Origin of the sequence: Hymenobacter plasmatis, assembly GCF_020711255.1 — a bacterium.
Classification (GTDB): Bacteria; Bacteroidota; Bacteroidia; order Cytophagales; family Hymenobacteraceae; genus Hymenobacter.
Map to the genome: position 1 here is coordinate 1 of NZ_JAJFAW010000023.1, position 56,754 is coordinate 56,754.

General features: G+C 59.6%; 53 protein-coding genes and 1 tRNA gene (1 of these 54 only partly in view). 28 read left to right on the forward strand and 26 right to left on the reverse strand.

Translation table 11 applies throughout. The features are described 5' to 3' along the window. Positions 1–76: 76 nt before the first annotated feature. The 3 genes from LJ738_RS15750 to lpxK form a co-directional block, all read right to left on the reverse strand. The gene (locus tag LJ738_RS15750; protein WP_068195368.1) at positions 77–673 is read right to left on the reverse strand and encodes a MiaE family protein; all 597 of its coding nucleotides are present in this window, start codon (positions 671–673) and stop codon (positions 77–79) included. Between the two features lie 10 nt (positions 674–683). After that, on the reverse strand, positions 684–2,693 hold the full coding sequence (locus LJ738_RS15755; protein WP_227787351.1) for a putative porin: 2,010 nt from the start codon (positions 2,691–2,693) through the stop codon (positions 684–686). An 83-nt stretch (positions 2,694–2,776) separates the two neighbouring features. Further along, complete coding sequence (lpxK, locus tag LJ738_RS15760; protein WP_227787352.1) at positions 2,777–3,865, reverse strand: tetraacyldisaccharide 4'-kinase; 1,089 nt, start codon at positions 3,863–3,865, stop codon at positions 2,777–2,779. Between the two features lie 117 nt (positions 3,866–3,982). On the opposite strand from lpxK, the gene LJ738_RS15765 reads away from it, so the two are divergent. The 12 genes from LJ738_RS15765 (at position 3,983) to groL (ending at position 17,743) form a co-directional block, all read left to right on the forward strand. Then, positions 3,983–4,663, forward strand: a complete 681-nt coding sequence (locus LJ738_RS15765; protein ID WP_227787353.1) for a uracil-DNA glycosylase family protein — start codon at positions 3,983–3,985, stop codon at positions 4,661–4,663. Positions 4,664–4,794: 131 nt separating this feature from the next. Next, positions 4,795–5,922 (forward strand): Nif3-like dinuclear metal center hexameric protein, encoded by a 1,128-nt coding sequence (locus LJ738_RS15770; protein WP_227787354.1) that lies wholly within the window; start codon positions 4,795–4,797, stop codon positions 5,920–5,922. Further along, positions 5,912–6,673: a zinc ribbon domain-containing protein gene (locus LJ738_RS15775; RefSeq protein WP_227787355.1), complete on the forward strand. Its 762-nt coding sequence runs from the start codon at positions 5,912–5,914 to the stop codon at positions 6,671–6,673. The genes LJ738_RS15770 and LJ738_RS15775 overlap by 11 nt, the downstream gene beginning before the upstream one ends. Before the next feature lie 93 nt (positions 6,674–6,766). After that, positions 6,767–8,356, forward strand: a complete 1,590-nt coding sequence (locus tag LJ738_RS15780) for a tetratricopeptide repeat protein (RefSeq protein ID WP_227787356.1) — start codon at positions 6,767–6,769, stop codon at positions 8,354–8,356. A 69-nt stretch (positions 8,357–8,425) separates the two neighbouring features. Further along, positions 8,426–9,727, forward strand: coding sequence for an aminodeoxychorismate synthase component I (pabB, locus tag LJ738_RS15785; RefSeq protein WP_227787357.1), 1,302 nt, complete (start codon positions 8,426–8,428; stop codon positions 9,725–9,727). A 181-nt stretch (positions 9,728–9,908) separates the two neighbouring features. Next, positions 9,909–11,345 (forward strand): tRNA (N6-isopentenyl adenosine(37)-C2)-methylthiotransferase MiaB, encoded by a 1,437-nt coding sequence (gene miaB, locus LJ738_RS15790; protein WP_227787358.1) that lies wholly within the window; start codon positions 9,909–9,911, stop codon positions 11,343–11,345. A 241-nt stretch (positions 11,346–11,586) separates the two neighbouring features. Further along, entirely contained in the window at positions 11,587–12,879 is a 1,293-nt protein-coding gene (locus LJ738_RS15795) for a sigma-54 interaction domain-containing protein (protein ID WP_227787359.1), read from the forward strand. A 40-nt stretch (positions 12,880–12,919) separates the two neighbouring features. Continuing rightward, a complete protein-coding gene (locus LJ738_RS15800) occupies positions 12,920–13,399 on the forward strand; it encodes an LptE family protein (protein ID WP_227787360.1) in 480 nt (159 codons plus the stop codon). 192 nt (positions 13,400–13,591) lie between these two features. Continuing rightward, positions 13,592–15,028, forward strand: coding sequence for a DUF8458 domain-containing protein (locus LJ738_RS15805; RefSeq protein ID WP_227787361.1), 1,437 nt, complete (start codon positions 13,592–13,594; stop codon positions 15,026–15,028). A gap of 27 nt (positions 15,029–15,055) precedes the next feature. Then, entirely contained in the window at positions 15,056–15,469 is a 414-nt protein-coding gene (gene secG, locus LJ738_RS15810) for a preprotein translocase subunit SecG (RefSeq protein WP_227787362.1), read from the forward strand. A 269-nt stretch (positions 15,470–15,738) separates the two neighbouring features. After that, on the forward strand, positions 15,739–16,029 hold the full coding sequence (gene groES, locus LJ738_RS15815) for a co-chaperone GroES (RefSeq protein ID WP_068195400.1): 291 nt from the start codon (positions 15,739–15,741) through the stop codon (positions 16,027–16,029). A 64-nt stretch (positions 16,030–16,093) separates the two neighbouring features. Next, positions 16,094–17,743, forward strand: a complete 1,650-nt coding sequence (groL, locus tag LJ738_RS15820; protein ID WP_227787363.1) for a chaperonin GroEL — start codon at positions 16,094–16,096, stop codon at positions 17,741–17,743. A gap of 325 nt (positions 17,744–18,068) precedes the next feature. On the opposite strand, the gene LJ738_RS15825 is transcribed toward groL, so the two are convergent. Both LJ738_RS15825 and LJ738_RS15830 read right to left on the reverse strand, forming a co-directional pair. Continuing rightward, complete coding sequence (locus tag LJ738_RS15825) at positions 18,069–19,640, reverse strand: peptide MFS transporter (protein WP_068195408.1); 1,572 nt, start codon at positions 19,638–19,640, stop codon at positions 18,069–18,071. An 84-nt stretch (positions 19,641–19,724) separates the two neighbouring features. Continuing rightward, positions 19,725–20,684, reverse strand: a complete 960-nt coding sequence (locus LJ738_RS15830) for an AraC family transcriptional regulator (RefSeq protein WP_227787364.1) — start codon at positions 20,682–20,684, stop codon at positions 19,725–19,727. Between the two features lie 230 nt (positions 20,685–20,914). Here LJ738_RS15830 and pckA point away from each other — a divergent pair, with 230 nt between their 5' ends. After that, positions 20,915–22,552 carry a phosphoenolpyruvate carboxykinase (ATP) gene (pckA, locus tag LJ738_RS15835; RefSeq protein ID WP_227787365.1) on the forward strand — a complete coding sequence of 546 codons (1,638 nt, stop codon included), beginning with the start codon at positions 20,915–20,917 and terminating at the stop codon, positions 22,550–22,552. A 103-nt stretch (positions 22,553–22,655) separates the two neighbouring features. Here the strand turns inward: pckA and LJ738_RS15840 are convergent, their stop codons facing one another. Beyond that, positions 22,656–23,192 (reverse strand): cupin domain-containing protein, encoded by a 537-nt coding sequence (locus tag LJ738_RS15840; RefSeq protein WP_227787366.1) that lies wholly within the window; start codon positions 23,190–23,192, stop codon positions 22,656–22,658. A gap of 253 nt (positions 23,193–23,445) precedes the next feature. After that, entirely contained in the window at positions 23,446–24,486 is a 1,041-nt protein-coding gene (locus tag LJ738_RS15845) for an SDR family oxidoreductase (RefSeq protein WP_227787367.1), read from the reverse strand. Between the two features lie 115 nt (positions 24,487–24,601). On the opposite strand from LJ738_RS15845, the gene LJ738_RS15850 reads away from it, so the two are divergent. Then, entirely contained in the window at positions 24,602–25,318 is a 717-nt protein-coding gene (locus LJ738_RS15850) for a 16S rRNA (uracil(1498)-N(3))-methyltransferase (RefSeq protein ID WP_227787368.1), read from the forward strand. A gap of 94 nt (positions 25,319–25,412) precedes the next feature. On the opposite strand, the gene LJ738_RS15855 is transcribed toward LJ738_RS15850, so the two are convergent. Continuing rightward, positions 25,413–26,888 carry a sensor histidine kinase gene (locus LJ738_RS15855; protein WP_227787369.1) on the reverse strand — a complete coding sequence of 492 codons (1,476 nt, stop codon included), beginning with the start codon at positions 26,886–26,888 and terminating at the stop codon, positions 25,413–25,415. A gap of 256 nt (positions 26,889–27,144) precedes the next feature. Here LJ738_RS15855 and LJ738_RS15860 point away from each other — a divergent pair, with 256 nt between their 5' ends. From LJ738_RS15860 to LJ738_RS15870, 3 genes are all read left to right on the forward strand, one after another. Further along, positions 27,145–29,364 carry a sensor histidine kinase gene (locus LJ738_RS15860; RefSeq protein WP_227787370.1) on the forward strand — a complete coding sequence of 740 codons (2,220 nt, stop codon included), beginning with the start codon at positions 27,145–27,147 and terminating at the stop codon, positions 29,362–29,364. Further along, positions 29,364–29,750: a response regulator gene (locus LJ738_RS15865; RefSeq protein ID WP_068195423.1), complete on the forward strand. Its 387-nt coding sequence runs from the start codon at positions 29,364–29,366 to the stop codon at positions 29,748–29,750. Before LJ738_RS15860 ends, LJ738_RS15865 begins: the two co-directional genes overlap by 1 nt. A gap of 148 nt (positions 29,751–29,898) precedes the next feature. Next, positions 29,899–30,561: a DUF4159 domain-containing protein gene (locus tag LJ738_RS15870; protein WP_068198726.1), complete on the forward strand. Its 663-nt coding sequence runs from the start codon at positions 29,899–29,901 to the stop codon at positions 30,559–30,561. A 6-nt stretch (positions 30,562–30,567) separates the two neighbouring features. Here LJ738_RS15870 and LJ738_RS15875 read toward each other — a convergent pair whose 3' ends face one another. The 5 genes from LJ738_RS15875 to LJ738_RS15895 all read right to left on the reverse strand — a co-directional run bounded on the left by LJ738_RS15875 (position 30,568) and on the right by LJ738_RS15895 (position 34,606). Further along, positions 30,568–31,122: a hypothetical protein gene (locus tag LJ738_RS15875; protein ID WP_227787372.1), complete on the reverse strand. Its 555-nt coding sequence runs from the start codon at positions 31,120–31,122 to the stop codon at positions 30,568–30,570. A 38-nt stretch (positions 31,123–31,160) separates the two neighbouring features. Then, entirely contained in the window at positions 31,161–31,733 is a 573-nt protein-coding gene (locus tag LJ738_RS15880; protein WP_227787373.1) for a 1-acyl-sn-glycerol-3-phosphate acyltransferase, read from the reverse strand. A gap of 108 nt (positions 31,734–31,841) precedes the next feature. Next, positions 31,842–32,606: a patatin-like phospholipase family protein gene (locus LJ738_RS15885; RefSeq protein ID WP_068195434.1), complete on the reverse strand. Its 765-nt coding sequence runs from the start codon at positions 32,604–32,606 to the stop codon at positions 31,842–31,844. Between the two features lie 110 nt (positions 32,607–32,716). Next, positions 32,717–33,565, reverse strand: coding sequence for an MBL fold metallo-hydrolase (locus tag LJ738_RS15890; RefSeq protein WP_227787374.1), 849 nt, complete (start codon positions 33,563–33,565; stop codon positions 32,717–32,719). A gap of 93 nt (positions 33,566–33,658) precedes the next feature. Further along, a complete protein-coding gene (locus LJ738_RS15895; RefSeq protein ID WP_227787375.1) occupies positions 33,659–34,606 on the reverse strand; it encodes an acetyl-CoA carboxylase carboxyltransferase subunit alpha in 948 nt (315 codons plus the stop codon). Positions 34,607–34,911: 305 nt separating this feature from the next. On the opposite strand from LJ738_RS15895, the gene LJ738_RS15900 reads away from it, so the two are divergent. Then, positions 34,912–34,985: transfer RNA gene (locus tag LJ738_RS15900), tRNA-Asp, on the forward strand. Between the two features lie 177 nt (positions 34,986–35,162). Further along, positions 35,163–36,473 carry a site-specific integrase gene (locus LJ738_RS15905; protein WP_227787376.1) on the forward strand — a complete coding sequence of 437 codons (1,311 nt, stop codon included), beginning with the start codon at positions 35,163–35,165 and terminating at the stop codon, positions 36,471–36,473. Between the two features lie 234 nt (positions 36,474–36,707). Here LJ738_RS15905 and LJ738_RS15910 read toward each other — a convergent pair whose 3' ends face one another. After that, the gene (locus LJ738_RS15910; protein ID WP_035560018.1) at positions 36,708–36,902 is read right to left on the reverse strand and encodes a hypothetical protein; all 195 of its coding nucleotides are present in this window, start codon (positions 36,900–36,902) and stop codon (positions 36,708–36,710) included. Positions 36,903–36,973: 71 nt separating this feature from the next. On the opposite strand from LJ738_RS15910, the gene LJ738_RS15915 reads away from it, so the two are divergent. From LJ738_RS15915 to LJ738_RS15940, 6 genes are all read left to right on the forward strand, one after another. Further along, positions 36,974–37,612 carry a thermonuclease family protein gene (locus tag LJ738_RS15915; protein ID WP_227787377.1) on the forward strand — a complete coding sequence of 213 codons (639 nt, stop codon included), beginning with the start codon at positions 36,974–36,976 and terminating at the stop codon, positions 37,610–37,612. 58 nt (positions 37,613–37,670) lie between these two features. Further along, entirely contained in the window at positions 37,671–38,417 is a 747-nt protein-coding gene (locus LJ738_RS15920; protein WP_227787378.1) for a hypothetical protein, read from the forward strand. Positions 38,418–38,519: 102 nt separating this feature from the next. Beyond that, complete coding sequence (locus LJ738_RS15925) at positions 38,520–39,287, forward strand: hypothetical protein (protein WP_227787379.1); 768 nt, start codon at positions 38,520–38,522, stop codon at positions 39,285–39,287. Between the two features lie 135 nt (positions 39,288–39,422). After that, positions 39,423–40,457, forward strand: a complete 1,035-nt coding sequence (locus tag LJ738_RS15930) for a PDDEXK nuclease domain-containing protein (RefSeq protein ID WP_227787380.1) — start codon at positions 39,423–39,425, stop codon at positions 40,455–40,457. Positions 40,458–41,345: 888 nt separating this feature from the next. Continuing rightward, positions 41,346–42,527, forward strand: coding sequence for a PDDEXK-like family protein (locus tag LJ738_RS15935; protein ID WP_227787381.1), 1,182 nt, complete (start codon positions 41,346–41,348; stop codon positions 42,525–42,527). 319 nt (positions 42,528–42,846) lie between these two features. Beyond that, positions 42,847–43,791 (forward strand): HNH endonuclease, encoded by a 945-nt coding sequence (locus tag LJ738_RS15940; RefSeq protein ID WP_227787382.1) that lies wholly within the window; start codon positions 42,847–42,849, stop codon positions 43,789–43,791. A gap of 210 nt (positions 43,792–44,001) precedes the next feature. Here the strand turns inward: LJ738_RS15940 and LJ738_RS15945 are convergent, their stop codons facing one another. From LJ738_RS15945 to LJ738_RS15975, 7 genes are all read right to left on the reverse strand, one after another. After that, a complete protein-coding gene (locus LJ738_RS15945) occupies positions 44,002–44,682 on the reverse strand; it encodes a PD-(D/E)XK nuclease-like domain-containing protein (protein ID WP_227787383.1) in 681 nt (226 codons plus the stop codon). A gap of 21 nt (positions 44,683–44,703) precedes the next feature. Continuing rightward, a complete protein-coding gene (locus LJ738_RS15950; RefSeq protein WP_227787384.1) occupies positions 44,704–44,949 on the reverse strand; it encodes a hypothetical protein in 246 nt (81 codons plus the stop codon). Between the two features lie 66 nt (positions 44,950–45,015). After that, positions 45,016–45,723, reverse strand: a complete 708-nt coding sequence (locus LJ738_RS15955; RefSeq protein ID WP_227787385.1) for a hypothetical protein — start codon at positions 45,721–45,723, stop codon at positions 45,016–45,018. A 68-nt stretch (positions 45,724–45,791) separates the two neighbouring features. After that, positions 45,792–45,947 (reverse strand): hypothetical protein, encoded by a 156-nt coding sequence (locus tag LJ738_RS15960; protein ID WP_227787386.1) that lies wholly within the window; start codon positions 45,945–45,947, stop codon positions 45,792–45,794. A 48-nt stretch (positions 45,948–45,995) separates the two neighbouring features. After that, on the reverse strand, positions 45,996–46,313 hold the full coding sequence (locus LJ738_RS15965; protein ID WP_227787387.1) for a DUF3846 domain-containing protein: 318 nt from the start codon (positions 46,311–46,313) through the stop codon (positions 45,996–45,998). Between the two features lie 47 nt (positions 46,314–46,360). Beyond that, entirely contained in the window at positions 46,361–46,606 is a 246-nt protein-coding gene (locus LJ738_RS15970) for a hypothetical protein (protein WP_227787388.1), read from the reverse strand. 282 nt (positions 46,607–46,888) lie between these two features. After that, a complete protein-coding gene (locus tag LJ738_RS15975) occupies positions 46,889–47,326 on the reverse strand; it encodes a hypothetical protein (RefSeq protein WP_227787389.1) in 438 nt (145 codons plus the stop codon). Positions 47,327–47,491: 165 nt separating this feature from the next. Here LJ738_RS15975 and LJ738_RS15980 point away from each other — a divergent pair, with 165 nt between their 5' ends. The 3 genes from LJ738_RS15980 to LJ738_RS15990 all read left to right on the forward strand — a co-directional run bounded on the left by LJ738_RS15980 (position 47,492) and on the right by LJ738_RS15990 (position 49,657). After that, on the forward strand, positions 47,492–47,851 hold the full coding sequence (locus LJ738_RS15980) for a DNA-processing protein DprA (protein ID WP_227787390.1): 360 nt from the start codon (positions 47,492–47,494) through the stop codon (positions 47,849–47,851). 1,049 nt (positions 47,852–48,900) lie between these two features. Further along, positions 48,901–49,179 (forward strand): hypothetical protein, encoded by a 279-nt coding sequence (locus LJ738_RS15985; protein ID WP_227787391.1) that lies wholly within the window; start codon positions 48,901–48,903, stop codon positions 49,177–49,179. A gap of 55 nt (positions 49,180–49,234) precedes the next feature. Then, on the forward strand, positions 49,235–49,657 hold the full coding sequence (locus LJ738_RS15990) for a M15 family metallopeptidase (protein ID WP_227787392.1): 423 nt from the start codon (positions 49,235–49,237) through the stop codon (positions 49,655–49,657). Between the two features lie 130 nt (positions 49,658–49,787). Here LJ738_RS15990 and LJ738_RS15995 read toward each other — a convergent pair whose 3' ends face one another. From LJ738_RS15995 to LJ738_RS16015, 5 genes are all read right to left on the reverse strand, one after another. Further along, positions 49,788–50,954 carry a phospholipase D-like domain-containing protein gene (locus LJ738_RS15995; protein ID WP_227787393.1) on the reverse strand — a complete coding sequence of 389 codons (1,167 nt, stop codon included), beginning with the start codon at positions 50,952–50,954 and terminating at the stop codon, positions 49,788–49,790. Between the two features lie 336 nt (positions 50,955–51,290). Next, complete coding sequence (locus LJ738_RS16000; protein ID WP_227787394.1) at positions 51,291–52,145, reverse strand: agmatine deiminase family protein; 855 nt, start codon at positions 52,143–52,145, stop codon at positions 51,291–51,293. Further along, complete coding sequence (locus tag LJ738_RS16005; RefSeq protein WP_227787395.1) at positions 52,142–53,143, reverse strand: hypothetical protein; 1,002 nt, start codon at positions 53,141–53,143, stop codon at positions 52,142–52,144. Before LJ738_RS16005 ends, LJ738_RS16000 begins: the two co-directional genes overlap by 4 nt. Positions 53,144–53,736: 593 nt before the next feature. Continuing rightward, positions 53,737–56,085 carry an ATP-binding protein gene (locus LJ738_RS16010; protein WP_227787396.1) on the reverse strand — a complete coding sequence of 783 codons (2,349 nt, stop codon included), beginning with the start codon at positions 56,083–56,085 and terminating at the stop codon, positions 53,737–53,739. Between the two features lie 13 nt (positions 56,086–56,098). Next, a protein-coding gene (locus tag LJ738_RS16015; protein WP_227787397.1) for an ATP-binding protein crosses the window boundary here: on the reverse strand, positions 56,099–56,754 show its 3' end. It continues 1,660 nt past the right edge of the window; 656 of the gene's 2,316 nt are visible here — the last part of the coding sequence; its start codon lies beyond the right edge, outside the window; the stop codon is at positions 56,099–56,101.

Consider the following 56,754-nt stretch of genomic DNA (forward strand, 5'->3'; position numbering starts at 1 on the left):
TGCGAGACCAGCAGCGCCGAAGCAACGCTCTATTTATCCAGCATTCGACACCTTATCCGTAAATTTTAACAGGCTCTTAGTGGATTCGGTCGTCGCGCACCGGCAGATTGGTCACAATTTCGCCTTCTATTTTCAGCAATTCCTGCAGCCTTTCCTCAACCATTATTGGGTCGCAGTATTCTTTGGCTAAGTCCACATAGCTCACAAAATGAGCGGCTTCCGACACCATTAATTCGTAGTAGAATTTACTTAATTCCTGGTCGGCAATATTTTGCCAGAGCAATTTAAATCGTTCGCAGCTACGCGCTTCAATTAGCGCCGATACTAATAGTTGGTCCATTAATTGGCGCTCGCGGGCACCGCCTTTGCGCACGTGGGCCAGCAGCTGCACTACGTATTCATCTTTACGCGGGCGGCCCAACTGGAAGCCGCGCTTGCGCAGTTCCAACAGCACGCGCTCAAAATGGCTCCACTCCTCGGCTACCAGGTCGGTGAGCTCATCTACCAGGCGCGTCTTCTCCGGGTAATGGATAATCATGCTGATGCCGGTGCTGGCTGCTTTTTGCTCGCACCAGGCGTGGTCTACCAGAATATCTTCGATGTTTTTGCCGGCAATATCTACCCAGCGCGGGTCGGTATTCAGCTTCAGTTTTAAAATGGTTTTTTCTTTCATCTGCGGTTAATTAATTAAAGAAATCCCATTTCACACCCAATTGAAACCGACGCGGATAACCCGTGTAATAAGGCGTGGTGAAATAGCCGTTATCGAAAATGCCTTGATTGACGTAGGCCGCCTTTAGGAACACTGTAACTGTTTTAATGTCAGCAGTAAAAAACACATCTACCACGGGCGGGTAGCGATCAATAGTGAAATTGTCTTGCTGGTAGAATTGCTGCGTGCTGGGGCTGTAATTAAATGCCCGGTAACTCGACTGGAAATACACTTCGGCGCCCACTTGGCTAAACATGGCTTTCCGGAATATATAGCTCTCGTAGAACACCCGCGAATGCGTCACCAGCTCCGGAATGCGAATGCCTTCTACGTCGCCACCCTTGGTGTACGTGCCTTGGTTGTCAAAGCCTACCCGGCCTACCCGCACCTGGTGCCGCGCCGAGGCGATGAACAGGTTGCGGGCAGTTTCAATCTGGGCGGGCACACCAGCGGTGTTGTAGTACACCAGGTTGTCTATGTTCACGGCGCTGGCGCTGGCTTCGAAGCGGTGCTGGGTCACGCTGCCCAGATTGGGCAGCTTCAGATGCAGGCGGCCGGTGAGCTGGGTGGTGTTGGTGTTCAGAAACTCGCTGCTGGAGCCGGGCAGGTGGTGCCACTCGTAGTGGTTGCCCACGAACTCCTGCTGGGTAAGGGTAGGCGAGTACGAGCTGCGTAGGGCTTCAGCCGAGAGCGGGCCGGTGCGAATGGACGCCCGCAGCCAGTATTCCGGGTAGTTGGAATAGGGACTGCCCAACGACAGCGCATGTAGCTCGCCCGCCGTTTCGATGGCGTAGATAGTGCGGTAATTAAAGGCGGCGGTACCGCCCAAAAATAGCTCGTTGAAGTTGCGGGTGGGCGCAGCCTGCATCAGCGGCAATACCGTGGCCGCAGCCGACGAATCGAGCCGCTGGGTGCGGAGAGAGGCTATCCGGTTGCGGGCGTATAGCCGGTATTCCACTGCTTTGGTGCGCCCCAGCACGCCCACCGTATTCTCCACTTGACGGTACTCGGCCCGGTCGATGGTCGCGTGGGTATTGCGCAGCGGCTGGCCGGGGTAGAACAGCAAGCTGCCATTGTCGAGCCGGGTCAGCGCCAAGTCGGAGTAGCTGTTGTACTGGCGCTTGGCATCGAAGGTGTGGTAGGCGGTGAGGCCGCGGCCGAGCAGGCGGTAGGTCTGGGTGAAATACACCTCGTCGCGGTCTTCTTTGTTGGCGGCCTGGGTCAGGTACACCCGCTCCCGTTCAAAATTGAACAGGTCCTGGGGACGCGTTTGGCCAATGAGGCTGTCCTGGCCGGTGGTGGAACGCACCGTGGAGGTGATGGGCCAGATGCCGCCCTGCTCAATGGCCCGGTGGCGCACATTGCTCAGGTTGAAGAGCAGGTGGTAGCGCTCGTCTTCGCTCTGGTACCGGCCAAACAGCAGCAGGTTGGAATGCTCTACCAGGCCATCGCGGGTCGACCGGGAGGCCAGTATTTTGTTGGAGGCAATGCGTTCGTAGGCAATGCCCACGCTGAAGTTTTTCTTCAGGCTGCGGCTGTAGCTAATCTCAAATTCCTGCTCGCCGGCCCCCGACTGCACCACCCGGAAAAACGAATACGGCGACCGGGAATCGTAGTACGGCACCTTGGTGGCATCGCGGGCGTACTTGTCGAACACGTTGCGGCCAAAACGAGCCCCCAGCTGCAAATTGGGCTGGTAGAGCAAGGGCCGCGACGCCGTGCCCACGGCGCCCAAATCCTGCTGAAAGGTGGTGTCGTGAAACCAAAACCGCGCCTGCGGCCAGCGCGTGAGTGTGGTGTCGAGCGGAGTGCCGGAAGTGGAGTCGCGCAGCACCTCGGCCTCGTAGATGACGCGGGTGGTTTTGGGGCCGTAGAGCACCTTGGTCGAGTCGTCGACCACCTGGGCCCGGGCAGCGGGCGCGGCCAGCAGCACCAGCAACGCCACCAGTCCGGCCAGGGGTTGCAGCCGCAGCCACGCCATTAAGAATCCTCGTTGCTGAGCCTTCAAATAAGTAAAACAAAACGCCAGAGCCCAGGGAGCAGCTAGCTGTGTCAAAATAAAAATCAGGAGTTCGAAGCGGGTAGCGGTGGCAATAGGCCGCGCAGGGCCGCACCACCGTCTCCCAGAAACGCCACCCGCACCGGAATGGTATAGAATGGCAATCCACTCCGGCTAGCCTCCAGTGCGGGGGCCAGCAGGCGGGTAGCATCTTTTTCCGTTGTAAAAATAGGCCAGCCCATTTGCCAATGCGTGCGCAGGGTCGCTAAGTCGGTGGGCTGAAAGGCGTGATGGTCGGCAAAAACCGCATGATGCTGAATGGCATACCCGCTGCTTTCGAGGTGCTCCCGCAATGGGCCCGGCTGCGCAATTCCGGTAAGCAGCAGTGCAGGCAGCGAAATTGAGCTAACAGTCGGGGTTGATAACGGCCTAGCTTCTAGCTCAATTTCGACGGAAAATGGCTGGGGGCCCGCGTATTCGTAAGCCGAAAAAAGAACTGGAATATTGGGCTGACTGTAGTGCCGAATCTGCTGCTCCACTTTGGCCTGGGCGGCCGCCGATAAGTCCGGCGGGCATTTCGTCACGATGACGACATCAGCCCGGCGCGCACCGCCGCGGCTTTCGCGCAGGCGGCCGGCGGGCAGCACCTCGTCCGCGTAAAAAGGCCGCGCCAGCTCCGTGAGCAACACGTTCAGGGTGGGCAGCACTGCGCGGTGCTGGTAGGCATCATCTAGCACGATGACCGTGATTTTCGGGTGGGCTTGCAGCAACAGGCGGACGCCGAGGCGGCGCGCTTCGGCCACGGCAACCGGGACCTGGCGCGAGGCAAACTGCTGGAAATACTGCCACGACTCATCGCCGACAGTTGCCGCCGAATCGGCGGGCCCCGCCAGGCGCGGGCCGCGGGTGCTGCGGCCGTAGCCCCGGCTCAATACGGCCGGCCGGTGGCCCTGGCGCAACAATTCTTCAATTAGCCAAGCCACGTGGGGAGTTTTGCCGGTGCCGCCCACCCGCAAGTTGCCCACGTTGATGAGGGGCACCGCAAAGGCTTCGGATTCCTTCCAGCCCACGTCGTAGAGCCAGTTGCGCACGGCCATTACCCCGGCGTAGAGCCAGGAAAAAGGCAGCAGCAAAAAAGCCAAAACGGAAGGCATACGCGGTCAAAGGCCGAAGCAACGGCCCGTAAAAGTACTGCCCCGCTGCGGCCAGCTACCCAAAGTCTTGGTTGAGCTCGTATGCCCCAGGAAACTGCCGGTAATCTTATCCTAAACATGCCCCACTTCGACGAGAGCCTGCTGCACTTCCTGAGCACCTTTCCCCTGCCCGCGTCCTTGCCGCACGGCGTCGAATCACTGAGCCCGTTTCGCGAGCCGGCCGTGTACGAGCTGCTAAGCAAGTTCTCAGCAAAGTATTACGCCGATGCGCAGCCGCGGGTGGCCATGCTGGGCATCAACCCCGGCCGGCTGGGCATGGGTCGGACCGGAGTTGCCTTCACCGACCCTGGGGCCCTTACCGAATTCTGCGGCATTGCGCACGACTTGCCCCGGCAGCGGCCGGAATTATCAACCCAGTTCATCTACCAAGTGGTGAGCGAGATGGGTGGGCCGGCCGCATTCTACCAGCATTTCTACCTGGGTTCGGTGTACCCGCTGGTCTTGGTCCGCGAAGGGCTGAACTATAATTATTACGATTCGCCGGCGGTCATCAAAGCCCTGTGGCCCGACATGCGGCTATCCTTACGCCAACAGGTGCAGGAGCTGGGCCTGCGAACCGACGTGGCGGTGAGCCTGGGCAAGCGCAACGGCACATTCCTCCAGCGCCTCAACGACGAGTTGGGCATGTTTGAGAAAATCATCGTGCTCGACCACCCGCGCTACCTCATGCAGTACCGCCGCCGCGACCTGGCCGCAAATGTTGACCACTACGTGAAAACGTTAGGCAGCCTGCTTTGACTTATCAATTACCATTTATCATTTAACAGCCTACTTTGAGCTGGAATCCATTTCAGCACCGCACCGGCTGCCTTCGCCCCGCTCAAGCCAACGGATTGTTAAATGATAATTGCTAAATGTTAATTGATTAAATGAAAACCCCTACCGTTCAAGACCTTGCCCGCCTGCTGGAAGCGGCCGCGCCCCTCGCCTACCAGGAAAGCTATGACAATGCCGGGCTGCAGTGCGGCGACCCGCAAGCCGAGGTAAAAGGCGTGCTGATTTCGCTTGATTGCACGCCGGCCGTGATTGCGGAGGCTCTGCGGCGGGGCTGCAACGTAGTAGTGTGCCACCACCCGGTCATCTTCCGGCCCCTCAAGCGGCTCACCGGAGCCAACGAAGTGGAGCAAACCCTCATTGCGGCGCTCAAAAACGACGTGGCCATTTACGCCGCCCACACCAACCTCGACAACGTGCGCGGCGGCGTCAACGACAAGCTCGCTGAAAAATTAGGCCTCACAAAAACCCGGGTTTTGGCCCCCCAAAGCGGCACCCTGGCGCGCCTTATCACGTACGTGCCGCACCGCGAAGAAGACCAGCAAGCCGATGTGGCGGGCCGGGTACGGGCCGCGCTGTACGCGGCTGGCGCCGGGCAGGTGGGCCAGTATTCGGAATGCAGCTTTCAGACTTTGGGGACCGGCACCTTCACGCCTGGCGCAGGCACGCAGCCGGCCATCGGCGCCCAACACCAGCCCGAAACCGTGCCCGAACTGCGGCTGGAAGTGCTGCTGCCCCTGCACCGGCAGGCGGGGGTGCTGCGGGCCCTGCGCGACGCGCATCCTTACGAAGAAGTGGCTTACGAGCTGATTAAGCTCGAAAATACGCACCAAGAAGTGGGCGCCGGCCTGGTGGGCGAACTACCCGTGGCCATGGCGCCCGCGGCCTTTCGCGCCATGCTCAAGCAGCAGCTGCTGGTGCCGGTGGTTCGCTTCACTCCTTTTGAAAAAGACATTAAAACTGTGGCCATTTGTGGCGGGGCTGGCGCCTTTCTCATTGGCACGGCGCGGGCGGCCGGCGCCGATGCGTACGTGACCGGCGACGTGAAATACCACGAGTTCTTTGGGGCCGAAGGACAGCTCATGCTGTGCGACGTGGGCCATTTTGAGAGCGAACAGTTCACCGGCGAGGTATTCCGAGATTTGCTAACGGCCGGATTTGAACGTACTTTTGCGGTCTTAATCGCCGAAACCCCTACGAACCCCGTTCAATATGACTGCTAATAGTGCCGCCGTGGCTCACGCCGACGTTCCCGTAGCCGCCAAGCTCGAAGCCCTGCTCACCCTGCAGCACCTCGACTCGCAGCTCGATGAAATCCGGCGCGTGCGCGGTGATTTGCCCGAAGAAGTGCGGGATTTGGAAGACGAGATTGCTGGCTACGAAGTGCGGGTCAAGAAATTTGACGAGGAAATTCAGGGTCTGAACGACTTCATCAAGAGCCGCAAGCAGGCCAGCAAAGACGCCGAGTCGCTCATCAAGAAGTACGACGAGCAGCAGCAGAACGTCCGCAACAACCGCGAGTTCGAAGCCATTGCCAAGGAAATTGAGCTGCAGCGCCTGGAAATCCAGATTGCCGATAAGAAAATCAAAGAGGCCCAGTACCAGATTGACGTGAAAAACGCCGAAATCAGCGGTACGAAGTCGAAGCTGGACGAGCGCCGCAAGGACCTCGAGAACAAGAAAAGCGAATTGGATACCATCGTATCCGAAAACGAGGAAGAAGAGCGCGGCATCATGGCCCAGCGCGAAGAAGCCACCAAGCTGGTGGAAGACCGCCTGCTCACAGCCTACACCCGCATCCGCGGCAACGTACGCAACGGCCTGGCCGTGGTGCTCGTGCGGCGCGATGCCTGCGGTGGCTGCTTCAACACGGTGCCGCCCCAGCGCCAGGCTGATATCATCTCCCACAAGAAAATCATCGTGTGCGAGCACTGCGGCCGGATTCTGGCCGACGTGGAAGCCCGCGCGGTTTAAGCTGAGCTATCTGGCGCTTCAGGAATCTGACTTGCTGATTGAAATCGTAAAAAGGAACGGCCCCGTGTCGTTCCTTTTTTGTTGATATAGTAAATGGTGTTTCTGGCTGAAACTTTCCGGGGTGTTTGCAAAACGGCGTCGGCCGGCCGGCCGCGCTGGGGCTGGCTGGTGCTGGGGCCGGTGGGCTGGGTGTGCATTTCGGCCTTTGCTTCGCCGGTCCCGCAGCAGCTTGTCTCGGCCGAGCTTCAGCCCACTGCCCTGGCCGCAACCAGCACCGAGCAGCTCACGGCCAACAGCCGCCGGGCCTACGCCGAAGTGCTGAAGCTGCGGCTGGGCCCCGCCCGCGACCTACTTAAAAGTGAGTTGGCCAGCACGCCCACCGCGCCCGCGCCCCTGCTGGTGGCCAACTGTGCGGATTTTGCTGAGCTCATCATCACGCAGGATGCCAGCCGCTACGAGGCCCTGGTGAGCGCCCAGGAAGCGCACCTCGCCGCCCTGGACCGCGCACCGGCCAGCGCCCTGCGCGACTACGCCCGCGCCGAAATCACGCTGCACCTGGGCTTGAGCCAGCTGGTATTCCGGCACTTGGTGATGGGTGGATACCACCTGCGGCGCGGCTTCCAGCAAATGCAGACCGTGGCCAAGCGGTACCCCTCTTTTGCTCCAGCGCGCAAAACCCTGGGTGTGTGCCAGTTTGCAGTGGGCTCGTTGCCGGAGGGCTACCACTGGCTGCTGAGCCTGCTGGGACTCACGGCGAATGTTGATACCGGACTGAAGAATCTGGCCTTTTCCGCCGCTCAGCCCAACGACTTTCAAACCGAAAGCCAGCTTTACCTCACGCTCATTCGGGAGGGCTATTACAAAAAGCCCGAGGAAGCCCTGCGCTTGGTAGAACGCCTCCACGCCCAACAGCCCGACAACCTGCTCTTTTCCTACCTGCTCATCAGCGTGTACAAGCGCCAGCACCACGGCGAGGCGGCGTTGGCTGCTTACCGCGCCCGTCCGGTTGGCCCGGGCTACCTGTCGGTGGCTTACCTGCGCCACATGGCTGCCGACTTGCTGCTTTACCAGGGAAATTATACGGGCTCAGAGCGCGAGAACCTGGCGTTTCTGCGCGAGTACAAAGGCCAGCATTACCGCAAGGACACCGCTTTTAAGCTCTACCTCGCCGTGTGGCTGAGTGGGCAGCCAGCGGCCGTTGCGGCGCGCTACCGGGAGCAAATCAACCAGCCGGGCCCCACCGATGTCGAGGAAGACAACTACGCCCAGCACTACTACCACGAGGCCCAGGCACTCAACCCCACCCTGACCCGGGCCCGCCTGCAAATCGATGGCGGCTACAACCGCCTGGCGCTGGCTACCCTGCGCGGCTTCCATGCCACGCCGGCCACGCTCCTGCGCGACCGCATCGAGGAGCCGTACCGCCGCGCCCGCGCCTACCAGGGCCTGAGCCAACTCGACTCGGCCAAGCTGGCTTATGAGCGCACCCTGGCCGTGGCGGGCGATACGGCGCCCTTTTATTTTGCCCCGCAGGCCGCCCTGCAGTTGGGCTACATGGCCCAAGAAGCCGGCAATAAGGCCCTGGCCCGCACCTACTTTGAGAAGGCCCTGCACTACCCCTGGCACGAGTACAAAAACAGCACCGATGCCAAAGCCAACCTGGCCCTGCGCGAGCTGAGGTAGGCAATTTGCACCGGTTGCTTGTTAACATACCGGGCAGGCGCCAGTTGGTCTGCTCCTTGATATTTTACTGTGTCCACTTCTCCTACTACTTCTGCCCTGGTCACCGTTCTGCTGGCAGACCTGCCCGCCGATTTCCGTGTGCGAGCCCTGCATTGGGCGGCTGAGTTTCCGCACTGCACTTATTTCGAGCCCAACAGCCTGGAGTACCCCAACGGCCCGTTTGACCGTATGCTGGCCGTGGCTACTGCTGCGGCCGCAGCGGTCAGCTCACTGGCGGAACTGGGAAGTGAAGCCCACCAGCTAGACCAAGGCCCGCATTGCGGCTTTATTAGCTACGATACCAAAAACGACATTGAGGCACTTTCCAGTCACAACTTCGACGGGTTCAGTTGGCCCCAGCTCCATTTTTTCACGCCTCAGACCTGGCTTTGCTGGCGCGAAGATTCGGTAGAAATCCACGGGCAGGCGGACGGCGTCTTGGAACAGATTTTAGCCCAATCCGTTCCTGCTTTCCTGGCACCGAAGCTGCCAGCCATGCGCCCACGATTGCCTAAAGCTGAGTACTTGCGCGCCGTGGATTCCATTAGGGAAGACATTCTCAATGGAGAGGTGTACGAGCTCAATTTGTGCCAGGAGTTCTATGCAGAAAATATTGGGCTAAACCCGGTAGACGTGTTTTGGCGGCTAATGGAGGCCTCGCCCGCCCCCTTTGCGGGCTTTGTGCGGTGGCACGACCATTTTCTGCTGTGCGCCTCGCCCGAGCGGTTTTTATCGCACCATGGCTCGCAAATCATTTCCCAGCCCATCAAAGGCACCATCCGGCGCGGGGCGACGCCCGAAGCTGACGAGCTCCAACGCCAAACTTTACTCCACGACGAAAAGGAGCGCGCCGAAAACCTGATGATTGTGGATTTGGTGCGCAACGACCTTGCGCGCATTGCCCAAACCGGCACCGTGCGCGTGCCCGAGCTGTTTGGCCTCTACCCCTTCCGCCATCTGTGGCAAATGATTTCGACCGTATCGGCCGAGCTGCGACCGGATGCCGACTTGGAAGAAGTGCTACGCGCCACCTTTCCGATGGGCTCAATGACCGGCGCTCCAAAAATCCGGGCCATGCAGCTCATTGAGCACTACGAAAACAGCCGGCGCGGCCTCTACAGCGGCAGCATCGGGTATGTGTGGCCCAATGGCGAGTTCGAGTTCAACGTCGTCATTCGCTCGCTGCAGTACCGCCAGGATACCGGCTACCTCAGCTTCCAGGTGGGCTCGGCCATCACCTACGACTCTGACCCAGCGCGCGAATACGAGGAGTGTCTGCTCAAGGCCAAAGCGCTGCTGGAAGTGCTGGGCACCACCATCAACGAAGATTGAGCCATTGGGGCCGAGGGCTATTGCATGGGGCTCACTTGCGAAACCGGCTTCGATTTCTTGTTGATAAATCCTCGTTTGCTTCTAGCTGTTAACCAGTAGTTGAGCTATCATACAATCTGCCATTCTGTCATTTTGCCCCGCGCTGCCGTATCTTTGTAGCCCGCCGAAACGCGCTTTTATTATGTCCCAAGCCCTGTTAACCCTTGATTTCCTAGATAAAGTATCCCCTACCCCCGAGGCTACGCCGAGTGGAGAGGTGCGCGTGAGCGCCGCTACCCGCACGGGCCGGCAGCGCAAGCTTTACATAGAGAGCTACGGGTGCCAGATGAATTTTTCAGACTCCGAGATAGTTTCGAGCATCCTGTTCGACGAGGGGTTTGATACCACCGACGACCTGGCCAGCGCCGACCTGGTGCTGCTCAATACCTGCTCCATCCGCGAGAAGGCCGAGCAGACGGTGCGCATGCGCCTCTCCCAAATCAACTCGCACAAGAAGCGCAACCCCGGCCTGCTGGTGGGCGTGCTGGGCTGCATGGCCGAGCGCCTGAAAAGCAAGTTTCTCGAAGAAGAGAAAATCGTGGACCTAGTGGTAGGCCCCGACGCCTACCGCGACCTGCCCCAACTCATCAGCCAGGTAGATGGCGGCCAGAAGGGCGTGAACGTGCTGCTGAGCCGTGAAGAAACCTACGCCGACATCACGCCGGTGCGCCTGAACTCCAATGGCGTGTCGGCCTTCATCAGCATCATGCGGGGCTGCGATAACATGTGCTCGTTCTGCGTGGTGCCCTTCACCCGCGGCCGCGAGCGCAGCCGCGACGCCCACAGCATCCTGCGCGAAGCCGCCGACCTGGTGGCCGCTGGCTACAAGGAAGTGACGCTGTTGGGCCAGAACGTGGACTCCTACAAGTGGGCTTCGGCCGACGGTACCGAGCACGTCAACTTCGCCCAACTCCTGGAAAAAGTGGCCTTGGTTAGCCCCGAGTTGCGCGTTCGCTTCTCCACCTCGCACCCCAAGGATATCACCGACGAAGTGCTCCACACCATGGCGCGCTACGACAACATCTGCAAGTTCATCCACCTGCCGGCCCAGAGCGGCAACTCCCGCGTGCTGGCCCTCATGAACCGCACCTACGACCGGCCCTGGTACGAGGACCGGGTGCGCGCCATCCGCCGCATTCTGGGCGAAGACTGCGCCATCAGCTCCGACATGATTTCGGGCTTCTGCACCGAAACCGAGGAAGAGCACCAGGACACCCTGAGTCTGATGGAGTTTGTGCGCTACGATATGGCCTACATGTTCTTCTACTCCGAGCGCCCCGGCACGCTGGCCGCCCGCAAGCTCACCGACGACATTCCGCTGGAAGTGAAGAAGCGGCGCCTGCAGGAAATCATCGACCTGCAGCAGCTTCACAGCGCCGAGCGCAACCAGCGCGGCGTGGGCCGGGTGCACCAGGTATTGGTCGAGAACTTCTCCAAGCGCTCGAAGGAGCACCTGAGCGGCCGCAACAGCCAGAACCAAGTTGTCATCTTCCCAAAGCAAAACTTCAAGAAGGGCGACTACGTGAATGTATTGGTGCACAGCGCCAGTGCGAGCACCATGCTGGGCGAGGCGGTATAAGCCCGCGCCAGTGAATTCTATCGTTCGCTGTCCTCTACCGTGGGTCCGGCATTAATTATAACTCTGTTTTACAAGTTTAATCTCGCCCCATGAACCCAGGAAGCACGTTGATGATTTGGCAGGCCGCGCAGCTTTTAGTAGGCGGTTTTATTGCTTTCCTGGTTATTCGCCTGTTGTGGCGGATGAATTTTCCCAAAAAATGATTCTTAAATGACTGGATTTCCCTGATTCAGTCGTGCTAATGACTACGCAAGAAATTCAATCCATCAAGCTCCGGTTCGGCATCATCGGCAACGCGCCGGCCCTGAACTACGCCATCCAGGTGGCCGCGCAGGTCGCGCCCACCGACATGACGGTGCTCATCACCGGCGAAAGCGGGTCGGGCAAGGAGTCGTTTTCCAAGATTATTCACGCCTTGTCGCCGCGCAAGCACGGGCAGTTTATTGCCATCAACTGCGGCGCCATTCCGGAGGGCACCATCGATTCTGAGCTATTTGGCCACGAAAAAGGCTCGTTTACGGGGGCCAACGACGCCCGCAAAGGCTACTTTGAAGTAACCAACGGCGGCACCATTTTCCTGGACGAAATCGGCGAAATGCCGCTGGGCACCCAGGCCCGCCTGCTGCGCGTGCTCGAAAACGGCGAGTTCATCCGCGTGGGCTCGTCCAAAGTGCAGAAAACCGACGTACGCGTGGTGGCCGCCACCAACGTGAACCTGCTCGACCGCGTGCAGGCCGGCACGTTCCGAGAAGACCTATACTACCGGCTCAACACGGTGCCCATCACGGTGCCGCCGCTGCGCGAGCGTGGCGAAGACATCTACCTGCTGTTCCGCAAGTTTGCATCCGATGCTGCGGAGCGCTACCGCACCCGGCCCATCACGCTGCTGCCCGACGCGGTGCAGGCGCTCACACGGTTCCGCTTTCCTGGCAACATCCGCCAGCTCAAGAACATCGCCGAGCAGATGTCGGTACTCGAAACCGAGCGCGAAGTAGACGCCCGCCGCCTGGCCCCCTACCTGCCGCAGGACCAGGCCAGCCGCCTGCCCATGCTGCTGGGCCCGGGCACGCCCGAAGGCTCTACGGCCGGCTACTCTGAGCGCGACTTGCTCTACAAAATCCTGTTCGACATGCGCCGCGACATGACGGACCTGAAGAAAATGGTGCTGGAGCTGGCCACCGGCCAGCGCCCCCACGAAGCCCAGGAGCTGCTGCGCCAAAACAGCCACCTCTTCAACAATACGGCCCAGCCCGGCGCGTTTGAAACCGGCGCCGCTTCTGAGTACTACCTGCCACCAGCGTCGAGCCCGTACAACAGCGAGCCCGCCACCGGCTACGACGATGAGGCGCCCGTGGAAGACATTCCACACGAAACCGAAGAGGAAACCCTGTCGCTCGACATCAAGGAACGGGAAATGATACTCAAGGCGTTAAAAAAGCACAACAACAAGCGCAAGTACGCCGCCCACGACCTGGGCATTTCCGAACGCACCTTGTACCGTAAACTGAAGCAGTATGATTTGGAGCAAGTGTAAACTAGCCCTCGGCTTTCCGCTACTGGCTATCTGCTTAGTAATGACTTTGGGCGGCTGCGGGGTGTACTCGTTCAATGGCACCAACATTGACCCGACGGTGCGCACCATTTCCATTGCTACCATTCAAAACAACGCTCCCCAGGGCCCGGCCTTCCTCACCCAGCGCTTCACCGAGGACCTGAAAGACTATTTCCAGCGCAACACCAACCTAAAGCTGGTACCGCGCGACGGCGACCTGCAGTTCGACGGCAACATCGTGGCTTATGATTTTGCCCCGGCCTCAATTCAGAAAATCGACGGCATCGACCAGGCCGGCTCCAACCGCCTGACCATCCAGGTTAAAATCCGGTTTACCAACACCAAGGACGATAAGCAGAGCTTTGAGCAAACCTTCCAGGGCTTCGACGACTACGCGGCCAGCCGGAACATTGCCACCATCAACAGCGACCCCAACGCCGTTCGCACCACGACCAACAAAATCATCACTGACATTTTCAACAAGTCGGTGGCTAACTGGTAACATTCGAATTAGTTGAGCCGGGCCAGGGCGGGGTTACTGCTAAGAATTTGAAGAAATACGGGTTAGCTCCGCCGTAAGTGCGCGGGTATTTGCGTAAAATAGCGTAATGTTGCGCCCCCATTAATCCGTTCGGAGTCCAGGTATTAGGAATTGATTCCAAAATCTGCTCTTCGTTAAAGCCGCCCATCTCCCGTGACTCGCGCCACGCTTCTGCATGTACTGGACAACACCTCTGCCCTTGGCCCGGTTGAAGTGCGCGAACTGGAGCAGCTGGCCCAGGCTTTCCCCTACTGCCAAACGGCCCACCTGCTACTGGCCAAAGCCGCCCACGACCAGGGCACTATGCTGGCCGGCCAGCGCCTGCGCCGCGCCGCCACCTACGCCGCCGACCGCACCCTGCTGCGCCGCCTTATCGAGGAAGTTGAGCCGGCTAAACCCGAAGAAGTTGAGCTACCCACAGTAGCAAACCCACCTACCGAGGCACCGACAACACCTGAAGCTGTTGCTAGCGTTGCGCCAGTAGAAACAGCAGTTGAGCCACCCGCGGCACCAGTAGCGGTAGTTCCCCCAATAGTTGTTGCTGAGCCCGAGCTAGTAGTTGAGCCAACTGTGAGCGCGCCGATTGAGGAAGCTGTTGAAGCAATTGCAGAACCCGAACCGGTTGATGAGCCAGTAATTGAAAGTGTAGTTACCCCAGTGGAAGCGCCAGTAAATCCCGCTCCACCCGTTGAGGAACTACCAGCAGAAGTAGCAGTCCCTGTTCTTTCAGAGGCCGATGCGGCTTTGCTGCTCGACGTTGAAGGCGTCAACATTCCCGCTTCTGAACCCACACCCGAATTCATTCCCGAAGCAGAGGTTCAGCCCGAACCGAAGATTGAGGAAGACCTGCCAGCTCAGGCCCCCGCCATTCGCCCTCCGGTAGAGGTTGGAGAAGCGCGCTTTGAGTTTGGCCTGGCGGAACCTCCCCCGCCCGCTGTGCCTACTTATGAGCTGCCGGGCCTGGTCGACGAATGGGCGGCTTCGGCAGTCACCCGCAGCTTAGGCAGCCTAGAGTCGTTGCTTGAGATTCCGCCTGCTGCCGGCGCGGCTCCTGCTGCTGCGGTAGCCTATACTCCGGCCGCCTTTACTGGTGATGATGCCGTGGGGTATGCTTTTGGCGAAAGCAGCCGCCTGGGCTATTCCATGCAACTTCTGAACCTGCTGACCGACAAGGCTGAAGCCGACGCAGCTGCATCAGCGCAGGCAGCTGCCCAGCCCCCCGCGTCCCCGCTCCCACCCGTGGGCACCTTCTTTGAGCCGGACCCGCTGTTGCTGGATTATTGGGCTACCCACAGCCCGCCGGCTCCGGTCGTGCCTTCGTCGCTCGACCTTATCAACAACTTCCTGCGCCGCCAGCCGCGCCTGACACGCCCTGCCATGCTGCCACCAGCTGCCAGCGCCCAGGCCGACTTGAGCATACGCAGCACCCGCGCCGAATTAGACCTTGCCTCCGAAAGCCTCGCCCGCATCTTGGTGCGTCAGGGCAAAACTGCCCGAGCCATTGAGATTTATGAGAAGCTAATGGTGAAACAGCCGGAAAAAATGGCGTACTTTGCCTCCCAAATACAACAATTGCAACCCCCGGCGTAATTCGCCTTTTCAGCTTCTTTGCTCCTCATGTACACTGCCCTCATCATTTTAATTCTTCTTGTGTGCTTTCTGCTGGCCCTCGTGGTGCTGGCTCAAAACCCCAAAGGCGGCGGAATTTCCAGCCAGTTCAGCGCTGGCGGTGCCGCCAGCATGATGGGCGTAAAGCGCACCGGCGATTTGCTTGAGAAACTGACCTGGGGCTTTGCAATCGGCCTGGTAGTGTTGTCGTTGGGCACCCACATGCTCACCTCCACTTCGGCTGGCCCCGTACGCAGCGTAAACCAGCAGCGCGCACTGGAGACTCGCCTGCCTGCTCCGGCCCCGGCTCCCAGCGCACCCGCTACCACAGCTCCTGGTGCCGCTACGGCTCCTGCAGCCACGACGCCTGCGCCTACGACGACGCCCGCTACTACCCCAGCAGCACCTGCTGACAAGAAGTAATTCAAGCGCACTCGACGCTACTGCTCTGCTAAAGCCGGTGGTTCCTCTTGGAGCCACCGGCTTTTTCGTTGCAAATCATTTGGCCGGTAGCAAGCCGACTCCTGGCAGTGGCCGGTTTTGGCGGCTCGCCAGCCATGGTTACACGTCAGGTCTGCCATATAGCAGTCTCCAATTCTGCCCATTTTGTCAGGTTTATGGCCCTGGCACGGGAAGTGACAGAAGGCCGTAAACGCTGATTTTTCATCCAACTCAATCCAAACACACACAGAATGGCACTTAGCATGAAACCGCTGGCCGACCGCGTAATCGTACGCGCCGCCGCCGCCGAGGAGAAAACCAAATCCGGTATCATCATCCCTGACACGGCCAAGGAGAAGCCCCAGCGCGGTGAAGTTGTAGCCGTGGGCGAAGGCAAAACCGCTGACAGCGGCTCCCTCATCAAGCCCCAGGTGAAGGTGGGCGACCAGGTGCTGTACGGCAAGTACGCCGGCACCGAAATCACCGTCGACGGCGAAGACCTGCTCATCATGCGCGAGTCGGACATTTTCGCTGTGCTCTAAGCCACGCGCTTAGACTGACCGAAAAAACCATCATTTCACCCTCCCAATTACTCCAACCCCAGAAATGGCTAAGAACATCCAATTCGACACCGAAGGCCGCGCCCGCTTGCAAGCCGGTGTGAACAAACTGGCGAATGCCGTAAAAGTGACCCTCGGTCCGAAAGGCCGCAACGTCATCATCGACAAGAAATTTGGCGCGCCTTCCATTACCAAAGACGGCGTGACCGTAGCCAAGGAAATTGAGTTGCGCGACCCCATCGAGAACATGGGCGCCCAGCTCGTGAAGGAAGTGGCCTCGAAAACGGCCGACCAGGCCGGCGACGGCACCACCACGGCTACCGTACTGGCCCAGGCCATCTACACCGCCGGCTCCAAAAACGTAGCCGCCGGGGCTAACCCGATGGACCTGAAGCGCGGCATCGACAAGGCCGTGCACGCCGTGGTAGCCAACCTGAAGTCCCAGTCGAAGAAGATTGAGAACTCGGCCGAAATTGCCCAGGTGGGCGCCATTTCGGCCAACAACGACATGGAAATCGGCCAGATGATTGCCGATGCCATGGACAAAGTGGGCAAGGAAGGCGTTATCACGGTAGAAGAAGCCCGTGGCACCGAAACCGAAGTTAAAACGGTGGAAGGCATGCAGTTTGACCGCGGCTACCTCTCCCCTTACTTCGTGACCAATCCGGAGAAAATGGAGGTGGAGTTCGACTCGCCTTACGTGCTTATCTACGACAAGAAGGTGAGCACCATGAAGGAGCTGCTGCCCGTGCTCGAGCAAGTGCTCCAGACCGGCAAGCCCCTGGTTATCATCTCCGAAGATGTTGACGGCGAAGCCCTAGCTACGCTGGTGGTAAACAAGCTGCGCGGCTCGCTGAAAATCGCGGCCGTGAAGGCTCCTGGCTTCGGCGACCGCCGCAAGGCCATGCTGGAAGACATTGCCACCCTCACGGGTGGTACCGTCATCAGCGAAGAGCAGGGCTACAAGCTCGAAAACGCGACGTTGGAGTACCTCGGCACGGCTGAGAAAATCATCATCGACAAAGACAACACCACCATCGTGAACGGCAAGGGCTCGAAAGAGGCCATCACCGGCCGTATCAGCCAGATTAAGGCGCAGATGGAAACCACTACCTCGGACTACGACAAAGAGAAACTGCAGGAGCGCCTCGCTAAGTTGAGCGGCGGTGTGGCCATTCTCTACATCGGTGCTTCGACGGAAGTGGAAATGAAAGAGAAAAAAGACCGGGTTGACGATGCCCTGCACGCTACCCGCGCCGCCGTTGAGGAAGGCGTGGTACCCGGCGGCGGCGTGGCCCTGGTGCGTGCCATTGAAGCTCTGGCAGCTGTGGAAACCCGCAACTCCGACGAGCGCACGGGTGTGAACATCATCCGCACGGCCCTTGAGGCGCCCCTGCGCTGCATCGTGCAGAACTCGGGTGGCGAAGGCTCGGTGGTAGTACAGAAGGTACGCGAAGGCAGCGGCGACTACGGCTATAATGCCCGCGAAGACCGTTACGAAAACCTCGTGGCCGCTGGTATCATCGACCCGACCAAAGTAACCCGCCTTGCGCTGGAGAACGCTGCTTCTATCGCCGGCTTGCTGCTGACGACCGAAGCTGTGATTTCGGACGAGCCCGAGCCCAAGGACAACGGCCATGCCCACGGCGGTGACGGTGGTATGGGTGGCATGGGCGGCATGGGCGGCATGATGTAAGTCAAGCCGTTTACAGCCCTTCGCTGTGAATACAAAAGCCCCGCTGGCAATGCCAGCGGGGCTTTTTGTTGGGCTATACCTAACTCAATACTACGTCTGTCATGCTGAGCTGGCGAAGCATCTTATCAAGTTAGAACGAATCGTGCTGACCTGATAAGATGCTTCGCCAGCTCAGCATGACAGACGGTGGGTTAAAGATGTTGCCGGTTGTCCAAAAAGCCGCCTTGATTAGGCACGTTCACTTAAAGCAAAGAACCAAAAGCCACAAAAAAGCCCTCGGCACTACAGCGCCGGGGGCTTTTTTGCAAATAATACCGAGCTAACCTTACACTTGCGGGACAGGTGCGGGGTAGTTGCGGGCGTCCATCATCTTGGCCAGCTTGCCGCTGATAAGGAACAGGATGCCAGCAGCTACAGCGGCCGATACTACGAAGACCATGAAGAAATCGTAGAGGTTGGTGATGTGGAAGCCGAGCAACACCGGCGCCGGAGCGGTCGATTTGGGGTCGGGGTACAGGCTGCTCATGTAGCCGGCCAGGTAGTTGGCAGCGGCGTTGGCCAGGAACCAAACGGCCATCAGCAGGGAAGCAAATTTCACCGGAGCCAGCTTGTTTACGAGGGACAGGCCGATGGGCGACAGGCACAGTTCGCCAACTGAGTGCAGGAAGTAGAGCGCTACCAGGAAGAACATGCTCACTTTCACGCCGGGCTGCAGGTTGTGCACGCCAAAGCACATGACCAGGTAGCCGGCTGCCAGGAAGGCCAGGCCCATGGCCATTTTGAGGGGGGATGGCGGCTCGGCACCGCGGCGGCCCAGGGCCGTCCAGACCATGGCCATGAGCGGCGCGCCCACCACCACGAAGATGGCGTTCAGGTTTTGGAAAATACTGGCCGGCAGGGTAAAGCCGAAGATGGTCCGGTTCATCTGCTCGTCGGCAAAGAACGTGAGCGAGGCCGGGGCCTGCTCGAAAGCTGCCCAGAAGAATACCACGAAGAAGGACACGATGAAAATGACCATAATGCCCTTGACATCGGCCCCACTCAACGATTTATCACTGAAAATCATGTAGGTGATGCCCAACACGGCTACGCCCAGCAGCGGGGCAATGGTGGGGAACTTGGCGGAATCGAGCCACAGAATGCCTAGAATAATGGCCAACAGCACCGGCAGCAAGGCATACACGCCCATGATACCGCCCGAAATGGCCGGCGTTTCGCCCACCTGCACCCCCTCGGGCGTGCGCAGATACTTGTCTTTGCCCCAATTGAATACCACGGTACCCAGCAGCATGGCAATGCCGCAGGCTAAGAAGGCCCAGCGGAAGTCGGCCGGATTGCCGGTGTCGCCGATGAGGCTGGTGATGGTGTTGCCAATGAACGAGCCCAGGTTGATGCCCATGTAGAAGATGGTGTAGGCCGCATCCTTGCGCTTGTCGGCGGGGGAATAGAGGGAGCCCACCATGCTCGAAATATTAGGCTTAAAGAAGCCGTTGCCCACAATCATCACGCCCAGGCCCAGGTACAGCAGCCAGTGGCTGAGGGCGTGGGTGCTCTCGGGACCATAGTTCGAAGCCGAGAAAAACAGCGTGAACTGCCCCAGCGCCATGAGCAAACCACCCGTGAGAATGGAGCGCCGGTTGCCCCAGTAGCGGTCAGAGATAAAGCCACCGATGAGCGGGGTGAGGTACACCAGGCTGGTGTAGCCGCCGTAGAATTTGGACGCGAAGGCCTTGTCCATCATCATGGCCTTGGTGAGGAACAGCACGAGCACGGCCCGCATGCCGTAGTAGCTGAACCGCTCCCACATTTCGGTCGCGAACAGCAGGTACAGCCCGCGCGGGTGGCTCGTGGATTCCGCTGACAGGGGTTGCTCGGTTTGAGCAGGAATGGTTTGCATGAGGAAAACTAGGATGAGAAATGAGGTGGGAAGCGAAAAAAACCAGCCCCCATGCGCAAGCAATGCAATACGGGCACGGTAAATCTAGGAAAGTTTCGGCATTATGAAGCCCGCGGCCGGCTCGCTTGATTCGGTGGGCTCCAGCGTAGCCGCTTTGGCGGGGCTCTCGCTGCGGTAGGCCTTGGCGCGGTAGGCGCCGGGCGAGAGGCCGGTTTGCTTGCGGAAAAACCGGGTGAAGTACCCGGGGTCCACAAACTGCAGCTCGTAGGCAATTTCTGCCACCGAGAGCGAGGTGTAGAGCAAGTAATTGTGGGCCTTGCGAATGGTGTGGGCCTGCACAATCTGCTGGGCCGTTTTGCCCTTCACGGCCTGGCAGATGCGGTTGAGGTGGACCTGCGTAATCTTGAGCTCCCGGGCAAATTCCGAAATCTTCTTGTCGAAGGGCGCGGTGCGCTCAATGGCTTTTTGAAACTCGCGGAAGTAGTGCAGGGCGCGGTTGGGACTTTCCTCCTTGCGGCGGTTGTGGTGCAGCAGCCGGAATATCTTCACAAACAGCAGCTTGAAGTAGCCGTTCAGCGCCAGCTGCTTGCCGGGCAGCTCCGAGTAGATTTCCTCGTGAATCTGCTGCTCCAGCGCCAGCAAATCGGCAAAGCTTACTTCGGAGCTGAAATCGGACAGGATGTGCACGGTGTTTAGCTCCACCAGCACGCCGGGCGCGGCCTGCAGGATGGTATCGAGCAGGGCTTCGGAGAGCGTGAGCGTGCGGCCCTTCACCTGCGGGCTGAAGGTGAAACCGTGCACCGTATTGGCCGGGATGATGACGAGGCAGGGCGTGGTCAGCTCCACTACTTCCGGGGCTTCGAAGGAAGCGCGGCCCGCTTCAAGAAAAAACAGCTGAAACAGGTTTTCGTGCAGGTGGGGCTTCAGGCCCCAGTCGGTGAGGCGCTGCCGGGGCACAATAAGCTGGCTCTGGAGGTAATCGTGCGAAATCTGCGCCTTGCTGTCGCCGTAAATCCCGTTGTAGCGCGCGATATCAGTTGCCATAAATCGGAAATAATAGTAGGGACAAAGCAAACCTAATGAAATTCATACGTTATATTAATACTGCTTGCACAAGCTCAATAGTGGACCTTTCGTATTCAATAGTAAACAATTTATCAGACAAGGTTTAATTTGTCCCGTTAAAGAAACGAATTGTTTCACTGCCCGAAGCCCGGGGATTTCTACCTTTGCACCCTCACACAAGCAAACTCCCACCCAACACTTTTCTCCCCATGCAAGAATCCACCACGCTTGCTGATACCTCCCGCAATCGTTTGCAGGCCCTTGGCTTCAACGAAACGGCTACCGTGCACCTTAATTTGTCCCCTGCTGCCCTCATTGAGCACGCTTTGCGCAATGGCGAAGGCCACCTCACCGACACCGGCGCACTGATGGCCGACACCGGCAAATTCACGGGCCGCTCGCCCAAGGACCGGTTTGTGGTGAAGGATGCCAACACCGAAGACAGCGTGTGGTGGGGCGACATCAACATCCCGTTCGAGGCCGACAAGTTTGACCAGCTCCACCAGAAAATGGTGGCGTACCTGGCCACCAAAGAGCTGTACGTGCGCGAAGCCTACGCCGGCGCCAACCCCGACTACCAGCTCAAGCTGCGCATCGTGAACGAGCAGGCCTGGCACAACCTCTTTTGCTACAACATGTTCCTGCGCCCCGAAGCCGGGGCTGATACCAGCTGGACGCCCGATTTCAGCATCATCTGCGCGCCGGGCTTCGAAGCCGACCCCGCCGTGGACGGCACCCGCCAGCCCAACTTCGCCATCATCAACTTCACCAAGAAGATGATTCTGATTGGCGGCACGGGCTACGCCGGCGAGATGAAAAAGGGCATTTTTGGCGTGCTGAACTACATTTTGCCGCATGAGCGCAACACACTGCCCATGCACTGCTCGGCCAACGTGGGCGAAGCTGGCGACACCGCCATTTTCTTCGGCCTCTCCGGCACGGGCAAAACCACCCTTTCCGCCGACCCCAACCGCGGCCTCATCGGCGACGACGAGCACGGCTGGACGCCCGATGCCGGCATCTTCAACTTTGAAGGCGGCTGCTACGCCAAGGTGATAGACCTGAGCAAGGAGAAGGAGCCCCAGATTTGGGACGCCATCCGGTTCGGCTCCATTGTGGAGAACACGCGCTTCCTCCCCGGCACCAACACGGTGGACTACACCAACAAGTCGGTAACGGAAAACACCCGCGCGGCCTACCCCATCAACTTCATCGACAACGCCATCGAGCCTTCGGTGGCCGATGCCCCCAAGAACATTTTCTTCCTGACCGCCGATGCCTTCGGCGTGCTGCCTCCCATCAGCAAGCTCGACAAGAGCCACGCTATGTACCTGTTCATGTCGGGCTACACGGCCAAGGTGGCCGGCACCGAAATGGGCGTAACTGAGCCGCAAACCACGTTCTCGGCCTGCTTCGGCGCCGTATTCCTGCCCCTGCACCCCACCAAGTACGCCGAGATGCTGGGCAAGAAGATGGACGAAAACCCCGACATCAACGTGTGGCTCATTAACACCGGCTGGACCGGCGGCAGCTACGGCGTGGGCCACCGCATGAAGTTGAGCTATACCCGCACCATGATTACGGCCGCCCTCAACGGCCTGCTCGACCAAGTGAAGTTCACCAAGCACGCCGTGTTTGGGGTGGAAGTACCCGGCGCGGTGCCCGGCGTGCCCGCCGAAATCCTGGACCCCCGCAACACCTGGGCCGACAAAGAAGCCTACGATAAAACCGCCGCTTCGCTGGCCGATAAGTTCGTGGAAAACTTCAAGAAGTACGCCGACTTTGCGAATGAAGAAATAATGGCCGGCGCGCCGAAAGTAGCCGCCGAGGCCACCGCTACTGCTTAGGTTCTTGCCGATTGCAGCCCAAAAACGCCCCGCTGGCTATCGAGCCAGCGGGGCGTTTGGCGTTGTTCCCCGCTTAGCAGGAAGCATTAAGCGAAAGCCCAGCTCAGTCCACGGCCAGGGGCGGCCCTACTATCTTCATTTCATGAGCCGCAAAAAGTTGAGCCATTTCGGCCGGGGTTGGCTCATGCGTCAGGGCCGCCAGGGCTACAAAGAACTCCTCTAGCTTGCCCGCAGGCTGCAGCGTTACGTACATTTTTCCGCGCTCAGAAACCTGCGTCCACGCATGGGGCACTTTTCTGGGCAGGAAAATGCACTCGCCCGACTTGAGCTGAAATTTCTGGTCGCCCACCTGGAAGTAATACTCCCCTTCCAGCACGGTAAATATTTCGTCCTGAGAATGGTGCAGATGCAGCGGCGTGCCTCTTTTGGGCGAAAGACTGGTTTGCTCAAATATGGCCAAAGCGCCGGCCGTGTCTTTGCCCGACACTTTCACATCCAAAACATTAGCGTTGACACCTTTCAATTGGATATGGCCATGAAAGCGCCCTTCCCCGGCCGCTACCTTAAAGCCCTTGCCCGGGGCCACGGCATGTAGCCCAAAGGCAGGCGGTATGGCTACAGCGGGAACCCCAGCCGCCATCGACAAGAGAAATTTTCGCCTTTTCATACAGCAAGGAGAATCAAGTTGGTGTAGAAGGCCCGGGCGCTGCTACTTTCAGCAGGGGCTGGCCAGGTCTGTCTCGCATGGCAGCAGACCATTCAGACAGGCGTTATTACCGGGTTAATATACCAATAATTAGATGGTTAACTTAATCAGCATACCAAAACGCCGTGGTGCGAACGGGCCACAGCCCGCCCGTCCCACAGCGTTTTAGAGCCCGCAGGAGCCAGTGCTACGATTGCGGTTCCTTCACCTTACCGGCGCTGGCCTTACCCGAGCGGCTCATGACGGCGGCCAGCCCCACGCCGGCCCCGGCCAGCACGGCAGCCGTTACCAGCGGGTGCGTGGTGGCGGCGGTGTAAATGCTGGTTTCGCGGGTGTGGCCGGGGTAATTGCCGCGCTCTTCCAAATGGGCAGCGGCATGGTCGAGGCCATTATCGCTACGCGGCTGAGCACGGCGGGCTGCTTTAGACTGCCGCGAAAACACCTTTTCCATGAACTTGTCGGTGAGGCGCGGGGCATAGTGCGCCATAGTGGTAATCGCCTTGCCCCCACCGCCCACGGTCACCTCCGCCTGGCCGGTTTCGGCGCAGTGCAGAATGGCATCGGCCACAATCTCGGGCGCGTAGGCCGGCGGGGCGTGCTGGGGCTCGCGGTCCATGAAATTCTTGGCGTGGAGCGTGTAAGGCGTGTCGATGGCGGCCGGCTTGATGAGCGACACGGCCACCGGGGCGCCCTCCATTTCCAGTTCCATGCGCAGGCCATCGGTGAAGCCTTTCACGGCGTGCTTGCTGGCGCTGTAGACGGTTTGGAGGATGGCCGTGGCTTCTGACAGCACACTGCCAATATTAATGAGGGTACCGCCCCGGAGTTTGAGGTGCTTCACGGCTTCGAGGGAGCCGTAAATCAGGCCCCACACGTTGGTATCAAACAGCTTGCGCATGTCCTCGATAGGCATTTCCTCCACTTTGCCGTACATCGACACCCCGGCGTCGTTCACCCAGGTATCGAAGCCGCCAAAGCGCTGGATTGCGACTTGGGCAATACGGTGCACATCGGCCGGCTGGCTCACGTCGGCCACCACGTAGATGGCCTCGCCGCCGGCGTTGTTTATTTCGGCAGTGAGCTGGCGCAAAGCCTCTTCCGTGCGGGCCGCCAGCACGAGCCGGGCGCCTTCTTTGGCCGCCATACGGGCCGTAACCAAACCAATGCCCGAGGACGCACCGGTGATGACCATAACCTGGTTGTGCAGTTTTTTGAGGGTAAGTTTCATAAGCGGATAGGGAATAATAGTGGGTAAAGAGCTACAGGTTACGCGGCCGGCAACCAGTGGTTATGGTTGGGCTTGGGCAAGAGAGTTCAGCTTGGCTGAGCCATATTTTGGCTCAATGCCGTTCTTTGCAACCATGTACACGTTCTACGCGCCCGACCTCAGCGGCCCCAATTATACCCTGCCCGAAGACGAAAGCAAACACGCGGTGCGGGTGCTGCGCCTCGGCCCCGGCGATGCCGTGGAGCTGCTCGACGGCCGGGGTGGCCGCTACGCCGCCGCCGTGGCCGATGCCAACCCCAAGCGCTGCCAGCTGCGCATCACCCAGCACGAAACCCTGCCGCCCCGCTCCTACTTCACGCACGTGGCCGTGGCCCCCACCAAAAACCTCGACCGCATGGAGTGGTTCGTGGAGAAAGCCGTGGAAGTGGGCGTCGAGCGCATCACGTTTCTGCGCTGCGCCCGCTCCGAGCGCCGCGAACTGAAGCTGGAGCGCCTCGAGAAAATTGCCATCAGCGCCCTGAAGCAGTCGGGGCAGGCGTGGCTGCCGCAGCTGGATGAGCTCACGGATTACGCGGAGTTTGTGAATGCCCTTGACCCCGCCACCACCTTCATTGCCCACTTGGCCGATGATGAGCGCACGGCCCTTTCCAGCGTAGCCGCCGCGGGCGCGGGCTGCTGCGTGCTCATTGGCCCGGAGGGCGATTTTACCCCGGCTGAAATTGCTCTGGCGCGCGGCCGGGGCATCCGGCCGGTTACGCTCGGGGCGTCGCGCCTGCGCACCGAAACGGCCGCGCTGGCCGCTGTTTTCACGGCCCACCTCTCTAGGGAATAACCGCCAGCAGCTACTCCTGGCACATGCGGGCCAGAAGCAGGGTTTTCAATAGCTCAACCTAGAATAGCTCAACCTAGAAGTTAGGCGGAAATAGCTAGTGGGCTGATGTCGGCAGGAACACGGTAAACTCGCTAAACTCCCCTAACACCGACTTTGCGGTTAGGCTGCCGTTGTGGCCCTTGGTCACGATGTCGTAGCTCAACGACAAGCCCAAGCCGGTGCCTTCGCCGGGAGGCTTGGTAGTGAAAAACGGGTGGAAAATCTTATCCATGATGTTGGGTGGAATACCGGTGCCATTGTCCCGCACCCGGATTATCACGCCCTGCGCCGTGCGCTGGGTACTCACCGACACCGCGGGATTATAGGTGCCGGCGGGAAGCTGCTCGGCCTTCTTGCGCACGGCATAAAAGGCATTATTGAACAAGTTGAGCAGCACGCGGCCCATGTCCTCTACCACCACGGGCACCGGGCCCAGGCGCAGGTTGAAGTCGGTGGAAACAGCGGCGTTGAAGTCCTTGTACTTGGCGCGCAGGCCGTGGTAAGACAGGCGCAGGTACTCATCGGCCAGTGCATTGAGGTCGGTGGGCTTTCGTTCGCCGCTGCTGGCCCGCGAGTGCTGCAGCATGCTGCGCACGATGCTGCCCGCCCGATCGGAGTGTTCGTTCACCTTGCGCTGGGTTTGGGCCAAATCATCCAGCACGTGAGTGAGCGCCTGCTTTCCCTTCTCCGAGAGTGCCTCGTGGTTCAGCCCCTCGCGCAACTCTTCCACCAGCTCCAGCCCCACTTCCGAGAAGTTGTCGACGAAGTTGAGCGGGTTTTGAATCTCGTGGGCGATGCCAGCGGTGAGGGCTCCCAGTGATGCTAGCTTTTCCTGCTGGATGAGCTGGGTCTGGGTGTCTTTCAGGTGCTGCAGGGATTCGGCCAGCGAGTCATTCTTGACAGTCAGCAAATGCTCCTGACGGAAATTCTCGGTCCGAAAAAAGTAGACCACCACAAACAGCGTCATGAAAACCAGCAGCACGTTGACATCATAAAAGTGGGCGCTGTTAGGTACGTAGAGCAAGGGCTGAACCAGCGGAATGGCATGCCGAACCGCAAAAAAGGCGGCCACATTCAACGAAAAGAGGAGGATGAGCTTCCAGAAATTGCGGAAGAACAGCATGGGCACGATGCTGTTCGAAATCAGGTAGTATTCTACCCCGTCGTACTTGCGGGCAATGGCAATCAGCGAGCATAAGATGGTCACGCTCAGAATGCAGTAGTACGCGGCCGCGTCGTAGCGGCGGTGGTAGTTGAAGAACAGCGGTGGCAGGTTGAGAAACACCCCGCTCAGGCAAATCCGGAAGGTGAGCCAATCCGGCGAATTCATAAAAACCAGTACGTAGCCCGCATATATGGCAATGGTAACCAGGCTGATGCCATTGAGCAGATGCACCCGTTTCCGCTGCCAAACCGTGAGCGACGGCTCCACTCCGATGTTGATGAGGCGCTGCCAGAGCTTCACCACCGGCAGCAACAGCCTTCTCCCCCGGCTCGGAATCGCATTTTCCATGGCAAACGATTGAGGCATAAGCATAACAGAAGAAGGACCCAAGTAATGTTAAGCAATAATGTGTAATTTATTCAAACAATGTTAACATTATATTTAGGCCACCCAGTAGCCCAACCGGCCACAAAGCCGGAGGGCCTTGCCGCCTTAGCCATCCACGCCAACAGTCAGTTTTAGCCCAATAAAAGCCCAGGAATGACCATCGGTTAGCTCAATAAATCAGGCGACTAATACAATTCATTTCTGCTCTCGTGACCGAAAAGCCATGCCTTGCTCTTTGCCGCAAAAAGCTTTGTTATTCCTGCTGCTGGTTTGGGCCGGGCAGCTGGCGGTGGCGCAGCCGGCCCGGCAGCCGGCCGTAACCCTGCAGCAAATGCCGGACGGCGGAATTGAGCTGGAAAAAGGATGGACCTTCCACGCCGGCGACAACCCCGACTGGGCCCGGCCCGACCTTGACGACAGCCAGTGGCAGCCCCTAAACCCAACCGTGGGCCTGGAGCAGCTGCCGCCCCAGGTGAAGCAAGCCGGCATTGGCTGGCTCCGGCTGCGGTTTCGGCTGGGCCCCGCGCTGCAGCACCGGGCCTTGGCACTGAGCATTTTCCAGTACGCGGCATCGGAAGTGTACCTTAACGGCCGGCTGCTGCGCCGCTACGGCACCGTGAGCGCCAACCCTGCCCTTGTGCAGCCCTACTGGCCCGATGGCGAACCCATTGAGCTGCCCGCCAGCAGCGCCGGGGCCGAGCAGGTGCTGGCGGTGCGCTTTGCGCAGTGGGCGCCCTTCCGGGCATTTAATTCCTTTTTCGTGCCCATGCTGGTGGAAGCGCACCTGACCGGGCTGCCGCAGCTGGTGCAGAATTTCGAGCAGGAAGCCACCTTCAAAACGTCGGACATGTTGCTTTTCGGCGCTTTCCTGTTGCTGAGCATGCTGCACTTTGCCTACTACTACTACAACTCGACCCAGAACGCCAACATCTACTTTGCCCTGTACACCCTGCTCACGGCCTGCAGCTTTTGCTTCACCGGGTTTCTGGACGAAATCCATCGGCTCAACCTGCGGATTGTGGCTGATATCCTCTCCTACGTGTGCATCCAGACGGGCGGGATGCTGGCCGTGCGCGCCCTCTACTGCCTGTTTAATGTGCGCATCAGCCTCATCTATTATTCTTTGTGGGTGGCCAACGTGGTGAGCCTACTGCTGCTCACGTTTGGCCCGCAACTGAGCTGGTACCCCACGGTGATATTCATGGTGCTGGTCACGGCCGAGCAGCTGCGCCTCACGCTGGGGGCCCTGCGCCGCACCAAGCGCGCGGCCGGCATCATTGCGGCCGGGTATGGCGTGGCGCTGAGCTTGCTGCTGGTATTTGCCTACATGGCCCGGTACCACGCCAAGCTGCTGCACGTGGAGTTCCTGTCCATTCCGCTGCACACGCTGCTCACGTTTCCAGCCTTTCTGAGCCCGGTGCTGGCCATTTCGCTTTTCCTCACCCGCCGCTTTGCCCTCAACGGGCGGCTGCTGGCCATCAAGCTCGACCAGGTGCGCCGGCTCTCGAGCCAAACCCTGGCCCAGCAGCACGAAAAGCAACAGCTCCTGGCCCAACAAAATGAAACCCTGGAGCGGCTGGTGCAGCAGCGCACCGCCGCCCTGCAGCAAACGCTCGACAACCTGCAAAACACACAGCACCAGCTCATTGAGCGCGAGAAAATGGCCAGCCTGGGGGAGCTGACGGCCGGTATTGCCCACGAGATTCAGAACCCGCTCAACTTCGTCAATAACTTCGCCGATGTGGCCGTGGAGCTACTCACGGAGCTCAAGGAAGGCCCCCTGCTCACCTTGCCCGAAGCAGAGAAAAAAACCGCCGACGACCTGGTTGACGAGCTCACCCAGGACCTGGACAAGATTACCTACCACGGCCACCGGGCCGACAGCATTGTGAAAGGCATGCTGGAGCACAGCCGCGCCAACCCCGGCCAGCGCCAGCCCACCGACCTCAACCGCCTCGCCGACGAATACATGCGCCTCTCCTACCACGGCCTGCGCGCCAAAGACAAGTCCTTCAACGCCACCCTCACCACCGACTTCGACAACAACCTGAAACCTGTGGAAGTAGTGGCCCAGGACATGGGCCGGGTCTTGCTCAACTTGTTCAATAACGCCTTCTACGCCGTGCAGCAGCGCCAAAAGCTCGGGCAAGATGGCTACCGGCCCGAGGTCTGCGTGAAAACCCAACAGCTGCCGCACGGGCAGGTCGCCATCCGGGTGAAGGACAACGGCACGGGCATGACTGACGCCGTGCGGCAGCGTATTTTCCAGCCCTTCTTTACCACCAAGCCCACTGGCGAAGGCACGGGCTTGGGCCTCTCGTTGAGCTATGATATTGTGACCAAAGGCCACAACGGCACCATTACGGTGGATTCCAAGCCGGGGGAATACACCGAGTTTACGATTTGCCTGCCCGTAAACGGCGAAAATGTTCAGGCATTAACCTATGCTGTATGATGAAGATTCTGGTTGTCGACGACGAATTGGATGTCAAGCTGCTGTTTGAGCAGCGGTTCCGGCGCGAAATCCGCGACGGGTTGCTTTCGTTTGCCTTCGCTTTTTCGGGCGAAGAGGCGCTCAATTACCTCTCGCAGGAGCAGCATTACTCGGAAGTGGTGCTCATCTTGTCTGACATTAACATGCCCGGCATGAGCGGTTTGGAGCTGCTCCGCAACATCAAGGTGGAACACCCCATTCCGCCCCCCACCGTGATGATAATCACGGCCTACGGCGATTCCGAAAGCTACTCTAAAGCCATGCAGCTCGGCGCCAGCGACTTCCTGGTGAAGCCCATCGACTTCACGCTGCTCAAGCAAAAGCTCATGCCGCTCAGCAATTCCTAAGCGCCGCGCCCTGAAAATACGCGTTACGATGCGCAGCCCAGAATTAGCCTTGGCATACGGATTTCGTCAGCCCCCGCAGTTTGGGAACCAACTTTGCGGCTCCCGCTTTTACTTTACCAAAGGCTGATTTTATTCCATGCCCTCCGCCATGCTCAAAAACCTGTTCCTTTTTGCTGCTTTGCTCTTCAGCACGTCGGCTGGCCCGGCTACCTCCAGCTTCAAAATCGCGAAGCTGCACTATGGCGGCGGCGGCGACTGGTACGCCAACAAAACCTCGCTGCCGAACCTGATTCAGTTCTGTAACCAGACCCTGAAAACCAACATCGCGCCCGAAGAAGCCACCGTGGAGCTGGACGCGCCCGAGCTGCTCACCTACCCCTTCGTGCACATGACCGGGCACGGCAACGTCACCTTCACCGCCGCCGAGGCCAAGAACCTGCGCCGCTACCTCACCGGAGGCGGCTTTCTGCACATCGACGACAATTACGGGCTGGACAAATTCATCCGTCCCGAGATGAAAAAGGTATTTCCGGAGCTGGAATTTGTGGAGCTGCCGTACTCACACCCCATTTACCACCAGAAGTTTGCCTTCCCCCGCGGCCTGCCCAAAGTGCACGAGCACGACGGCAAGCGGGCCCAGGGCTTCGGCTTGATTTACAAAGGCCGGCTGGTGTGCTTCTACAGCTACGAATGCGACCTGGGCAACGGCTGGGAAGACGTGGGCACCTACCCCGAAGACTCCCCCGCCATTCACGACGCGGCCCTGCGCATGGGCGCCAACCTGGTGGCGTATGCCCTCACCCAGGACTAGCCCGCGCTAGTACTTGCGCTGAAAGATTTCGCTGAGCACAAAAGCCGTGCGCACCCCATCGGGCTGCCGCAGCATTTGGCGCACGGTTTCATTGAGAGGCTGCTCGGGCAGCACGACCACAGTGGGCCGGCTGGCCTCCATTGGGGCTTGGGCCGAAGCCCGGGGCAGCGAGGAAGACCGGCGGGCAACCGGAGCGGGCGCATTGCGCAGGCGGGCCATAGCGGGCGCTTCCAACGACGCCGGCCGAATCTCGGTCCGCTCCTGCGACCGGGTGGGCCGCGCCAGTTCGCGCGGCATCAGGCGCCCGCCGGGCGTGCGGAGCACGGTGGGCTGGGGTGTAGCCGGCGTGGGCTGGCTACCTGGCTCAGCAGCGTTGCGCGCCTGCATCTGCCGCAGCATCTCCTGGAACGTGGCCGTGGGCAGCTCGGGCACGGCCCCACCGGGGCGAGTGGGCCGTTCGCGACTTTCCCGGGCGCTGGTCTCCTGCGCTTTCATTATCAGCCGGAACACAAAGGCTCCGAGGGCAAAAAGTATCCAGAGCAGCGTGACTACCTTATCCATGGCCGGAAGGTAAGCGACGGCGCCAAATCAGGCAGGGGCTACCGCACGCCCTTCTCCGGAAAACGGCCGGTTTTGGTGCGGTAAAACGCCTTGATTTTTTCTTCATCGGCCTCGTAGTCGCCCGTTGGGTAAACGGCTTCGCCAATGCCGGCCTCTTTTTTCCCATAATCGAGGTAGCCCAACCGAATGGGAACGTGGGCGCCCAGCGCTGCAAAATAGTAGCCCTTGCGCCAGCGCGGCTGGTAGCTGCGGGTGCCTTCCGGCGTGATGAGGATGACCAGTTCGTCGTGCTCATCAAACAGCTTTACCATGCTATCTACGAGGCTATTATTCTTGCTGCGGTCTACGGGCAGGGCGCCCACGGCCCGAACCATCCCCCCCAGCAGCCAGTGTTCGGTCCACTCCTTTTTCACGGTAAAGCGCACTTCCACGTCCATGAGGTAAAACGCCGCCCGCGCCAGAATGAGGTCCCAGTTGCTGGTGTGCGGGGCCGCAATCATCATGCTTTTCTTGATTTCCGGGTTGGCAATTTGGCCCAATTTCCAGCCCGAAACCCAAAACACGAATTTGGCGGCGTAATACCAGAATGTAGAGCTTTTGCGGGCGGGCATTGGGATACGGTGGAGGTGAATGAGGGAATCAGCGGCCGGAGCAGTGGCGGCATTACGCACTACTGAGCTACAAATATGGCTTATTGGCCACCAAGCGTGGCGCTAACCTTACAGCAGCGCCTGCAGGGCCTCGGCTTGGTTCAGCGTGTAGCGGTACCCTATTTCGAAAAGCTCCGGCCCGCGCTTGTAGCTCAAGGGCCGAAAATGCCGGAGTTCAGGCGGCTCTAAAAGCAAATCGCACAGTCCTTTGCGCGAGGCCGTGTTGGCATTGATGGCCAGGTGCAGGGTGCGCTCCACTAGCCGGCGAAAGTTCGGAATGTGAGCTTCAGTGTTGATGGGGTTGCAGTGTACACCCACCACGCGCAGGTCGTCTTTTCCCAGCAACGGCTCAACTGGAAGGTTGTTAAGCAGGCCGCCATCCACCAATTGCCGCCCCTGATACTCCACCGGCCGGTACACAATCGGCACCGCCGACGAAGCCAGCAGTGGCGGCAACAGCGGCCCTGTATTAAAGTAAACCGACTCACCGGCCATGAGGTCGGTGGCCACCAGCGTAAGGGGCCGGCTCAGGTCCTCAAAATTGACGGTGGCGCCCAATTTCCGTGCTATCAGCTGCGACACCGCATCGAGATGCAGCAGCCCATACCGGCTAAAGGCCGGCCGTGTCAGGCGAAAGACATTGGTGGCCAGCAGCAGCCGCAGTATCTCCCGGGGCGCAAAACCAGCCGCATAAAACACACTGGCAATGGCCCCCGAGCTCACTCCGGCCAGCTGTGCCACGGGCAGTTGCAGCTCATCGAGGGCTGCCAGCACACCCAAATGCGCAATCCCACGCGCCCCGCCCCCCGAGAAAGCCAAACCCAACTGGGCCATTGTGATGTTTATGTTTGATTAATAAGCGCTTGGCGGCCGCGCCGCCACCGGGCTGGCACTGCCGCTGCTGCGCGTTACGCAAAACCAGCCGCAAACAACTAATTATGGCCTTATAAATCGGCCAGCCGCAGGGTATCGCCCAGGCGCAGGCCTTTTTCGGTGAGCTGCACGGTGCAGGCTTCGTTAGTGGGGTCGTGCTCGAGCAGCAACACCCAGTTTTCTTCGGCAGCGCGGCGCAGCACGGCTTCCTTCTCGGTCATCGTGATGAGCGGGCGCACATCGTAGCTCATCACATAGGGCAGCGGCACGTGGCCCGCGCTGGGCAGCAAATCGGCCATGAAAGCCAGCGTGCGGCCTTTATACTCCATCACCGGCACCATCATTTTCTCGGTGTGCCCGTCGGCCATGATGATTTCGCGGAACTGCGGCAGCGTGTGGGGCGCGCCCCCTTTCAGGTCCACAAATTTCAAGTGCCCGCTTTCCTGAATCGGCAGAATATTCTCCTTCAGGAAGCTGGCCTTCTCGCGAGGATTAGGCGTCACGGCCCAATCCCAGTGCGCCTCATTGCTCCAATATGTAGCATGAGGGAATGCCAGCTGCAGGGCGCCATCGGGCCGGCGCTGCACCGAACCGCCGCAGTGGTCGAAGTGCAGGTGCGTCAGGAAAACGTCGGTAATATCAGTGCTGGTGTAGCCCAACTTGCGCAACGATTTCTCCAGCGTATCGTCGCCGTGCAGGTAGAAGTGGCCGCGAAACTTCTCATCCTGCTTCTCCCCGATACCGTTATCAATCAGCAGCAGCCGGCTGCCATCCTCAATGAGCAGGCAGCGCATGGCCCAGGTGCACATGTTGTTGGCATCGGGCGGGTTGAGCTTCTGCCACATGCTCTTGGGTACCACGCCAAACATGGCGCCGCCGTCGAGTTTGAATAAGCCGGTGTCGATGGTATGGATGGTCATAGGTCAGTGAACAATTATCAGTGAGCAGTGTGCAGTTGCCAGGAGTTTACCGAACGACACTGTTCATTGCTCACTGATAACTGCTTACTGATTTTACTCCACCACTACGCCCATCGCCGAGAACTTATCAATGCGCTGGCTAATACGGTCTTCTGCCGGAATAGCGCCCAATTCCTTCATGGTCTTGAGCAGCGTGTTTTTCAGGATTTCAATCATCTGCTCGGGCGCCGTATGGGCCCCGCCTAGCGGCTCCTTCACAATGCCATCGACCAAGCCCGCCTTGTGCATGTCGATGGCCGTGAGCTTGAGCGCCTCGGCGGCCTGCTCCTTATAATCCCAGGTGCGCCACAGAATGCTGCTGCAGGATTCAGGCGAAATAACTGAATACCAAGTGTTTTCCAGCATCAACACCCGGTCGCCGATGGCGATACCCAAAGCGCCGCCCGAGGCTCCTTCGCCAATGATGATGCAGATAACCGGCACCTTGAGCATGAACATCTCCTTGAGATTGCGGGCAATAGCTTCGCCCTGCCCGCGCTCCTCCGCTTCCAGGCCCGGAAACGCCCCCATGGTGTCAATCAAGGTCACGATGGGCACGTTGAATTTCTCAGCCAGCTTCATCAGGCGCAAGGCTTTGCGGTAGCCCTCGGGGTTGGCCATGCCGAAGTTGCGAAACTGCCGCTCCTTGGTATTGTGCCCCTTCTGCTGGCCGATAAACATCACGGAATGGCCATCCAGCTCGCCCAAGCCACCTACCATGGCCTTATCGTCGCCAACGGTTCGGTCGCCGTGCAGCTCCACAAACTTGTCGACCATCCCGCCAATGTAGTCCAGCATTTGCGGGCGGTCGGGGTGGCGCGAAAGCTGCACACGCTGCCAGCGGGTGAGGTTGGCGTAGGTTTCCTTTTTGAGGGCCTTGATTTTGGCTTGCAGCGCCACCACGGCTTCGCTCACGTCGACGTCGCTCTCGTCGGCCAGCTTTTGCATTTCGAGAAGCTTGCCTTCGAGGGCAGCAATGGGTTGTTCAAAATCGAGGAGCATGGACTTAGGAATATTTCGAATGGAAAGACAGAAAGAATGACTGGTGAATGCGGGTTGCGGGCTGGCCGGGGCACAAACCTGCAACCTCACTGTTAACAAATGCCGTTCACCGGGCGAATGGCAAAGGTAAAACATCCGCCGCAGCGGCAACCCACAAAAATTAATGAGCCTGAAAAACAACATACAACCTTCCCCGCCCCCCCGTTTTTAGAAAAACTTTAACCCTGGGCTTGCAGGCCGTTGTTTTTATCCCCTACCTTTGCATCACCAAAACGGAAAACAGTCGCGTTTTTCGTCCGGCAAACGGTTTGGTAGTTCAGTTGGTTAGAATGCCGCCCTGTCACGGCGGAGGTCGCGGGTTCGAGTCCCGTCCAGACCGCTACCGTTTGCATACGGAGACCCCTAAAAGTCGCATATCTGTTCTCAGAAGCGGTTTTTAGGGTTTTTTGTTTTTGGACGGTTTCGGAAATAAAGTCCGGTTTAGGAGCATATGCGCCCCCACTGCCGCCCCCAGCGGCGGCCCCAAAAGCATCTCTCCCACTAAACCCTTTTTCCGATGACCATTACGTTTGAACGGCGGACCGACCGCCCGGACGCAGCGGGGCGCTGCACCATTCACCTGCGGGCTTACTTTGATAACCAGCGGCTGCGCTTCGCTACACGGGAGCGCTGCCTGGCCACGGAGTGGCACGCCGAGCGCAACCAGTTTCGGCGCAGCTTTGCCGGGGCACAGGAAGCCAACGAATATTTGCAGTCGTTGTGCGACCGGTTGCACGCCCACTACCGGCAGCTGCGAGCCGCCGGCGCGGTTATTACGCCCGAAGTATTGAAGGCGGTATTAGCGCCGCCCGTCGTGGCCACGCCCGTGGCCGAAGCGGAAGTACCGGTGTTTTGGCTGACGGACCTTTACGTGGACTATCAGGCGGCGCTGCTGGCCCGCGGCAACCTGGCACAGTCGCTGGAGTCAGTGGCGTCGACGCTGGTTCACCTGAAAGGGCTGGAAAAGTCGCTGAAGAAGCGGCTGCAGCTCGGGGATTACGACCTGGCCACCCACGACAAGTTTCTGGCTTACCTGCGCGGGACGCGGAAGCTGGCACAGAATACGGTGTGCAAGACGGTGAAGCACGTGAAGGCCTTTTTACGCTACGTGCGCGAAGACCGGCGGATGCCGGTAGCCGTGGAAGCGCGGGAAATGAAAATCAAGTGGACGGACGTGGAAAAGGTCTACCTGAGCGCCGCGGAGCTGACCTTACTGGAAAATGCCATGCTTCCCTCCTCCCTGGTGGCGACGCGGGATGCCTTTTTGTTCTGCTGCTACACTGGGTTGCGCCACTCAGATTTGACGGAGTTGAGCAAGGCCAACGTAAAAAACTGGGACGGGAGCCGCATCCTGCGGCTGACGCAGACCAAGACGCGCACGGCAGTGAGCATTTACCTCACGCCCCCCGCGGCAGCATTGCTCGACAAATACGAAGGGACGCGGGCCCACCTGCTGCCGTCGACGTCGAACCAGGTGATGAACCGCAACCTGAAGCGCATTGCGCAGCTGGCGGGGTTGCGGGAAATGGTGGAAGTGGTGACCGTTGAGGAGGGCAAGGTGGTGAAGCGGCAGCAGCCCAAGCACGAGCTGGTTAGCATGCACACGGCGCGGCACACCTTCGCGGTGCTCTCGCTGATGCGCGGGCTGCCGGTGGCCGTGCTGCAGAAGGTGCTGGGCCACGCCAAGATTCAAACCACGATGCTCTATGCCAAGGTGGTGGAAGACTTCCAGCACCAGGAGATGCGGCGGATATGGGAAGGGACTGCACTGCCAGTGCCGGCGGCGGTGCCCAACCCGGTTTGTGTGATTGAGACAGCAGTGGCGTAGGCTACGTAGCGAGTGTTATGCAGGAAAAAGCCCGGCTTGGTTGTACCAGGCCGGGCTTTTTAGTGGACAGCTGAATCAGTGCTTTGGCGTGGGCTTTGAAGCGTGTTCATTTTTTTACGCCGTTCACTAGTAGTGAACACCCGAAAATAATGAACACGGAACCTTGCCGCTATCGTCGGACGAGATAGCCGGATAGTGGCTGCTCCTACGCTTCAGACACGGGGGGACCATGCTCTAACTGCGGGCGAGGGCGGCGCGCACTTCCTGTTCGGGCAGGTGGGTGTACGCGCAAAACTCCTGGATGGAAACCAGGGCGCGGCTGGGCTTGCCGAGCTGCACCCGGATGCGCTGCAGCAGGCGCTTGCCGGCCTGGTAACCGTTGCCGGTGACGGCCGCTGCTTCCTTGGGATAAATGCAAACCTGGGACATAGTTGGTATCTGTGGGGTATAGTTGGCTAGGCGAATATACAACCCCTAAGAAGGGCCCGTAGGTTCGTATCATGAAACTTTTACAGCTGGTGCGGACAAGTGCCCGGGTGCTCCTGCTTTTGGCGGGAAGTGGCGTGGCGGCCGTTGGGGCCTTGACGTTTGCCCCGCAAAGCTGCACGGGCCCGGCACATGAGCGCCCTGCCAACGGGTTAACCTATACGGTAGCTGCTGGTCCGCCGCTCGTGACGGAAACGGTGCGCGTGGTGCGGGTGGTGGACGGCGACACCTACGACGTGCTGGCCGGCGGCCTGGTGCGCCGGGTGCGGCTGCTGGGCGTGGATGCACCGGAGCGGGACCAGCCTTTCGGTAAGCTGGCAACGGACTCGGTGGCGCGGCTGCTGTGGCCGGCGCAGCTGGTGCTGCTTACGCGGCACGGCGTGGACCTGTACGGACGGACCCTGGGCGCGGTGCGCCTGCCGGTGGCGGGCAAACCGGCGCTGGCGCTGGATTCGCTGCTGGTGGTGCGCGGCTGGGCGTGGGCCTGGGACCCAAACCATCGGATAGCGGGGCGGGCCGCGCAGCAAGCGGCGGCCCTGCAGGGGCGGCGCGGCCTGTGGAAATGCGGGGTGAGCCAGCCCGTGCCGCCCAAGCTGTGGCGGTCTTTTAATGCGCAAAACAAGCGGCGTTACGGGGTGGGCTGCACCTGGTAGCAATGTCGCACAAATGCAAGCAGCCGGGTTTTATCTCCAACTTTTATTTCCTCTTCTCATGGCCTCTCAAAATGGCATCCTGGGGTTGCAAGGCACGGTGGGCGGCCTTGTCTTCGCCAAAAACGGCACGGTCCGTCAGAAACCCGCCTCCAACAAAGCCGCCTTCGCCTCGGCGGCCTCGCTGGCCCGCACCCGCGAAAACGCGTCGGAATTCGGCCGCGCGGCCACCGGCGGCAAGCTCATCCGCTCGGCCTTCCGGTCGCTCATCGCCACGGCCTCCGACGCGCGCATGGTGAGCCGGCTCACCCAGCGCGTGCGCCAAATCGTGGGCCTGGACGAAGCCAACGACCGCGGCGAGCGGGTGGTGGACAAGGACAACGTCGGCGGCCTGCTCGGCTTCGACTTCAACAGCGGCGCGGGCCTGGGCCAAAGCCTGTTCTTCCCCTTCGCGGTGGCCACAGCCGGGGCAGACGTGACCCTGACAGTGCCCCGCCTGAACCCGGCCACCGACCTAGTGGCCCCGCAGGGCGCCACGCACTTCGAGCTGCTCTACGGGGTGGCGACGATGAACTTTGAAACCGGCACCTACGAGGCCGGCACGGTAGCGGCCCCCTTTGGCACGCAGGCGCTCAGCGCGGCCACCATGGCCGACCAGGCGCTGGTGGCCACGCTGCCCACGGCCCCGACGGCCGACGATGTGGTGATGGCCGTGCTGGGCGTCAACTTCTACCAGTCGCTGAACGGGAAACTCTACCCGCTCAACAACAACGCCACAAACCCGCTGGCCATCGCCTACGTGGCGTAAGGCCAGCGGCTAGGGTACGCGGCCGGCGCCGACCAGCGCCGGCCGTTTGGGTGGGGCTTGGCCCCGGTTTCTCTTGGTTTTACTTCTAATTCTCTCTTTCTAATGCTTTCAAGAACCGCCTATCAAAAACAAGCGGACAAGCGCCTGAAAACGGCGCTCAAGCTGCGCGCCCGCTACGACGGCCGGGTGCGCAAATACGCCACGGCCCTCGGCGCGGCCCTGGCGGGCGCGGCCGATGCCAAAGCGCGCGTGGACCGGATTAACCTGCTCTACGGCGTGGACGTCTCGACCGAAACGCTGCTGGTGCACGACCTGCGCACCGCGGGCCTGCCCGGCTTGCTCGGCACGAGCCTGGCCGCCAGCACCCCGGGCGAGGAAGTGCAATTCTTTAACGCCATCGTGGACGGCAACGGCGGCGCAGTGTTGACCTCTGATGTCCTGTTCGGGGAAGTGGTGGACCCCGCGGCGCCGGTGGCCGACGCGCCCCCGGTCGTGGTGGCCCCGCCGGTCGTAATCCAGCAGTCCCCGGCCCCGGCGGAGCCCGCCCCCTTGGTGGACGTCCCGCCGGTAGTGCCCACCCCCGTGGTTGACGGGACGGTAGCGGGGCAGGTAACGCTGGCCGGCCCGAACGGGACGCTGGCGGGCGTGACCATTGAATCGGCACCGGGCGTGAGCCTGGACTTTGCCCCGCTCTACAGCGGCAGCTCCACGCCGGTGGACATGTACCTGTTCGTATTCGTGGAGGACCCGATGACCGCCAAGGTGACGTTTGCCGACCGGTACGCCGGCCAGCCCTTTACCGTGCACCTGGCCGATGGCCGCACGGCCACAGGCCTCTTCACCGAAGGGTCGTATGGCATTGACGTGTAGCCGCGCTACTTACCAGTAGGATGAAAAGGCCAGCTCCCGCTTGGGGGCTGGCCTTTTTTATGTTGGCTTTGCGGGCCTCATGGCGAAATGGACGGGCCTGTTGAGGCTTCTCTTCGTTGACTTTACCTTCGCTGCATGTCTACTCTTTCGTTGCCGTCTGATTATCCGCAGTTCCTGGCGGAATTGAAGCGACACATCCGCGAAACCCAAGTGCGGGCGGCGCTGGCGGTGAACTCGGAATTGGTGCAGCTGTACTGGCGCATTGGCGACCAAATTCTGCAGCGCCAGCACCAGCAAGGTTGGGGCGCTAAAGTAATTGACCAGCTGGCGCAGGATTTGCGCCAGGAATTCCCGGAGGCGTCGGGCTTTTCGCCCCGTAATCTTAAGTACATGAGGGCTTTTGCGCAGGCCTGGCTGGATGCGTTAATTGTGCAACAGCTTGTTGCACAAATTCCGTGGGGTCATAACGTGCGCCTGCTGGACAAGGTAGCGGACCCGGCCGAGCGTGCATGGTACGTGCATCAGACGATTGAAAATGGCTGGAGCCGCAACGTGCTGGCCGCGCAGGTGGAGAGCAGCCTCTACCACCGGCAAGGGCGGGCGGTGAGCAACTTCAGCCGAACGCTGCCCGCGCCGCAGTCGGAGCTGGCGCAGCATATTTTGAAAGACCCGTACACGTTCGACTTCCTCTCCCTGGGAGCCGAGGCGCAGGAACGGGATTTAGAAAAGGGCCTGCTGGAGCACGTGCGCTCGTTTCTGCTGGAGCTGGGCAAGGGCTTTGCGCTGGTGGGCAGCCAGTACCATCTGGAAGTCGGCGGGCAGGACAACTACCTGGACCTGGTGTTTTATCACCTCAAGCTGCGGTGCTTCGTCATCATCGACCTGAAGATGAGCGAGTTCAAGCCCGAGGACAGCGGCAAAATGAACTTCTACCTGTCGGCGGCTGATGACCTGCTGCGCCACCCAAGTGACCAGCCCACCATCGGGCTGGTGCTGTGCAAGAGCCAGAACCGGGTAGTGGCCGAGTACGCGTTGCGCGGCCTGAGCCAGCCGATTGGGGTGGCCGAATGGCAGCTCACCCGCGCTTTACCCGCCGAACTGCGCCGCAGCCTGCCCACAACGGAAGAGCTGGATGCCGTGCTCGGACAGTCGGCGGCGCCACAGCCATAGCCGCCGGGGTATAAGTATTTTGGGGCAATCCGCTCTTTCATTTGCGTTAATGCCTGGGGGCCAGCAATAACGTTACGCGCAGGCCAGCGATGAGGGAGGGACGGCTTCCATGCCCTACTATCATTTCCCAATCCGGCCCAACATACGTCCGTAGTTCATCGGCTATCAGGGTTAATTCGTCCAAGCATAAGGGGGCGTCGGGGTGTTCCGCGATGGAAAGGAGGCATTTTCCGGTGGTAGCTGACCGTACTCCAACCGCTTGCGCTTGTTGGCAGGCGGCCGAAACGGCGCGCAGGGCCCGTCCCGGGCCGGAGGCGTAGGCTTGACCCACGCTGATGCCTGCCGCCTCGCGCAACGTGACATAGATGTCTTCGCATTCCACGTCCGTCGGGTCTTTGGCGTCAAGGAGTTCAGCTATACACGTTGTAAAGGCTTCGCGGAATGCTGGGGAGACCAATTGCGGCTCCGATGGCTGCGCTTGGGACCATTCGGCTAGGATGCTGCCGGCGTGGGCCAGCCGGTCGTAGTCTGGTCGAGGGGTAAAGGGGCGCGGGTGCCGCATAAGAAAGAGGGATTAAATAGGACGACAGGCAGCGAAGTTGAGCGTTTGCTTCATCAAACAGTGTCGTAGCCGAAACTGCCCATTGCTCAAGGTGCAATAAACAGCTGTTTTGCGGTTATTCAGCCATAAATGAGTAGGGTCCGCTGGGCTTTTCAGCCCGTCTTAAGCGTGTTTTGCGATGATTGAACTGAGACAGGTTAGTAATAGCTAAGTATTGGGAGTTATTAATAAAATAGAATAAACATATTCTTTCCTTTCAGCGTCATGGTTTGTCGTTATTGCGGGTCATCTTTACGCTTCCTAAATCTCACTCATTTCCACACTGTATGGACGAATCGGTACTTAAAAGAATGCTGAACCAAGTTTCGGCAATCGCGCGAACGCAGAAGAAGCTTGCGTTACTGAGCGGGGAAAACTTCAATGTGTTCCGAATTCTTAAAATTGAAACCCGGGAAGTGCGGACGCATTCGGCTTTTCTGGGGGAGTTGCTTAATCCGGATGGTAGCCATGGGATGCAGGATACTTTTCTGCGGCTTTTCATCGAGCAAATGGGCTTCGCGGACTTTGCAAACTTTGATACCGCGAGTGCCAAGCTAGTGGTGGAGAAACATATCGGCCAAATTGATGCCGACTATACCGAGGGCGGGCGAATTGATATCTACCTGGAATCTAAAGGAGAGTTTCTGTTCATCGAGAACAAGATTTACGCCGTCAACCAGCGCAATCAGCTGGAGCGCTACCGCCAGCATAAGCCGCACGCCAAGCTGCTCTACCTAACGTTGGACGGCGGCAACTATAAAGCACCTGCAGGCAGCATGCTCACCAAGGAGCACTACAAGGCTATTTCCTACAAAGAAGACATCACCACTTGGCTAAACAACTGCCATCGGGCGGCCGCTGCGTATCCGATTGTCCGGGAAACCATCCAGCAATACATTCACCTCATTAATCACCTCACCGAGAAAACACCCGATAATTTTATGAAGGAAGAAACAAAGCAGTTGTTGCGGGGAGATTATGCGAGCTTCGAGAGTGCCTGGTACTGTTCGCAGGTAGTCAATGAACTGAAAAGCGACATACTTAAGGAATTCGGGTCGGAACTGGAAAAGGCTTGGCCGATAGATGAAGTAAAGCCCGTTTGCCATCTGAGAGGCTACCCTATTACCATGGACCATTACCAAGATGACCCAGCGAGTGATATGTACTATTCATTCAAAATCGGGGCGCCAATTCATGGCCAGCAAGTCCCTGAAGAGGTTGCAAACACGTTCAGGACAATTGTTCGCCAAGTCAGTAACCAGATTGTAGTAGAAAAGAATGGCACTGCCTGGAGTCCATTTGAAAGAGTTCGCAACCCTTATAAGTGGACTCCCAGAGAGCAGTTTGAAATGGCAGATAAGAACCACCGCACCGCAGTAATTAACTCGATGATTGAGGAGTCAGATAGGGATGCTGCCAAGTTCGCTGATCTTGTTAAGGAATTACAGGAAGCGGTCATTCTCAGCTAAACTATTATGCTATAAGGTGCTCGGCCATCTGATGCATAGCGCGCCGGGCAAGGAAGCCGTTCTTTTCCACCAAATGCATGATGGGCACTGACGTGTAGCCAGACGGGGCCTGTCTAAACAGGGTTCTTCACGCTTAATAAAAAAGCCCACTGGCAATTTGCCAGTGGGCTTTTTGTTGTTTTTCAAGTTGTGAATTACTGTTTAGTAGCGGCGGCTCGGCGTAATGCTGTCGGCTCTACTACCTCTCAAAAGAGCTTGTTAAAGGAAAGGCCAGCAGTGTAGTTTAAATTTAAAAGAGGATTTGTGCTTTAAGCCATGTATGGCGCACCTATATTGCCTGCATGAAAGCGACTCCTCAACTCAGCTTATTTGCACGTCATTCCTTTTCTATTGCCATGGTTGTTGGCAGTCTTGGCCCGTTCATGCACTACGTGTTAGGCCTTTAAGTGTCACCATCAAAGGAGCGCACTTCGCAGCCATGAAAGCCGGTCAACGCCTTTGGACTCGTGACGAATTGCTTCTGGCTATCAACCTGTATTGCAAGTTGCCTTTTGGGCAGATGCACAAAGGCAACCCGGCCATCATTCAGCTGGCAGGACTACTGGACCGAACCCCGAGCTCGGTGGCTCTTAAGCTGGTGAACTTTGCCAGCCTTGACCCTAGCCTGGGGCGGGCCGGCATGAGCAATGCCAGCCACCTGGACCGGCAAGTGTGGCAGGAATTTTACGCCGACTGGTCGGGCAAAGCGCTGGAAAGCGAGCAACTGCTTGCTGCTGCTAAGCACTTGACGCTGGACGAGGTGGCCGCGGCGGAAGAGCCTCTCCCACCGGTTCCGGTAGGACGGGTAAAAGAGCAGCTGGTGCAGGTGCGCGTTAACCAGCAGTTTTTCCGCAAAATGGTCATGGCGGCGTATGACAACACGTGCTGCATTACGGGATTACGCCAGCCGGCGCTCCTGGTCGCGGGGCATATCAAGCCCTGGGCGGTGGATGTGGCCAACCGGTTGAACCCGCGCAATGGATTAGCGCTTAATGCCCTGCACGACCGAGCCTTTGAACTAGGGCTATTTACTATTCGGCCCAAGGACTACGTGATTGAAGTAGCTGCGGTGGTTAGGACGGGCAGCCGGCCGGACGCGCATGCCGCGGGGGCGCTGCTGGGGCAATTCCATGGCCAGGGACTGCGCCTGCCGGCTAAGCCACGATTTCTGCCAGACCCGGAACTGCTGGCTTGGCACCGGGATAAATGGTTGGGAGCGGCTTAAACACTGAGCCAACGGGCGGGCGCGAGCATAACGCTTCATAAGAGAAGCCTGTTGGCAGCCTACCAACAGGCTTTTCTGATAGTTACTGGAGGCTGTTGCTTCATAAGCATTCATAGAGAGGCCCGGGATTTTGCAGGCACTGGCTGCAAAATCCCGGGCCTTACCCATTCCAGTGTCAGTGCCTACTGAATAAGTGGCTTTTAGTCAGGCCTACGCTGCTTGTGACATTTCTGGCGTCAGGGCCTGAGCAAAGGCCGTGTGCTGGCGGGCATGGTGACGTAGCAGGGCGGTGTACTTCTTTCGGCCTTGTTCGATGAAGCCGGGGGCGGCGGTGGCCTCGAACAGCCAGACCTCGTGCGGGGCTTTCTTCTGCACGCCGATAATAAGGAAGCGCGTGGCCCCTAGCACGTCGGTGTAGAGGGCGGCTTGGCGGTCGTAGTCGTACTGCTCGGTGGTGGCCAGGAAGTGGGCGTAGTCTGGGGCGCTGGTCGTTTTGAAGTCGATGAGCGTGAGCTGGCGGCCAGCGGGGCTGCTGACCAACAAGTCGGGGCGCACCTTCACTCCTACTCCGGTGGCGGTGTGAATAGCGGAGTGGGTCAGCTCCGGGATGCCACGGTGCAGCAGGTCGCGGCAGAAGCGCTGGCGGCGCACCTGGCGGGCCAACTGCTCCAACAGGGCCCACTGGCACTTTTCCTCGGTGCGGGCGTAAGTGGCGGGCTCCAGCGTGGCGGCGTGAAAGTGGGTGCCGAAGGCCATGGCCACGGGGTTGGGCCGGCGCAGCTGGCCCATGATGTCGGCTTTGAGCTTGGAGAGGTCGGTATTGGAAACCTGGGGCAGGGCGCGGTGCTGGGCCGCGGTCAGGTCGGGGTAAGCAGTGAGGGCGTGGAACATGGCGGTACGGGTAAAAGAGGGTTAGCGGATGAGGGCCAGGCGCTGCGGGTCGGCGGCGCGGTGCAGCCAGATGTGGGCGCTGCCACAGCCGACCAGGTAAGCGGGCTCGGGAAAGAGCTGGCGCACCTGCGGGGCAAAGTCGCGCAGGTCGGGCAGCGGGTCGGTATCGGCCAGGAGCTCGGCCAGCTGGGCCAGCAAGGCCGCCTCGGCATCGTCGCGGGCCGGCTGCTCAACGGACAGCTGGGGCAATTCGGTGGGGTAGTTCATCGCGAAAGGCATTGAATAAGTGGGAAACCTGGTAGCCCCCACGGCGGGCACCGCGGGGGCTGGGCATTAGGCGGCCTGAGGCAAAGTGGCGGGCTCAGCGGCGGCTGGTTCCGGGCCCTGCGGGTCGTCCTCAGCGGGCACGGTGTAGCCGTGCTGGATGCGCATATCCGCGGCCCCGGTGTAGGTTTCGGCACGCCAGATGGGAAAGTCGCGGGCGTAGTCGCGGCGGGCAGCTACCTGGGCCGCGTCGGCGGCTTCGTAGCTGAACTGGGCGATGTAGTAGGTGGCCGTCTTGCCGTCCTTGGTGGTCTGCTTCTTCTCGGCGGTGACCTTCACCGTCACATCGGCAAGGGTGAGGTCGTCGTAGAAAAGCGGCTCAATCAGGCGGTAGAGGTTTTCGACGCTGTAGCCGTGGAAGAGCACGGCGCAGACGGCGCCTTTGTCGTCGGCGAAGAACAGCTCGGCCCACAGCTTGCGGCCCATGTTGAGAATGTCGTCCTGAAACACGCGCCAGGCCAGCGGTATGAAGCTGAGCGAGCTGCCGAGGGGCACAGTGCCGCCGATGTTGAACTGGCCAGCCTTGGCGTCGAAACGCACCTGGCGCGGGTGGCCGGGCAGGTAGCGGAAACGATTGGTCCAGGTTTCTTCGCCGGTGCTTTCGTCGACGCCGGCGACGAGGTAAGCCGGGCGGGTGTTGGGGTTGATGGTTAGCTCAGCAGCTTGAGCTACGGGCACGGCCTGGGCGACGGCTTGCTTGGTGGTGGCAGTTGCCATAATTGGGAAGGATTGGGAGTGAAAAAAGTGGGGCCAGTTATTGGCCGGCCCCGGCGCCGTGTCAGGTGTTAATTGGCCTCCGTGACGGGCGACGTCAGCACGTAGTACTTGCGGAATAAGGCCTTCGCTTTTGCGAGGCTGACGGCACGCTCGCTTAGGCGCACGGCGACTTTAGAGTGGCTTTCCTTTTCGTAGCCGTAGGCTTGGAATAGCTTGGTTTTCATGGGAAATTGAGGGAAAGGCGGGGCCAGCTATGGCTGGCCCCTGGGTGGCTACCTGAATTGTTTGTCGTGGCACAGAATGGCGCGGCCCACAATGGAATCCACGCCCCGCGCTTCGGGCTGGTGCTGGTACCAGAGGTAGGTGGCGATGAGGTTGAGGTAGGCCGGGTGGCGGAACTTGCCCTCATCGTCGATAATGAGAATCAGCTCGGGGCTGAGGCGCACCACGTCGACGGTTTGACAGTCGAGCAGCTGGTACAATTCGGCCAGCTTGAAGCTCTTGCCGTTGGCAGGGCTGACCGGCTGCGGCTGGGCGCTGTGTGGGTCCAGCAAGTGAGGTTGATAAGTGGGAGTAGCGGTTTTGGGCATGATGAGGTGAGCTTGGTGGGGCCGCCCGGCTTGGCGGCCCCTGGTGGCTAGAAATGAGGAAAGGCGTGGGCGCTGGCGTGGAAGAGCTGCACGGCGGCGGCTATGGCCTCGAATGGCGTGGCGCCGGTGCCCCGGAAGTGGGCCACCACGGACCCGGTGTGCGGGCTGGGCACGTCGAACTGACAATTGAAGCGGGTGCCTTTGGCGAAGGTGTAGCCGCTGAACCGAGCGCCGGGCACGGGAAAGCAGGCTGTGGCAACCTGGGCGAGGCTGGGGGTGATGGTGGGAGGCATGGCGAACCGGAGAGGATGAGGGAGCCGGCGGCCCGGAGCGCGGCGGCGTGGGCACTGGCGTGATAGAGGGCAGCGGCTGCAGAGAGGGCGGCGCGGGCGGCCTGCACGGCGGCAACGGCGGCGCGGAGGCGGGCGAAGCGGCCGGGGCGGCGGGCATCGCAATAGTCATCGCGCAACGCCCATCGGGCTTCTTTGGCGGCGGCATAGGCCGACTGGGCGCGGGCCAGCTGGTGCGCCGGGGGCAAGGCCGCCCCCACTGCGGGAACGGCTTGCCGGGTAGCGCTAGGCTGCACTGGCGACCAAGTGAGGAGCGGGCACATAGCAGCAACGGCACTGGCCGAAGGCATCGCGGCCCTCGCGGCACACGGCGCAGACTACCTCGGGCTCCTGAACGGGCGCCGGGCTGGGTGCCCCACTAAAGGCCTGCTCTGCGGCGGATACAATGCGCGAGGCGTGGCCCTGCACGGCGGCCCCAAGCTGCGGAACGGTGCACCGCTCGGCGAAAGCGGCCACGGCCTGGGTAATGGCCTCAAAAGGACAAGGAGCGCCGGCCTGGTAAACGTGCTGCTGGCCTTCGCCAGCGTGGTAGCTGACGTGGTAGGTTTCAGTGATGTAGCCGCTGCTGGCAACGTAGCGCTGCACGCTGGCGAAGTGGCAGGTGAGAGCCGGGCCGGACCAGGCGGAAGCGGCGAGCTGAGAAAACTGGAATGGGGTGAGCATAGCTGTATGAGGTAGCTGTGAGGTGCCCGCGCCGTAGGCCTCCGGGTGGGCAGGTAGCAGGGCCTTCCCGACTACACACTAAAGATACAACTAAACTTTGTAATTGCAAACTAAACTTTAATAAAAGGCGTCTTGAAAGCAAGTTATTTTTGACTATCTTTATACATGGAAAAACACAAAAACAAGGCAATAGCAGTGGTGGGAAGCCGGGGCGTGAGAAGCTGCGCCGCGCTGGCCCGGCGGCTGGCCGAACTGGAGCCGGCGGAAGTGGTGAGCGGCGGGGCTGCTGGTGTGGACGCCCTGGCGGCCCGCTGGGCCAGGGCCCACGGGGTGCAGCTAACCGAGCTGCGGCCGGACTATGCCGCCCACGGCCCCACGGCCGCTACCCATGTGCGCAATGCCGAGATAGTGAAGCGGGCCGCCCTGGTGCTGGTGGTGTGGGACGGCCAGAGCAAGGGCACGCTGAGCACGCTGAAGGCCGCCCGCCGCCTGGGCCGCCCGGTGGAGCTGCTGCCCCTGGACTGAGGCGGCCCCTACCCGACCGGAAACGGCACCGGGCAAGGCCTGACCAAACAGACTATATGCCTTGGCCTGGGGGTTTGGGGGACGGCCTGAGGCCCCCAATGGATCCTCGGCGGAGCCGGCCTTATGAGGGTGGAGCGGCCCTTTTCGGGCTGCGGAAGCCGAGGAAGATGACCGGGCGTTAGCCGGGGCATGATGGCGGGGGCTTGGGGTACTCCCCAATGAAACCCTCCGCGAAGCGGGCCTTGCTTCTGCCTGCGTGGCTGGAACGCAAGCTTTACTGGCGGGTGGCAGGCTTTTTCGGCCTGCGGCCTGCAACCGAATCAGGGGGTGCTGGCGGGCGGCGTGGGGGCCGTTTTTGGGCCCTGCACGGCACGGCAGCGGTGCGGTGGGTTGGCGGTGGGGCGGCTGGCTGACCAACGGAAGGCGGGCTGCAGGGGGGCTGGCGCTGGGGGTAAATCGAGAGTGTCCGGGGGCTGCGGCCTGACTCTTGGGGCAGGTGGCAGTACCCTGAAACTAAAGTATCAGGGTGGTGGGATGAGCCGGGCGAATGGAGCGCAGCAGGGCGCAGCTGGCGGAGCGAAATTGAGCCGGGCGGGTGCGGTGGTTTTACGGTAGCGCAGGCCGGCCGAGTGCAGCGACCGGAGCCATAGCAAGCCTAGTGAAGAGGGACGCCAGGAGCGATGAACGGTGCGCCGCGTTGGCGTAGGAAGCGAAATGAGGTGGGCCGGAGCGTAGGGCGTGCGTTGCGCTCAGTGGCTGGAGCGTCGGGGGAATGCGGCAAGGATGGTAAGGGCGCGACCAACGGAAGCGGTGCGCAGCACGGGAGCGTTAGCGCACCCCTGGATAGCCTGGCCCCGGCCCGCAGCGGAGCGGAGGGCCGGGGAGCCGCCCAACTGCTTCGAACCAAGTAGACACCGCCAGTGCATCAACTGAAAAGTGCAATTAATAAAGGTTGCATTTTGATACAAAATTTATACAACTAAATTTTACTAAAGACAGTAAAATATTAAAGACACCATTGGACATAAACTTTTATTGACGCCATGCATATGTTCAGCAGCACGAAAGCCGGCCACTTTGCCCATATTGGCATGACGGCTCTCCTGGGACAGGTAGCCAGCCACGAGCTGGTGCCCCCGGACCCGACGAATATTGAGAACTACGGGCACCTGATAATTCAGGCGCTGGTGGCCATCGTGACCATCTGGGCGACGGTGCGCAAGGCCCTGCAGCGGCCGGAGTCCGTGGTGAAAGTGCCGGCGGAAGTATTGCCGCTGGTGAAGGCTGGGACTGGGGAGGACGGGAGCCATGGAAACAGCGCAAAGTAGCGTGGTCGGCACCAAGCCGGGGGCGGTGCTTGGCAGGGCTCCCCTACCCCGGGTCGTGCCAAAGCTGAGCGGCGTGCAACAGCGCATTCAGGCAGCGCGGCTGATGCAGGCAAAGCCGAGCCTGGGGGCGGCGTATGCCCAGGCGCTGGCCCGGTGGGAAGCTGACCCGGTGCTGCGGCTACTGGGCTTGCCCGTGATTACGGAGTGCTACCGGTCGGTAGGCCGGCAGGATGAGCTGTATGCGCAGGGGCGGACCAAGCCGGGGAAAATCGTGACGTACAAGCGCGGGGGCGAGTCAAAGCACAACTGGCTGCCATGCTCGGCGCTGGACGTGGCGTTTCTGCTGCCCAATGGGGAAACGTCGTGGTCGGGGTTGCTACTGAGCAAGTTTGCGCGGCTGATCAAGGCGGCTGATGCGCGGGTGCATTGGGGCGGCGACTGGCCCGGGTTCAAGGACTGGCCGCATTTTGAAGTATAGGGTGGAAAGGAAACGAGCGGGCCAGATGGTCCGCTCGTTTCCTTTCGGGGCTTTCTAACAGGTAGCTTTCTGGGCTGGAGTCAGCAAGTCACTCTAAGAACCTGGAAGCCCCAAAAGTGAAATCATAGCATTAGAAGCGAGGTTTCTCGTTTAATACAGCGTTGATATCCTCCAAGTCGTGCATGTCCTGATGTTTAACAGGTATCCTGTTAAATAGTGCTAATGCTTCCTGAGCGTGCTTGCGAGCTTCAGGTAAGTCGGAATGTAAAAAGGCCCTGTCCATATAGGCGTGCAAAAGCAGGTCGTTGTTCCCACCGTTTTTGTATTTTCTTATTGCTTCGGTAGCAATCCGGCCGCCTTCCAAGGCAGTGAGGTCGGCATCTTTTGTTTGCCTGTTGCCCTGCTGGGAGATGAATTTATTGCGGTATGGCGTTGAAAGGTGAGGAGCTAGCTTAATGGCTTGGTCAAAGCAGTGAATAGCTTCCCTAAACTGCTTAAGACCATCATATGCAAGCCCCAATGCGTTCCAAAGTTCAGCACTTTTCAAACCCAATGCTTCGGCCTTTTTAGCGATATCAACTGACTTTTGGAATTGTTCTGTTCGCCAATATAGGCCGGCTAGTATTTCGTGTGCGTCAATGCCGTCCTGCTTCAAGGCTAAGGCTTGTTGCAGGTATGACTCTGCTTCGTCATACCGTTTTTGAAAGTAAGCTGCATTACCGGCCAATACCAATTCCCTGTAACTCTGCTTCTTTCTATCGGATGCTTCATCCTTGTTTTTGTACTCTATTTCCATTAGCGCTTCGTATTCCAATGCGGAGTTTGTTGCAGGGGGGGCCACAGCGGCTGTTTGGGTAATATTAGATACCTCTTCAGCCTGGCTGAGTAAATTGTCGAATTCGGCTCGAAATGACTTAACTAATTCGTGCTGGTCAGAAACCACAATGTTCTCTTGATTACGTTGTGCCCCATATGTCCAGTTGTAAGAGCCGGAAATGACCTTCTTGTCATCAACAACACATAATTTATGGTGCAGATGGGGGCTCTCCTGAGAGAAGAATAGCGTGCCACCAGCGTCAATCAACTGTTGCCAATCAATACCCGTGGGATTGAGGTTGATTACATCATTACGTATTACAACTAGTACGCTTACCTCAGCAGCTAGCTTCTCTAGCAAGGTCGTGAAAAGTGTCTGGTCTGTGAACCAGGCTACAGCTACCCGAATGCTACTGGTGGCTTGGGACAGTTCGTTTTGAATTGCGGCACGAATGCCAGTAAAGTGCGCATCAATAGCCATACAGGAGTGCTTCGTTACCTAATGAATTAAATATCTACAAACGTATGGTATCTGAGCCAAGTACCCTACCCTATTTCCCATAGCTAGTCCCAGGAGGTAGTGAAGGCGGAGGTGCGGCGCTGCTGCTGGCCCAGCCGGGGGCGACGGGCAGGGTCTTGCAGCGAGCGGCCGAAGGTGCGGGTGCAGGCGATGCTCTGACGGCTGAGGGTTCCGTCTTCGCTGGGGGCCAGCTGGTGGCAGGGGAAGCCCTGGAGCCGTTACTAACCGTGGGTTAGGTGTAGGGTGGAAACGAGCGGGCCAGATGGTCCGCTCGTTTCGTTTATCCCTTGCCATTTTTCATGCGCCGCCATGCACGGGTACTTCGCTCGACCAGGTTACGCAGTGAAACACGCCGCCTTGCCTGGCAATGGCTCTCCCATCAACGGGAATGATGTTGTGGCCTGGGTAAAGGGCCTGTAGGCGACGCAGCACGGCATCATCTTCGGCCTGCTGGTAGGTGGGGACAATGAGCGTCCTGCTTACGCACAGGAAATTGATGTACTCCCCTATTGCGGAGGTATAATCCGGGTTTTGATAGGGGTTGTAGGGAAGAGGCACGCATTCAAAACCAGCGCGGCGTAACGCAGTCTGCAGGGTGGCCCATAAGGCGGGCTCATGCCGACGGCAGTCGTTGATGAGGGCCGTGCGCTCATCGAGTATCTGCACCAGGCCATCGGCGTGGCCAGTGAAATCTTTGGGATGGGCGGGCACCAGGTCGATACGGTTAACTTCCAGGGCCTCGGCCAAAGAGGTCAGTAACTGCGCGATTGGCACTTTTGGATTTTCGCGAAGCACCTTGTCAGTCATGATAACCCGGCCGAACCGGCTGACGACGTTTCCACCGTCCACAATCAGGGGGCTGCTTTTGAACGGCAGCCCGAGCTGTTGGGTGACGTTGGCACCATCAGTGATGGTTCGGTGCCAGCGTTTGGGACGGAGGTAGTCCGGGGCGTAGCGGAATTGCACCAGGCTGCCAAGGGCGGTGGGAACGGGCATATAATCCCGGGCCCATATGTCGCGGGTACCAGGAAGAGTAGCGACTTCAACTCCACTCAGGCGCAAAGCATTGGTGAGGGCAGAAGCCGTGTTAGGGTGCCTCTGGGCGAGAGTGTCAGCTAGGTAGAACCGGCCGGCCGAATGGGTGGCGCTCATAGCCAGCTCGGCTTATAGCCCAGGATGCGGTAAGCTGTGTCTGCATCCAGCTGCTGCTCCTGACATATAGCCTCCTTGTTCTTGAGCTGTTTTAAGTAGCTCTCGTTGGTCAAAAAGCGGTATGGGCGTGCGAAATAGGGGTTTGCACTAGTATCATCGGCGCGGAGGACCAGGCCAAATCGCTGCGTCCGCCAAGGCTGCTTTGGCCTTGGAATTGGCGCGGGGGCATTAGCTAAACCGAAGTGAAATGAGTTGTATAGGGCACTCCCCCAATTAGCAACCAGGGTTCTCACAATATTGCGCGGCCCTGAGGTGTACAGGCCGGCACTGGCTGGTTCACTTGTCGGCTCCAGCGGCAGTTGTTCCAGTCCACGCAGCAGAATTCCACCGAAGCTGTTGGATTCCTGGTCACCAAAAGTCAGGTCGAGACTGGAGGCTTTGTTAAAGTACCAGTGCAGGTGCTTGAGCTGCTCGGGCCCCTTGTGGACGTATGGGTCCGGATGGTTACGACCGTTGTAGTAAATCTCCAGTTCAGTGATGCGGAAGTCAGCAGTGGCGGTCCGAATAACGATTTCGTGCTGCAGCGTGGCAGCAATTTCAGTGAAGAAATAGTCGACGTCTTCGGGCTCAGCTTTATGAATCTCTTGCGTCAGGTAAGCCAGCCACTCCAACGGACTCCCGCGCTCCAGGTACGTGAGGTGTTGTCCGAATTCGGTAATAAAGGGCACTCGTTGGGCCAGCAACTCTCTGGTCTGGGCCGTCCTACCTGCCAGGGTTTTGTGAGGTAAGTAACACAAAGGGCCTCCCAGGTCTGATGAAGCCGCTTTCAGGGTGGCCAATAACTCGTCAATGGTTGCTTGGCCGGTTAACCAGTACTCGTTGTAGACGAAGGAAGCATAAACAGAAGCGGGTAATTCGGCTTGTGCCAAGGTGCGGATAGCTGGCGAATTAGCTGCTTTTCCAGCTTCTAAAGCTTGGATTTGGCGGGTTGAAAACATGTAAGAAATTGTGATAAGGTGTGGTTAGGTACCACAACATTACCGCAGGAAATCACCCTTTCCTAATGAATTAGTAATCTTTCATAAATGAGTTAAGTTGCTGTTTTTGTAATAATTATAATTTTTGTATTTGCTACAATAGCAATTAAATAAACACTGCTTTCAGCTGTTTCAGGCATGTCGGTTTAGAGAGCAGCGGTTTCCTGGTCACACGTTTTCCTGTAAATCCAAATTGTTGAGATTGAGTAGTGATTCACAGGTCCTCTCAACACTTGTTAAAAGTTTGGCGAGGAGTTGGACATTAGTGTCGCTGCAACTGTCTAATAATTCTTTGGGGATAGTGTGTACCTCGCCGACATCGACGGTATCTGACCAGTCTTTTAGCTCGTTTGTAATGGCAACTTGAAAAGTAGCGTCGAATAGCAGCTCGCGAATGTCAATTAGCCTGGTTACAGCGTCGTTTAAACTTTGCTTATACGGGTCAGCGCTCATCTGATTTTAATTGGGTTGGGTTGGGTTGGGTTGGGTTGGGGCTTTTTATCGTCAGGGTACCCGGTTGATTGAAAAGCCGCTTACCAAAACGCCGACCTGCATCAGGCGGGGCGGTTCAGAGGCAACCCCACCGAGAAGGTCGTGCCCTCCCCTTCCTGGCTTTCGACGCCTAGGCTCCCGCCGTGGCCCTGGGCGATGATGTCGTGGGAGAGCGACAGGCCCAGGCCCGTGCCTTCGCCGGTGGGCTTGGTGGTGAAGAAGGGCTGGAAGATTTTCTGCTGCACCGCCGGGCTCATGCCCGTGCCGTTGTCGCTCACTTGAATCTGCACCTGCTGGTTGAGCAATATGGTGCGCACCCCGACCTGCGGTTGGTAACCGGGCTCGCCGCTGAGTTGGCGCTGGCGCACGGCGTAAAAGGCGTTGGTAAAGAGGTTGAGCAGTACCCGGCCCACATCCGCGCCCACCACGTTCACAGTGGGCAGGTCCGCTAGAAAGTCGGTACTCAACGCAGCGTTGAAAGATTTGTCCTTGGCCCGCAGGCCCTGGTAAGCTAGGCGCAAGTACTCGTCGCACAGACGGTTCAGGTCCGTGGCCTCGCGCTCGCCGGCGCTGGGGCTCGAGTGCTCCAGCATGCCCTTCACAATGCCCGCCGCCCGCTGCCCATGCTGGGTGATTTTGACCAGGTTCTGCGTTAGGTCCTCCAATAGCTCTTCTTCCAGGCCGGCATCCGCTTTCACTCCTTTGGCCCGCTCCTCGCGCAGCTCGGCCACTAGCTCGGCGCTCACTTCCGAGAAGTTGTTGACGAAGTTGAGCGGGTTTTGAATCTCGTGGGCGATGCCGGCCGTGAGCTCGCCCAGGCTGGCCATCTTCTCCTTCTGAATCAATTGGGCCTGCGTGGTGCGTAATTCCGTCAGCGAATTATCGAGTTGGTCGCGTTGGGCTTCGAGCTCGCCTTTTTGGGCCTGGATTTCGGCTTTCTGCTGGCTGAGCAAGGCGTTGGCCCGCTGCTTGAGCCGGTTGCTGCGCCAGAGCAAAAACGAGAACCCGCCGATGAGCGCCAACGCGGCCAGCACGGCCCCGAGCACCCAGCGCTGGCGCCGGGCCCGGGCCGCGGCTTGCTGCTGGGCTTGCCGCAGGCCGGCGATGCGAACGGTCTGGGCGCGGTCGGATTGCTCGATTTCGTAGCTGGCCACGTGCAAGGTCCCTTCGCGCGCCTCGAGCGAATCGGCCAGCGCCAAGGCGGCGACCGCATAGCGAGCAGCCGGCGCGGGCTGGCCCTGCTGCTGGTAAAAAAGGGTGAGCGCGCGCAAGTAGGCCAGGCGCAGCGGGGTGCTGTGGGCCGCGCGGGCTTTGCGGTAGGCTCGGAGCCAGTAGGCTTCGGCGCGGGCCGGCTCGCCCCGGGCGCCGTAATAACGCGCCCAGGTCGCGTCCAGCTCATTGGCGCTTGCCATCGTTACCAGCGGCAGACGCAGCGAATCGGCCAGGGCCTGGGCCGGCTGCAGCAGCAAGCCGGCTTCGCGTACCCGACCCAGCGCAAGCAGCACCTGGCTTTTCAACACCAAGGCGTAGGCCCTTGCGCGCAGTATTGCCGCCGGCGCGGGTCCCGGGCCGACGGATGCGGTGGATATTAGCACCTGGTCGGCCGCGCGCAGGGCGTCCGGGTAGTCCTGTTGACGCAGGTAAATAAAGCCACGTGCCTGAAACAGACCCGCGCGGGTGACAATACTGGTCAGGCCAGGTTCTGCCAAACGCATATAATGCAAGGCTTTGGCGTCGTTGCCCCACCTTCGGTAGCCGCCGGCCACACTCAGCAGAAAGTTGTGGTACAAGTACGGGGAAGCCGAGCGCCCTAGCTCCGCTGCGTGCAGGTACTGGCTGGTGGCTTGGTTGTAATCGCCCCGGTAGGTGTAGGAGCCCCCCAGCGCATGGTGGCACACCGCCAGACTGATGGTGTCCCCGCTACGCAGGTACTGGACGCGTTTGGTTTGATAGTAGGCCAATCGGGCCTCTTCGCGGTTGAGAGAGCTGAAAACCTCGCGCAGGTAGCTGAGCGGCAAGGCTGCAGGCCGGTGCATCTGGTCGAAGGCCGTGACGGCCGCTTGCAAGCTGTCGAGGGCTGCCGCCCCCTTTCCCTGCACCCCGGCGAGCAGCAAGCGGTAGGCGCGGTATTCCGGGCGGCGCAGACGCTTCGCAAGCGCGACGACCGCGGCCATGTCAGGCATAACCGATACTGAGTACAACGAGCAATCTACCAGGTGCAGCATGGTGCGCAGCCGCGTCGTATCGGCGCGCTGCGCAGCGAGTACCCGGCGCAGCGAGTCGGGCGAAGCAGCCCAGTAGCGGTGGAGCGCGGTTTGGGCCCGCAAGGGGCCAGGTGACAGGAGCAGCAGCGTGAGCAGGCACAGCAGGCCACCGACGCGTTTCAGCAGGCCGAGCGTAAGGATTGGCATAGCGACGACAGGATTAAACTGGCAAGTTGATGGTGAACGCGGTGCCCTCCCCTGCTTCGCTCTCGACGGTGAGGCTCCCGCCGTGGCCCTGGGCGATGATGTCGTGGGAGAGCGACAGGCCCAGGCCCGTGCCTTCGCCGGTGGGCTTGGTGGTGAAGAAGGGCTGGAAGATTTTCTGCTGCACCGCCGGGCTCATGCCCGTGCCGTTGTCGCTCACTTGAATCTGCACCTGCTGGTTGAGCAATATGGTGCGCACCCCGACCTGCGGTTGGTAACCGGGCTCGCCGCTGAGTTGGCGCTGGCGCACGGCGTAAAAGGCGTTGGTAAAGAGGTTGAGCAGTACCCGCCCCACGTCCGTGCTCACCAGGGTCACCAGCGGCAAGTCAGCAAGAAAGTCAGTGTTTAGGATGGCATTGAAGCTTTTGTCCTTGGCCCGCAGGCCCTGGTAGGCCAGGCGCAGGTATTCGTCGCACAAGCGGTTCAGGTCCGTGGCTTCGCGCTCGCCGGCGCGGCTGCTCGAGTGCTCCAGCATACCCTTCACGATGCTCGCGGCGCGCTGTCCGTGCTGGGTAATTTTTGCCATGTTCTGCTTCAGGTCGCCCAGCAACTCGGCTTCTAGCGCCGCGTCGCGGGCCGGGCGCAGCTGCTCTTCTTCCAACTCGGCCACCA

Coding starts and splice junctions, on each gene's coding strand:
- LJ738_RS15950 (WP_227787384.1), bottom strand. CDS start 44,949: ATGAACTACCCCACCGAATTGCCCCAGCTGTCCGTTGAGCAGCCGGCC.
- LJ738_RS15755 (WP_227787351.1), bottom strand. CDS start 2,693: ATGGCGTGGCTGCGGCTGCAACCCCTGGCCGGACTGGTGGCGTTGCTG.
- LJ738_RS15910 (WP_035560018.1), bottom strand. CDS start 36,902: ATGTCCCAGGTTTGCATTTATCCCAAGGAAGCAGCGGCCGTCACCGGC.
- LJ738_RS15750 (WP_068195368.1), bottom strand. CDS start 673: ATGAAAGAAAAAACCATTTTAAAACTGAAGCTGAATACCGACCCGCGC.
- LJ738_RS15995 (WP_227787393.1), bottom strand. CDS start 50,954: ATGGCTATTGATGCGCACTTTACTGGCATTCGTGCCGCAATTCAAAAC.
- LJ738_RS15825 (WP_068195408.1), bottom strand. CDS start 19,640: ATGCAAACCATTCCTGCTCAAACCGAGCAACCCCTGTCAGCGGAATCC.
- LJ738_RS15770 (WP_227787354.1), top strand. CDS start 4,795: ATGAAAACCCCTACCGTTCAAGACCTTGCCCGCCTGCTGGAAGCGGCC.
- LJ738_RS15885 (WP_068195434.1), bottom strand. CDS start 32,606: ATGGCCCAGTTGGGTTTGGCTTTCTCGGGGGGCGGGGCGCGTGGGATT.
- LJ738_RS15880 (WP_227787373.1), bottom strand. CDS start 31,733: ATGCCCGCCCGCAAAAGCTCTACATTCTGGTATTACGCCGCCAAATTC.
- LJ738_RS15965 (WP_227787387.1), bottom strand. CDS start 46,313: ATGCCCAAAACCGCTACTCCCACTTATCAACCTCACTTGCTGGACCCA.
- LJ738_RS15970 (WP_227787388.1), bottom strand. CDS start 46,606: ATGCCTCCCACCATCACCCCCAGCCTCGCCCAGGTTGCCACAGCCTGC.
- LJ738_RS15850 (WP_227787368.1), top strand. CDS start 24,602: ATGCCGTTCTTTGCAACCATGTACACGTTCTACGCGCCCGACCTCAGC.
- LJ738_RS15905 (WP_227787376.1), top strand. CDS start 35,163: ATGACCATTACGTTTGAACGGCGGACCGACCGCCCGGACGCAGCGGGG.
- pckA (WP_227787365.1), top strand. CDS start 20,915: ATGCAAGAATCCACCACGCTTGCTGATACCTCCCGCAATCGTTTGCAG.
- LJ738_RS15975 (WP_227787389.1), bottom strand. CDS start 47,326: ATGCTCACCCCATTCCAGTTTTCTCAGCTCGCCGCTTCCGCCTGGTCC.
- LJ738_RS15800 (WP_227787360.1), top strand. CDS start 12,920: ATGACTTTGGGCGGCTGCGGGGTGTACTCGTTCAATGGCACCAACATT.
- LJ738_RS15920 (WP_227787378.1), top strand. CDS start 37,671: ATGGCCTCTCAAAATGGCATCCTGGGGTTGCAAGGCACGGTGGGCGGC.
- groES (WP_068195400.1), top strand. CDS start 15,739: ATGGCACTTAGCATGAAACCGCTGGCCGACCGCGTAATCGTACGCGCC.
- LJ738_RS15955 (WP_227787385.1), bottom strand. CDS start 45,723: ATGGCAACTGCCACCACCAAGCAAGCCGTCGCCCAGGCCGTGCCCGTA.
- LJ738_RS15980 (WP_227787390.1), top strand. CDS start 47,492: ATGGAAAAACACAAAAACAAGGCAATAGCAGTGGTGGGAAGCCGGGGC.
- LJ738_RS15840 (WP_227787366.1), bottom strand. CDS start 23,192: ATGGCGGCTGGGGTTCCCGCTGTAGCCATACCGCCTGCCTTTGGGCTA.
- LJ738_RS15940 (WP_227787382.1), top strand. CDS start 42,847: ATGGCGCACCTATATTGCCTGCATGAAAGCGACTCCTCAACTCAGCTT.
- LJ738_RS15875 (WP_227787372.1), bottom strand. CDS start 31,122: ATGGATAAGGTAGTCACGCTGCTCTGGATACTTTTTGCCCTCGGAGCC.
- LJ738_RS15930 (WP_227787380.1), top strand. CDS start 39,423: ATGTCTACTCTTTCGTTGCCGTCTGATTATCCGCAGTTCCTGGCGGAA.
- secG (WP_227787362.1), top strand. CDS start 15,056: ATGTACACTGCCCTCATCATTTTAATTCTTCTTGTGTGCTTTCTGCTG.
- LJ738_RS15845 (WP_227787367.1), bottom strand. CDS start 24,486: ATGAAACTTACCCTCAAAAAACTGCACAACCAGGTTATGGTCATCACC.
- LJ738_RS15890 (WP_227787374.1), bottom strand. CDS start 33,565: ATGACCATCCATACCATCGACACCGGCTTATTCAAACTCGACGGCGGC.
- LJ738_RS15855 (WP_227787369.1), bottom strand. CDS start 26,888: ATGCCTCAATCGTTTGCCATGGAAAATGCGATTCCGAGCCGGGGGAGA.
- groL (WP_227787363.1), top strand. CDS start 16,094: ATGGCTAAGAACATCCAATTCGACACCGAAGGCCGCGCCCGCTTGCAA.
- LJ738_RS15945 (WP_227787383.1), bottom strand. CDS start 44,682: ATGTTCCACGCCCTCACTGCTTACCCCGACCTGACCGCGGCCCAGCAC.
- LJ738_RS16000 (WP_227787394.1), bottom strand. CDS start 52,145: ATGAGCGCCACCCATTCGGCCGGCCGGTTCTACCTAGCTGACACTCTC.
- LJ738_RS15870 (WP_068198726.1), top strand. CDS start 29,899: ATGCTCAAAAACCTGTTCCTTTTTGCTGCTTTGCTCTTCAGCACGTCG.
- LJ738_RS15925 (WP_227787379.1), top strand. CDS start 38,520: ATGCTTTCAAGAACCGCCTATCAAAAACAAGCGGACAAGCGCCTGAAA.
- LJ738_RS15935 (WP_227787381.1), top strand. CDS start 41,346: ATGGACGAATCGGTACTTAAAAGAATGCTGAACCAAGTTTCGGCAATC.
- LJ738_RS15780 (WP_227787356.1), top strand. CDS start 6,767: ATGGTGTTTCTGGCTGAAACTTTCCGGGGTGTTTGCAAAACGGCGTCG.
- LJ738_RS16010 (WP_227787396.1), bottom strand. CDS start 56,085: ATGCCAATCCTTACGCTCGGCCTGCTGAAACGCGTCGGTGGCCTGCTG.
- lpxK (WP_227787352.1), bottom strand. CDS start 3,865: ATGCCTTCCGTTTTGGCTTTTTTGCTGCTGCCTTTTTCCTGGCTCTAC.
- LJ738_RS15895 (WP_227787375.1), bottom strand. CDS start 34,606: ATGCTCCTCGATTTTGAACAACCCATTGCTGCCCTCGAAGGCAAGCTT.
- LJ738_RS16005 (WP_227787395.1), bottom strand. CDS start 53,143: ATGTTTTCAACCCGCCAAATCCAAGCTTTAGAAGCTGGAAAAGCAGCT.
- LJ738_RS15865 (WP_068195423.1), top strand. CDS start 29,364: ATGAAGATTCTGGTTGTCGACGACGAATTGGATGTCAAGCTGCTGTTT.
- LJ738_RS15795 (WP_227787359.1), top strand. CDS start 11,587: ATGACTACGCAAGAAATTCAATCCATCAAGCTCCGGTTCGGCATCATC.
- LJ738_RS15830 (WP_227787364.1), bottom strand. CDS start 20,684: ATGGCAACTGATATCGCGCGCTACAACGGGATTTACGGCGACAGCAAG.
- LJ738_RS15915 (WP_227787377.1), top strand. CDS start 36,974: ATGAAACTTTTACAGCTGGTGCGGACAAGTGCCCGGGTGCTCCTGCTT.
- LJ738_RS15960 (WP_227787386.1), bottom strand. CDS start 45,947: ATGAAAACCAAGCTATTCCAAGCCTACGGCTACGAAAAGGAAAGCCAC.
- LJ738_RS15765 (WP_227787353.1), top strand. CDS start 3,983: ATGCCCCACTTCGACGAGAGCCTGCTGCACTTCCTGAGCACCTTTCCC.
- LJ738_RS15985 (WP_227787391.1), top strand. CDS start 48,901: ATGTTCAGCAGCACGAAAGCCGGCCACTTTGCCCATATTGGCATGACG.
- miaB (WP_227787358.1), top strand. CDS start 9,909: ATGTCCCAAGCCCTGTTAACCCTTGATTTCCTAGATAAAGTATCCCCT.
- LJ738_RS15775 (WP_227787355.1), top strand. CDS start 5,912: ATGACTGCTAATAGTGCCGCCGTGGCTCACGCCGACGTTCCCGTAGCC.